Source organism: Nostoc sp. FACHB-110 (genome assembly GCF_014697425.1).
In the GTDB taxonomy this organism is placed as follows: Bacteria; Cyanobacteriota; Cyanobacteriia; order Cyanobacteriales; family Nostocaceae; genus Nostoc_B.
This window is the reverse complement of sequence record NZ_JACJRU010000052.1, coordinates 1-50,807: the sequence shown is the minus strand read 5'-3', so window position 1 is coordinate 50,807 and position 50,807 is coordinate 1. Positions and strand designations below refer to the sequence as shown.

45 protein-coding genes and 6 pseudogenes are annotated in these 50,807 nt (G+C 39.7%); 37 read left to right on the top strand and 14 right to left on the bottom strand.

Features of this window, described 5'->3' with window-relative positions:
- Positions 1-192 precede the first annotated feature (192 nt).
- Positions 193-561, top strand: coding sequence for a hypothetical protein (locus tag H6G69_RS29835; RefSeq protein WP_190692728.1), 369 nt, complete (start codon positions 193-195; stop codon positions 559-561).
- 141 nt (positions 562-702) lie between these two features.
- Here the strand turns inward: H6G69_RS29835 and H6G69_RS29830 are convergent, their stop codons facing one another.
- Positions 703-957, bottom strand: coding sequence for a hypothetical protein (locus tag H6G69_RS29830; protein WP_190692727.1), 255 nt, complete (start codon positions 955-957; stop codon positions 703-705).
- Between the two features lie 87 nt (positions 958-1,044).
- Positions 1,045-1,374: a helix-turn-helix domain-containing protein gene (locus H6G69_RS29825; protein ID WP_199336339.1), complete on the bottom strand. Its 330-nt coding sequence runs from the start codon at positions 1,372-1,374 to the stop codon at positions 1,045-1,047.
- Between the two features lie 286 nt (positions 1,375-1,660).
- Between H6G69_RS29825 and H6G69_RS29820 the strand changes: the two genes are divergently transcribed.
- The 5 genes from H6G69_RS29820 (at position 1,661) to H6G69_RS34210 (ending at position 6,579) form a co-directional block, all read left to right on the top strand.
- The gene (locus H6G69_RS29820; RefSeq protein WP_190692726.1) at positions 1,661-2,941 is read left to right on the top strand and encodes a DUF389 domain-containing protein; all 1,281 of its coding nucleotides are present in this window, start codon (positions 1,661-1,663) and stop codon (positions 2,939-2,941) included.
- 11 nt (positions 2,942-2,952) lie between these two features.
- A complete protein-coding gene (locus tag H6G69_RS29815; RefSeq protein WP_190692725.1) occupies positions 2,953-3,768 on the top strand; it encodes an ion transporter in 816 nt (271 codons plus the stop codon).
- A 32-nt stretch (positions 3,769-3,800) separates the two neighbouring features.
- On the top strand, positions 3,801-4,808 hold the full coding sequence (locus H6G69_RS29810; RefSeq protein ID WP_190692724.1) for a mechanosensitive ion channel family protein: 1,008 nt from the start codon (positions 3,801-3,803) through the stop codon (positions 4,806-4,808).
- Entirely contained in the window at positions 4,805-6,154 is a 1,350-nt protein-coding gene (locus H6G69_RS29805) for a DUF2254 domain-containing protein (RefSeq protein WP_190692723.1), read from the top strand. Before H6G69_RS29810 ends, H6G69_RS29805 begins: the two co-directional genes overlap by 4 nt.
- A 239-nt stretch (positions 6,155-6,393) precedes the next feature.
- Entirely contained in the window at positions 6,394-6,579 is a 186-nt protein-coding gene (locus tag H6G69_RS34210; RefSeq protein WP_313952421.1) for a transposase, read from the top strand.
- A gap of 93 nt (positions 6,580-6,672) precedes the next feature.
- Here H6G69_RS34210 and H6G69_RS29795 read toward each other — a convergent pair whose 3' ends face one another.
- Positions 6,673-6,972 carry a hypothetical protein gene (locus H6G69_RS29795; RefSeq protein ID WP_190692722.1) on the bottom strand — a complete coding sequence of 100 codons (300 nt, stop codon included), beginning with the start codon at positions 6,970-6,972 and terminating at the stop codon, positions 6,673-6,675.
- Positions 6,973-7,377: 405 nt separating this feature from the next.
- On the opposite strand from H6G69_RS29795, the gene H6G69_RS29790 reads away from it, so the two are divergent.
- Together H6G69_RS29790 and H6G69_RS29785 are read left to right on the top strand one after the other, a co-directional pair.
- Positions 7,378-8,163 (top strand): bacteriorhodopsin, encoded by a 786-nt coding sequence (locus H6G69_RS29790; protein ID WP_190692721.1) that lies wholly within the window; start codon positions 7,378-7,380, stop codon positions 8,161-8,163.
- A 43-nt stretch (positions 8,164-8,206) separates the two neighbouring features.
- Positions 8,207-10,918, top strand: coding sequence for a cation-transporting P-type ATPase (locus H6G69_RS29785; protein WP_190692720.1), 2,712 nt, complete (start codon positions 8,207-8,209; stop codon positions 10,916-10,918).
- A gap of 493 nt (positions 10,919-11,411) precedes the next feature.
- On the opposite strand, the gene H6G69_RS29780 is transcribed toward H6G69_RS29785, so the two are convergent.
- Together H6G69_RS29780 and H6G69_RS29775 are read right to left on the bottom strand one after the other, a co-directional pair.
- Positions 11,412-13,085, bottom strand: a complete 1,674-nt coding sequence (locus tag H6G69_RS29780; protein ID WP_242072234.1) for a mechanosensitive ion channel family protein — start codon at positions 13,083-13,085, stop codon at positions 11,412-11,414.
- Positions 13,086-13,329: 244 nt separating this feature from the next.
- A complete protein-coding gene (locus tag H6G69_RS29775; protein ID WP_190692719.1) occupies positions 13,330-14,877 on the bottom strand; it encodes an iron uptake porin in 1,548 nt (515 codons plus the stop codon).
- 229 nt (positions 14,878-15,106) lie between these two features.
- On the opposite strand from H6G69_RS29775, the gene H6G69_RS29770 reads away from it, so the two are divergent.
- The 6 genes and pseudogenes from H6G69_RS29770 to H6G69_RS29745 form a co-directional block, all read left to right on the top strand.
- Positions 15,107-16,375: a sorbosone dehydrogenase family protein gene (locus H6G69_RS29770; RefSeq protein WP_190692718.1), complete on the top strand. Its 1,269-nt coding sequence runs from the start codon at positions 15,107-15,109 to the stop codon at positions 16,373-16,375.
- A pseudogene (locus tag H6G69_RS29765) lies at positions 16,336-16,863 on the top strand (DUF389 domain-containing protein); the annotation flags it as partial. The gene H6G69_RS29770 and the pseudogene H6G69_RS29765, both read left to right, overlap by 40 nt.
- Before the next feature lie 230 nt (positions 16,864-17,093).
- Entirely contained in the window at positions 17,094-17,948 is an 855-nt protein-coding gene (locus H6G69_RS29760; protein WP_242072233.1) for a hypothetical protein, read from the top strand.
- A 305-nt stretch (positions 17,949-18,253) separates the two neighbouring features.
- A pseudogene (locus tag H6G69_RS29755) lies at positions 18,254-19,621 on the top strand (glycoside hydrolase 100 family protein).
- A 25-nt stretch (positions 19,622-19,646) separates the two neighbouring features.
- Positions 19,647-20,888 carry a sorbosone dehydrogenase family protein gene (locus tag H6G69_RS29750; protein WP_190692717.1) on the top strand — a complete coding sequence of 414 codons (1,242 nt, stop codon included), beginning with the start codon at positions 19,647-19,649 and terminating at the stop codon, positions 20,886-20,888.
- An 18-nt stretch (positions 20,889-20,906) separates the two neighbouring features.
- Positions 20,907-21,164: pseudogene (locus H6G69_RS29745) on the top strand (SDR family NAD(P)-dependent oxidoreductase); the annotation flags it as partial.
- Positions 21,165-21,322: 158 nt separating this feature from the next.
- On the opposite strand, the gene H6G69_RS29740 reads toward H6G69_RS29745, so the two are convergent.
- The 4 genes from H6G69_RS29740 to H6G69_RS29725 all read right to left on the bottom strand — a co-directional run bounded on the left by H6G69_RS29740 (position 21,323) and on the right by H6G69_RS29725 (position 23,995).
- Positions 21,323-22,132: a superoxide dismutase gene (locus H6G69_RS29740; RefSeq protein WP_242072232.1), complete on the bottom strand. Its 810-nt coding sequence runs from the start codon at positions 22,130-22,132 to the stop codon at positions 21,323-21,325.
- 177 nt (positions 22,133-22,309) lie between these two features.
- On the bottom strand, positions 22,310-22,648 hold the full coding sequence (locus H6G69_RS29735) for a phage holin family protein (protein WP_190692716.1): 339 nt from the start codon (positions 22,646-22,648) through the stop codon (positions 22,310-22,312).
- Between the two features lie 17 nt (positions 22,649-22,665).
- Positions 22,666-23,103 carry a hypothetical protein gene (locus H6G69_RS29730; RefSeq protein ID WP_190692715.1) on the bottom strand — a complete coding sequence of 146 codons (438 nt, stop codon included), beginning with the start codon at positions 23,101-23,103 and terminating at the stop codon, positions 22,666-22,668.
- Positions 23,104-23,407: 304 nt separating this feature from the next.
- Positions 23,408-23,995: a hypothetical protein gene (locus tag H6G69_RS29725; protein ID WP_190692714.1), complete on the bottom strand. Its 588-nt coding sequence runs from the start codon at positions 23,993-23,995 to the stop codon at positions 23,408-23,410.
- Between the two features lie 260 nt (positions 23,996-24,255).
- On the opposite strand from H6G69_RS29725, the gene H6G69_RS29720 reads away from it, so the two are divergent.
- Positions 24,256-24,960 (top strand): response regulator transcription factor, encoded by a 705-nt coding sequence (locus H6G69_RS29720; protein ID WP_190692713.1) that lies wholly within the window; start codon positions 24,256-24,258, stop codon positions 24,958-24,960.
- Between the two features lie 23 nt (positions 24,961-24,983).
- Entirely contained in the window at positions 24,984-26,243 is a 1,260-nt protein-coding gene (locus tag H6G69_RS29715) for a cell wall metabolism sensor histidine kinase WalK (RefSeq protein WP_190692712.1), read from the top strand.
- Between the two features lie 129 nt (positions 26,244-26,372).
- Here the strand turns inward: H6G69_RS29715 and H6G69_RS29710 are convergent, their stop codons facing one another.
- Positions 26,373-27,935, bottom strand: a complete 1,563-nt coding sequence (locus H6G69_RS29710) for a sodium:proton antiporter (RefSeq protein ID WP_190692711.1) — start codon at positions 27,933-27,935, stop codon at positions 26,373-26,375.
- Between the two features lie 104 nt (positions 27,936-28,039).
- Here H6G69_RS29710 and H6G69_RS29705 point away from each other — a divergent pair, with 104 nt between their 5' ends.
- The 4 genes from H6G69_RS29705 to H6G69_RS29690 all read left to right on the top strand — a co-directional run bounded on the left by H6G69_RS29705 (position 28,040) and on the right by H6G69_RS29690 (position 32,368).
- Positions 28,040-28,675, top strand: coding sequence for a universal stress protein (locus H6G69_RS29705; protein WP_242072231.1), 636 nt, complete (start codon positions 28,040-28,042; stop codon positions 28,673-28,675).
- Between the two features lie 509 nt (positions 28,676-29,184).
- Positions 29,185-30,312, top strand: coding sequence for a sodium-dependent bicarbonate transport family permease (locus H6G69_RS29700; protein ID WP_190692710.1), 1,128 nt, complete (start codon positions 29,185-29,187; stop codon positions 30,310-30,312).
- 84 nt (positions 30,313-30,396) lie between these two features.
- Complete coding sequence (locus H6G69_RS29695; protein ID WP_190692709.1) at positions 30,397-30,729, top strand: P-II family nitrogen regulator; 333 nt, start codon at positions 30,397-30,399, stop codon at positions 30,727-30,729.
- Positions 30,730-31,006: 277 nt separating this feature from the next.
- Entirely contained in the window at positions 31,007-32,368 is a 1,362-nt protein-coding gene (locus H6G69_RS29690; protein WP_397327030.1) for a cation:proton antiporter, read from the top strand.
- 179 nt (positions 32,369-32,547) lie between these two features.
- On the opposite strand, the pseudogene H6G69_RS29685 reads toward H6G69_RS29690, so the two are convergent.
- Positions 32,548-32,662, bottom strand: a pseudogene (locus H6G69_RS29685) (transposase); the annotation flags it as partial.
- A 269-nt stretch (positions 32,663-32,931) separates the two neighbouring features.
- Here H6G69_RS29685 and H6G69_RS34205 point away from each other — a divergent pair.
- Positions 32,932-33,015, top strand: a pseudogene (locus tag H6G69_RS34205) (molybdenum cofactor biosynthesis protein MoaE); the annotation flags it as partial.
- 134 nt (positions 33,016-33,149) lie between these two features.
- On the opposite strand, the gene nifX reads toward H6G69_RS34205, so the two are convergent.
- On the bottom strand, positions 33,150-33,551 hold the full coding sequence (gene nifX, locus H6G69_RS29680; protein WP_190692707.1) for a nitrogen fixation protein NifX: 402 nt from the start codon (positions 33,549-33,551) through the stop codon (positions 33,150-33,152).
- Between the two features lie 74 nt (positions 33,552-33,625).
- Positions 33,626-34,993 carry a nitrogenase iron-molybdenum cofactor biosynthesis protein NifE gene (gene nifE / locus H6G69_RS29675; RefSeq protein WP_190692706.1) on the bottom strand — a complete coding sequence of 456 codons (1,368 nt, stop codon included), beginning with the start codon at positions 34,991-34,993 and terminating at the stop codon, positions 33,626-33,628.
- 1,287 nt (positions 34,994-36,280) lie between these two features.
- Between nifE and H6G69_RS29670 the strand changes: the two genes are divergently transcribed.
- The 11 genes from H6G69_RS29670 to H6G69_RS29620 all read left to right on the top strand — a co-directional run bounded on the left by H6G69_RS29670 (position 36,281) and on the right by H6G69_RS29620 (position 46,774).
- Entirely contained in the window at positions 36,281-36,895 is a 615-nt protein-coding gene (locus tag H6G69_RS29670; RefSeq protein ID WP_313952405.1) for a TOBE domain-containing protein, read from the top strand.
- 339 nt (positions 36,896-37,234) lie between these two features.
- On the top strand, positions 37,235-38,068 hold the full coding sequence (nifH, locus tag H6G69_RS29665) for a nitrogenase iron protein (protein ID WP_397327033.1): 834 nt from the start codon (positions 37,235-37,237) through the stop codon (positions 38,066-38,068).
- A 54-nt stretch (positions 38,069-38,122) separates the two neighbouring features.
- Entirely contained in the window at positions 38,123-38,473 is a 351-nt protein-coding gene (locus H6G69_RS29660; protein ID WP_199336336.1) for a hypothetical protein, read from the top strand.
- 283 nt (positions 38,474-38,756) lie between these two features.
- Positions 38,757-39,995 (top strand): substrate-binding domain-containing protein, encoded by a 1,239-nt coding sequence (locus H6G69_RS29655; protein WP_190692703.1) that lies wholly within the window; start codon positions 38,757-38,759, stop codon positions 39,993-39,995.
- Between the two features lie 194 nt (positions 39,996-40,189).
- Positions 40,190-40,426 carry a type II toxin-antitoxin system Phd/YefM family antitoxin gene (locus H6G69_RS29650; protein ID WP_190692702.1) on the top strand — a complete coding sequence of 79 codons (237 nt, stop codon included), beginning with the start codon at positions 40,190-40,192 and terminating at the stop codon, positions 40,424-40,426.
- Entirely contained in the window at positions 40,423-40,806 is a 384-nt protein-coding gene (locus H6G69_RS29645; protein ID WP_190692701.1) for a type II toxin-antitoxin system VapC family toxin, read from the top strand. The genes H6G69_RS29650 and H6G69_RS29645 overlap by 4 nt, the downstream gene beginning before the upstream one ends.
- A gap of 388 nt (positions 40,807-41,194) precedes the next feature.
- Positions 41,195-42,382: a substrate-binding domain-containing protein gene (locus tag H6G69_RS29640; protein ID WP_190692700.1), complete on the top strand. Its 1,188-nt coding sequence runs from the start codon at positions 41,195-41,197 to the stop codon at positions 42,380-42,382.
- A 180-nt stretch (positions 42,383-42,562) separates the two neighbouring features.
- Positions 42,563-43,681 (top strand): homocitrate synthase, encoded by a 1,119-nt coding sequence (gene nifV, locus H6G69_RS29635; protein WP_190692699.1) that lies wholly within the window; start codon positions 42,563-42,565, stop codon positions 43,679-43,681.
- Between the two features lie 218 nt (positions 43,682-43,899).
- The gene (locus tag H6G69_RS29630) at positions 43,900-44,781 is read left to right on the top strand and encodes a substrate-binding domain-containing protein (RefSeq protein ID WP_190692698.1); all 882 of its coding nucleotides are present in this window, start codon (positions 43,900-43,902) and stop codon (positions 44,779-44,781) included.
- A 143-nt stretch (positions 44,782-44,924) separates the two neighbouring features.
- Positions 44,925-45,623 carry an ABC transporter permease gene (locus H6G69_RS29625; protein WP_190692697.1) on the top strand — a complete coding sequence of 233 codons (699 nt, stop codon included), beginning with the start codon at positions 44,925-44,927 and terminating at the stop codon, positions 45,621-45,623.
- Positions 45,620-46,774, top strand: a complete 1,155-nt coding sequence (locus H6G69_RS29620) for an ABC transporter ATP-binding protein (protein ID WP_190692696.1) — start codon at positions 45,620-45,622, stop codon at positions 46,772-46,774. Before H6G69_RS29625 ends, H6G69_RS29620 begins: the two co-directional genes overlap by 4 nt.
- A gap of 55 nt (positions 46,775-46,829) precedes the next feature.
- Here H6G69_RS29620 and H6G69_RS29615 read toward each other — a convergent pair whose 3' ends face one another.
- A complete protein-coding gene (locus H6G69_RS29615) occupies positions 46,830-47,411 on the bottom strand; it encodes a TetR/AcrR family transcriptional regulator (RefSeq protein ID WP_190692695.1) in 582 nt (193 codons plus the stop codon).
- 16 nt (positions 47,412-47,427) lie between these two features.
- Here H6G69_RS29615 and H6G69_RS29610 point away from each other — a divergent pair, with 16 nt between their 5' ends.
- From H6G69_RS29610 to H6G69_RS29590, 5 genes and pseudogenes are all read left to right on the top strand, one after another.
- Positions 47,428-48,102, top strand: coding sequence for a 2OG-Fe(II) oxygenase (locus tag H6G69_RS29610; RefSeq protein WP_190692694.1), 675 nt, complete (start codon positions 47,428-47,430; stop codon positions 48,100-48,102).
- Positions 48,103-48,411: 309 nt separating this feature from the next.
- Complete coding sequence (locus H6G69_RS29605; protein WP_190692693.1) at positions 48,412-49,233, top strand: NADPH-dependent oxidoreductase; 822 nt, start codon at positions 48,412-48,414, stop codon at positions 49,231-49,233.
- A 469-nt stretch (positions 49,234-49,702) separates the two neighbouring features.
- Positions 49,703-49,975, top strand: coding sequence for a DUF2281 domain-containing protein (locus H6G69_RS29600; protein WP_190692692.1), 273 nt, complete (start codon positions 49,703-49,705; stop codon positions 49,973-49,975).
- Positions 49,976-50,043: 68 nt separating this feature from the next.
- Positions 50,044-50,421: a type II toxin-antitoxin system VapC family toxin gene (locus tag H6G69_RS29595; protein ID WP_277883497.1), complete on the top strand. Its 378-nt coding sequence runs from the start codon at positions 50,044-50,046 to the stop codon at positions 50,419-50,421.
- A 46-nt stretch (positions 50,422-50,467) separates the two neighbouring features.
- Positions 50,468-50,807: pseudogene (locus H6G69_RS29590) on the top strand (DUF58 domain-containing protein); the annotation flags it as partial.

The following is a 50,807-nucleotide window of genomic DNA, read 5'->3' as shown; positions in this document are numbered from 1 at the left end:
ATGTCGGGCATGGGCTAAATCGTAGTTTTTGAGTTGTCGTTTGGGAAGACAATAACTCTACTACGACAGCCCTACCTCTTCATACTCTTTTTTTGGCAACGGTATTGATTGTACACAGGATTTTTCTTCGTGATGGTCAAGTTGAATCCATTGTGTTTAAAAACACTCCTGCTGTAAAACTGGAGAATTAACATGAATGTGATTGAACTTCTGCGGCTGAAACAGTTGAGGTTTCAAGTTGCTTCACAACTGGTTTTGAAGGAGTGGAAGCCTGAAGATTTAAGTAAGCCTAAGTGTCCTAAATGCCACTCTCTAGGATTTCTAACTCCCCACCAGAGTCAAGATAACCGTGTTTGTTATTGTATCCGGTGTAACTATTACTTTAAGGAAATTATTGCCACTCACAGCTGTAAGTGTGCTGTTCCTGGCGATGACAAAGTATGTTGTGGTTGTCCATATTTTCAGCAATTTATGGAACTTGTTGACCAGCGACTTGTGGAACTGAAACAACTAAGTGTTGCAGAGCTACAGGATTTGTTATCTCTTAAACCTTTACCATAAAATCACTTATGAACTTTATTGGAGCGCAGTAATACTTTGGAGTTTATCTTTACTGTGATCGCACACAAGGCACACAAAATATGTAGCTAAAAAAATGACCCCTCTAGGGGTCATTTTTTTAGCTACACGAAGTAACTGTGCTTATTGCACCGCAATAGGTCTATTTAAAATACTCATAACTTCACCAGGGTTAGGACTGGGTAGTAAAGGACTCCAATCGCCAACATTTGAGTAGCCAATAACTTGCAAGTAGTGAATTGTGCTGGTTACAGCTTTAGAAGAACCAATCAACAGATGTTTGAGTGGTTCTTTACCTTGTAAAGTCTGAACCTCGCTTGGACTATTAGTTACTGCATTCGATTCTTCCAGGCTAGATAAAAAGCTTTGGGTAATCATAATTCACTTATTTGAGGTGGGAATAGCTATGACACACAATAAAACTCACGTTGTCACCTTGACAACTAAATAATACACTGATGACAACTAATTATTACAGTTTGTTTTATGTTTGCGCCGTCGTTTTCTTGCCCAAATCTCTCTAAGGTGAGCAGGTTCATTCTCAAATTGAATCCACAAAGCATGAATTTCTGCTAGTCGGCGTTTGTCAGATTCTGAGGGTTCCCTACGATGCTCACCTTGGGAAAACCAATGAGCTACTGTGCTTTTAGAACGCCCACACAATTCGGCAAGTTCTTCGTAGTTGACAGACCAGTGTTTTAGGAACTCTTTAGGCTCCATTTTGATAGCAACCTTAGCTTTGTAAATCTCAAACAGTTCCCAGTGTCTTCTAGTGGGCGTTTTGGCTGCAATCATAAGGACAATTTTAATAATGCACGGGTGACAACTTGTAGAGCTATCATACCGAAAATTAGCGATCGCCAGAAACTGAAGGAGTTTGTGTTCCTTGATTACGATAAACACCACGCACCCTTTCTTCGTTTGCTGATAATCTCCCTTATTCTCTTAATGAGGCAGTTATTTTCCAATAATTTAGCGATTACTAACCAAAATTAATTAAGTTTAGTTATTTTCAAAATATTTCTTTGGGTAGTAGAGCGATCGCCCCAAAAAGCAAGATGGTTAGCTATAGGAGGTGAAAATGCGTCAACTTATTATTCAAGTGCCACGAGGAAATGGAAAAGCTGTTATCGATATTGCCAAATCTCATAACGGCACAAATATGGCTCGATTTGAAGCTAATGCAGAAGAACCGATTGATGTAGTAATTGTTCACCTTTCTAATCAAGAAGTTGGCAAAGTTCTGGACAAGTTGCAAGACTTGCCCAAAGTACAAATTACGCTCATACCAACTGGTGTGATGACTCTGCAACCCCCTGCATCCCAAGCACCGCAACAAGTTGTAGATGTGGAAGAACGCAGTCCGATTGAGATTTTTCTTTCTGGTTTGCAAAGTGTTGGCTCTTGGCGAGGTTTTCTTGGTTATGCAGCACTGGCAGGCTTTGTAGTCTGGATTGGCTTGTATACGAATACAGCTTACTTGCTGGTGGCGGCGATGCTAATTGCACCCTTTGCAGGGCCGGCAATGAATACAGCGATCGCTACTGCATGGGGCGATCGCCAACTCTTAGGACGGAGTATTTTACGTTATTTTGCCGCTTTAGCAGTCACAATTGCCACTACTTGGCTACTTAGCCTGATATTACGGCAAGAAATTCCCACCAGTTTAATGGTAGAAAGCAGCCAGGTTTCAGCAGTCGCAGTGATTTTACCATTGGCAGCCGGAGCAGCAGGGGCGCTCAATTTAGTTCAGTCAGAGCGCAGTAGTTTAGTATCTGGGGCAGCAACCGGAATGCTAGTTGCCGCTTCTTTGGCTCCACCTGCGGGAATTGTGGGTATGGCAAGTGCAATTGGCAGATGGGACATGGTAATTTCGGAGCTATTCTTACTGTTTTTGCAACTATGTGGCATTAATTTTTCAGCAGCTTTGTTGTTCCGAATATTTGGGCTGTCTGCTCAAGAAACTCGCTATGGGCGTGGTAAAAAACGGGTATTCGGTATTGCTTTAGTGATAACTGTCATCGCATTGGCTCTTTTGCTGACTTGGCAGTTCTCTAATTCTCCCAATTTACAACGCTCTAGCCTTGCCCAACGTGCCAATGCCCAAGTTCAAAAAACTGTAGAGCAAGTTGGTTTAGCAAAATTAGTCGAGTCGAATGTGCGCTTTACACGATCTAACATTCAAGGGCAGGATACCTTGCTATCTGTTATTTATGTGCAGCGTCAACCGGGAGTTACAGCGTCTAGTGAAGAAATACGCTTACGCCTCACCCAATCAATTCAAACTCAATTATTAAAACAGGACTTTAATGTGACACCTCTAGTTGATGTCAACGTGCTAGAAACACCTACGAGTAAATAATAAGACCATTTATGAGAAGTTCAAAGCTTTCAGAAAAGCAAGCCCTAGAAAAAGAACGTAATGAAGTCTTGCAACAGTTGGAAGATTGGCTAGAAATTCCAATGCTGGTGCTGGGCTTTGTATGGCTAGCACTGTTCATCATCGAGATCATCTGGGGATTAAACTCTTTACTGGAAGCCTTTAGCATCACTATTTGGATTCTTTTTATATTAGATTTTCTCCTGAAACTAGCGATCGCTCCCCATAAATTTTCTTATATCAAAAGCAACTGGCTAACAGCTGTTTCTTTAGTGTTGCCAGCGCTGCGTACGTTTCGGATTATCCGAGTCGTCCGCGTACTACGAACAGCGCGGGCTGTGCGAGGTTTACAGTTGTTGCGAGTTATGACCCGTGCTAACCGAGGCATGAGGGTTCTAGCAGCAAGTGTGAGCCGTCGAGGGTTTGGTTATGTTGTGGCATTAACAATGATTGTCACTTTGATAGGAGCAGCAGGAATGTATACCTTTGAAAACGAAGTTCCTGTGGAATCAGGGCTGCACAGCTACAGCACTGCTTTATGGTGGACAGCAATGCTCATGACAACGATGGGTTCTGACTATTCGCCCAAAACGCCCGAAGGTCGGGTGCTTTGTTTTTTCTTAGCGTTGTATGCGTTTGCCGTATTTGGTTATGTCACTGCAACTCTGGCGACGTTTTTTATTGGCCGTGATGCCGATGATGACGAAGCAGAGTTAGCTGGAGCGAAATCGATTCAACTGCTTCAGAGTGAAATCGCAGCATTGCGCGGGGAAATTCAAGAATTATTGCATCAGAATTTAGAGCGTTAACGTTAGCAAAAATTACTTAATGAGGAAACTTCATGAATGCAGAAATCTCCGCAGCTTGGGACAAGGTTCAAAGCATGGTTAACGGGTTCATAGCTTTGCTACCGAACATTGTATTAGGGTTAATCGTCTTCATCTTCTTTTTATTTGTTGCCAGCAGAATTAAGGTACTGGTCAAGCGGTTAACTCGCAATCGTCGTTCTGCCCGAAATCTAGGATTAGTACTGGGAAGGTTAGCGCAAGGGCTAACAATTTTGATTGGGTTGTTTATCGCCCTTTCCATTGTGATTCCTACATTTAGAGCGGGTGATTTGGTACAACTTTTGGGAATTAGTGGTGTTGCAATTGGTTTTGCTTTCCGCGATATTTTACAGAATTTCTTAGCTGGAATTTTAATTCTGCTGACTGAACCTTTTCAAATTGATGACCAAATTGTTTTTAAAGGCTTTGAAGGAACAGTCGAAAATATTGAAACACGCGCAACAACAATCAGAACTTATGACGGTCGGCGGATTGTCATTCCGAACTCGGAATTATTTACTAATTCGGTAACTGTAAACACAGCCTTTGATAACCGCCGATTAGAGTATGATGTCGGCATTGGCTACAACGACGACATTGATCGGGCCAAGCAGTTAATGCTAGACGCAATGCTAAGTGTAGATGAGGTTTTAAAAGACCCGGCTCCTGATGTACTAGCAATGGAACTAGCCGAAAGCACTGTCAACATCCGGGTGCGCTGGTGGGTTCATCCACCACGACGGGCAGATAATCTTATTTCGCGGGATAAAGTGATTATTGCAATCAAGAAAACGCTTGTTGCAAACGGCATTGATTTGCCTTTCCCAACTCAACAAATTCTGTTCCACGACCAGACAGAAGAGACAGATGGAAACCGTTCTCGTCAGCGTGAAGGTTGGCCATCTGGTAAAGGTGAAGTACCAAAGCCTCGCCGCATCAGCGATTCACTCAGGTTACTTGCTCAAGCACGCTCCTCACCAGATAACAACGGTAAAGTAGATTCTCAAACCAACGAACAATGAGAAATGTCAAGATAAGCAAACTGTGGGATCAACTCCACTCAAGTTACTGGTTCATACCGGCGGTTATGGCGGTGGTAGCTACTGCTTTGGCTTTCACAATGCTTAATTTTGACCGCTCAGACAAGGTAAATCTTGATTATTGGTGGATTTACACAGGTGGATCTGATGGAGCGCGATCGCTGTTAGGATCGGTTGCAGGTTCGATGATTAGCGTTGCTGCTACAGCCTTTTCAATTACAATTGTGGCACTTCAGTTAGCTGCTTCCAATTTCGGGCCGCGACTTCTGCGTAATTTTATGCAGGATACAGGTAATCAAGTTGTACTAGGCACATTTATTGGTACGTTCATCTACTGCTTGCTTGTACTGCGAACAATTCATGGAGAAGGAGATGGATACGAACAGTATGTACCACAACTTTCGGTTACAGTCGGCACTTTACTCGCCATTATTAGCATTGGTGTATTAATTTATTTTATCCATCATGCTTCAACCATAATTCAGGCATCTCATGTAATCGAAAATGTTAGTGAGGATTTACATTCAGCAATTAAGCGGCTATTTCCAGAAAGAATTGGGCATGGTGAACCAGAAGATAGTCTTGGAGTTGAAAAAATGCCCATGTCTTTTGAGCAAGAGGCTTTACCAATTAGAGCTAATGGTACTGGTTATTTACAAGCAATTGATAATGTGGAATTGATGGAAATTGCTTGTAAACATAATTTGCTAATACGCCTTCAGGTTAGACCAGGAAAATTTCTAATTCAAGGTAGCGATTTAGTCTTAGTTTTGCCAGGAAAAAAAGTAAATAAAAAACTTACCAAACAAATTAATGATGCTTTTATTTTAGGCAAAGAACGTACAGAACAACAGGATATAGAGTTTCCAATCGATCAATTAGTAGAAATTGCTCTGCGTGCCATTTCCCCTGGAATAAATGATCCATTTACTGCAATTCGCTGTATTGACCGACTTAGCGCAGGACTGTGCCACTTAGTTCAACGAGATTTTCCTTCGCCCTATCGCTACGATAAAAATCAAAAATTGCGATTCATTGCTAAAGGAGTAGATTTTCAAGAATTGGTTGATCGTGCTTTTAACCAAATTCGGCAGTATGGAAAGTCGGATGCAGGAGTAACTATTCGTTTGTTAGAAGCTATAGCTGTAATTGCTACTTACACTAATAATTCTAAATATCAAGCAAGCCTGCGTCATCATGCTGACATGATTTTACAAGATAGCCGTGAAGGACTATTACAAGAACAAGACTACAAAGATGTAGAAGAGAGTTATTATCAAGTCATTAAGAATTTAAATAATGATGACAATAATAAGGATTGGGATTAACCAGAAAAATGACGTTTTAAATTAATATTTTTGAGGTAATAATTATGAAAATTCTGAATTGAAAAGGTTATCTAACTATTGCATGGATAGCCTGAATCTTTCACAAGACATAAAGAAAGGGGTAAAAAACTGCAAAAATGTATATATAGTAAGTATTTCAGCCGTTAAAAAGTATGACTCCAGCTTCAAAAGATCGTATACCAAAATAGTTCAAATTTGAGCAGGCAAAATCGCCTTCAATCATAGTTAATTTCCAGGGGGTAAAAGTAACATCTGATGCCGGGATAACCTTAATTGCTGAAATAGACAGAAAACTGCAAATTACATCAAGATTTGCACAATGTTTCCAAGATTACCGTCAGCCTAATAGAAATGACCATTCAATAGAGAGCTTAATTAAACAACGGATACGAAGATTTAAATGACCATGAAGAATTAAGATATGACCCAATGTTTGCTATAGCATTAGGGAAAATCCTATTACTTTTCTATAAAAAATAGAAATTAGGATATAAATATCAGTTTCGTCTTCTTTTACTGTGAGGGTATGAATAACGTTTTAAATACATTCCTATAAAACCAATTATGGATGCTATGCCAAATAGCAAGAACGGATTGAAAGCGATCGCAAAATTAGCGTTCTGTTCATATCGCCAACGCAATAACCAAAATGTATCATTACCGAGAACAAAAGAAGGTACTTGTAAAATAGTAAACAACACCAGTAGTAAGACGATAATTGCACTTAAGCCTACAAACGTTGGCAAAGTAATTTTTAACCAAGCCAAGAAAAGCCGATAAATTTTTTGACCGGACATAACATAAACTTATCAAGTAGTAACTATCCAATATTTTTAGCTTGTAATTGAAATGTGAATAGAAAGTGACAGCAGGATAAATGCTGTTAAATATGTCGTCATTTTTTAATCACATTTGTTTGCCATACTCATAGTTAACTTAATCATCTTGTAGCAGGCAACAAAAAACAGGCTTAAAAGTCTTTTTTACACAGCTTTTTGCTGGGAACTTATACCTCATCCACCGGCAATCTGCTGTATCTGCTAGTTATTAAAACAGTGAACTAACGGCAATAAGCCAGTGTGACGAAAAGCTTAATTTGTTGCAATTGTCCAGGTAGCAATAAATAACAACTTTTACTAAGTTAATTAGATTTCATCAATTTTCAATTTTATTACATTGAACTACCTTTGTGAGATAAATTTATGGATTTGCAAAGTATTATTCACTGGATTTATGTTGCTGGGATGGCGATTGGTGCATTACATTTTTGGTCGCTCAGTCGTAATGGGCGTGGTGTTCCACAACATGAATATCTAGTGGCAATATTCATTCCTATCTGGTCAGGACTCGCTTATATGGCAATGGCTTTAGACCAAGGAAAAGTTGAAGCATCTGGTCAAATTGCCCACTATGCTCGTTACATTGATTGGATTGTTACTACACCTTTATTACTCCTATCTCTGTCTTGGACAGCAATGCAGTTTACTAAAAAAGATTGGACACTCATCGGTTTTTTGATGAGTACTCAAGTAGTTGTGATTACGAGTGGATTGATTGCAGATTTATCTGAACAAGATTGGATAAGATATTTGTGGGATATTTGCGGGGTTGTTGCCTTTTTGATTGTGCTTTGGGGTATTTGGAATCCTTTACGCGCTAAGTCCAAAACTCAAACAGCAGAATTATCAAACTTATACAATAAGTTAGTAACTTATTTTACAGTGCTTTGGATTTGTTACCCAATTGTTTGGATTATTGGCCCTAGTGGTTTTGGTTGGATTAACCAAACAATAGAGACTTTTTTGTTTTGCTTAATTCCCTTTTTCTCTAAAGTAGGATTTAGCTTTTTAGATTTACATGGCTTACGCAATCTCCAAGATTCTCGTCCAACTACAGGCGATCGCTTCGTGGAAAATACTTTTAAATTTGTAGATAATATTACCGCTTTTGGTAGGACACAACGCCAATCATCCCGTAGAAGAGTGTGAAATTTAATTTGCTCTATCTATAGTTAATCTGGAAGCGAAGAAAATGGCAGTAACATCTGAAGAAATCATCCAGCAACAGCAATGGCATAATCTAGCTGCATCGAGGGTAGCGCAGAATTTAAACACAAATATAGAGACAGGTTTAACCTCAGATGAGGTAGCAAAACGAAGAGAACGTTACGGTGCTAACGAACTTAAGGGTAAATCTGGCACAAATCCCATATTAAGATTTTTATTGCAGTTTAACCAACCTTTACTGTATATTCTGCTGATTGCGGGTGCCATTAAAGCTTTAATTGGACAATGGGTAAATGCTTGGGTGATTTGGGGTGTAACCTTGATTAATGCCATTATCGGCTTTATTCAAGAATCAAAAGCCGAAAGTGCGATCGCAGCTTTAGCCTCTTCAGTCAAAACCAATGCAACTATCCTCCGCAACGGTCAAAAGGTACAAGTTCCTTCTACAGAGTTAGTACCGGGGGATGTAGTCTTACTGGTTTCTGGCGATAAAGTTCCAGCCGATTTACGTCTGATACAATCTCGTAATCTCCAAGTTAATGAATCAGCACTTACGGGTGAGTCAGTTGCGATTGAAAAAAATACCCAAACCATTGATGCAGATGCAGCTTTAGCAGAACGCGCTAACATGGCTTATGCTGGCAGCTTTGTCACATTTGGCACTGGTAAAGGGATTGTCGTAGCCATTGGCGAAGCGACAGAAACCGGGCGGATTTCCCAACTGATTGAACAAGGAACGAGCCTGAAAACTCCCTTAACTCGCAAATTTGATAAATTCAGCCGCACCTTGCTATACATTATTTTGGGTATAGCTGCACTGACGTTTGCTGTTGGGCTGGCTTATGGCAATTCTTGGGCGGGAATGTTTGAAGCGGCGGTGGCTTTTGCTGTGAGTGCGATTCCTGAAGGATTGCCAGCAGTAGTAACTGTAACATTAGCCATTGGGGTTTCTCGTATGGCACGCCGTCATGCGATCGTTCGCAAATTACCAGCCGTGGAAACTTTGGGCGGTGCTACAGTTATTTGCGCTGATAAAACTGGAACGCTAACCGAAAACCAGATGACTGTACAAGCCATTTATACAGGTGGAGAACAATATACAGTCACAGGTACAGGTTACGCTCCCGAAGGAGAAATCTTATTAGAAGAACAGCCAATAGACTGGCAGAATTTCCCTGTTTTAGCAGAATGTCTGCAAGCCGGATTGTTATGTAATGATTCGCGTCTAGAACACAAAGATGGACAATGGCAGGTTGTGGGAGATCCGACAGAAGGAGCATTGATAACTGCTGCCGATAAAGTTGGACTGCATCGCCATGTCTTAGAAGCGCAGATGACTAGGTTAGATGTTATCCCGTTTGAGTCTGAGTTCCAATACATGGCAACTTTGCATAGAGGTGGAACGATTTACGTTAAGGGTTCTGTCGAAGCAATTCTTCAACGTTGTCATCAGATGTTAGATGCTAAGAGAAATTTAGCTGCTATTGATGCCAAAACCATACATCAAGAAGTTGATGTGATGGCACAATTTGGTTTACGGGTGCTAGCTTTTGCGAAAAAAATTGTACCCAATACTCAAAAATCTCTTGACCATGCAGATATCGAAACAGGCTTAATTTTTCTGGGATTACAAGGAATGATTGATCCTCCCAGAGCCGAAGCAATTAAGGCAGTAGAAGCCTGTCAAAATGCAGGAATTCAAGTCAAAATGATTACAGGCGACCATGCTGTGACAGCAAGAGCGATCGCCGAGCGTATGGGCTTTAATAAAAATGGTGAAGTGCTGGCATTTACAGGCACTCAACTAGCTCAAATGGAGCAATCAGAACTAGCTACAGCCATAGAAAATGGGGCGGTGTTTGCTCGTGTTGCACCAGAACAGAAACTCCGCATCGTAGAAGCCTTGCAATCTAAAGGTGAAATAGTAGCCATGACAGGTGATGGTGTGAACGATGCACCAGCATTAAGACAAGCTGATATTGGTATTGCGATGGGAGGTGCAGGTACAGAGGTTGCTAAAGAAGCCGCCGATATGATTTTGACCGATGATAACTTTGCCTCTATAGAAGCCGCCGTTGAAGAAGGACGGACTGTTTATCGCAATTTATTAAAAGCGATCGCCTTTATCCTACCTGTTAATGGTGGCGAGTCGATGACAATTTTAATTAGTGTAGTGTTTGCCAGAGAATTACCAATTTTATCCTTACAAGTTTTATGGCTGAATATGGTTAACTCCATTGCTATGACTGTACCTTTAGCCTTTGAGCCAAAATCTCCACGGGTAATGCAACAGCTACCGCGTAGCCCCCGCGAACCTCTACTTTCTAAGAGTCTAGTCAAGCGAATTGTGGCAATTTCTATTTTTAACTGGATATTAATTTTTGGTGTATTTGAATGGATTAGACAGACCACAGGCAATATAGATTTAGCCAGAACAATGGCAATTCAAGCTTTAGTATCTGGTAGACTGTTTTATCTTTTAAGTATTAGTCAATTAGGCACAGCTTTAATTAATCAACTGCGAGGAACTCGTCAAAAATTCAGCGATGCTTCAGCTATTGCAATAGGCATTGCTACAACGATAGTTTTACAGATAATTTTCAGTCAGTGGAACGTGATGAATAGTTTATTTTCAACTGCACCACTGGCTTTAAATCAATGGTTAATTTGCTTGCTTGTTGGTTTACCAATGATTTTAGTAGCCTCATTAGTCAACCGCTTTGACCCTCTTGATTAAGATAGCAGGTGTTCCAAGGGGACTAAAGTGAGAACTTCAGCTTTTGGGAAACGAAAAATATACGCACCATCTAAAGGAATAATAACTCTTATACCAATTCTTTATGAAGCTGCATAGAATTCGATCCCCCCTAGCCCCCCTTAAAAAAGGGGGGAAAAGAATCAAAGTCCCCCTTTTTAAGGGGGATTTAGGGGGATCTAGATATGTGCAACTTCACATTAAATTGGTATTAGGTATGATGATAGTAAAACTATCTGCTATTGTATTTATATAAAAAGTTAGATATTTCTAGTTTAGATAAATAAACCAATTAATTTAACCTTGAATTAACCAATAATTTTATAACTTTGTATAGCTTGAAGTTGAAAGTATTTATCAACTCGCTATTTCATAATTATAGAACGTTTAAATAAAACCTTAGCTAAAGGCAAATTTTTGAGTTTTATTGTTTTAACTCTGACGTTATTGCTGTTTAGCAACGCCAGATTAAATATTAATCTGCACCCATTTTTTTACTCTGGTTTTTTAAATATGAATTATTAACACCCTTGGTAGTATCTTTGGGTAACTGGCTTTTTGACAAAGTAGTTAAACTGTCTAAAAGCTGTGATAAAGAATTCTCTAAATCTGGAGAAAGTTCTAATGGTAAGCTACCAGTACGCAAATGTAGAGAACGTTGGGGTAAAGGAACATTAATGTTTTTTTGTCTAAAAATCTCATCAATCTGAAAATATAAATCGCTCTTAATTTGAAATTGTTGGCGGGGTTTAGAAATCCAAACTAATAGCTGAAAATTTAAGAAATCTTCTCCATATCCTTGAAACCAAACAGTAGGATGTGGTTTTTTTAATATATCATGATTTGCATTTGCGACTTCTAGTAATGCAGAGCGTATAGTATTAATACTCGCGCCATAAGCAACCCGCAAGGGTAATACTATACGAGATGTTGAACCACGATGATTCCAATTTACTACTTCTGTATCCAATAAACGAGAGTTTGGCACAATTACTACTGTGTCATCCAACGTGTGGAGATGAGTGCTACGTGCATTCAAACGCTCGACTGTTCCTTTAAATTCGCCAATCTCTACAAAGTCGCCAATTTCAATAGAACGTTCAAATGTAATGACAAAACCGCTAACTAATTCTTTAGCCACTCCCTGTAAGCCAAAGCCGATCGCTACACCAAAGACGCTGGCTACTATTGCTAAGGAACTGATGTCTAAACCCCAAATTTGTAGTAATATAACTATTCCGATAAAAATCAGACTGTAATTAATAGCAATAGCGATTGATTCTTGTACACCACGACTAACATTTGTCATCCGTAATACACGCGATCGCAGCAAATTTGTTAAAGTCCCAGCAATAGCTAATACCCCAAAAAATAAGCTGATTAAAATAATTATACTGATAACAGAATAAGAGCTTCCACCAATTGTAATTACAGGTGAAATTAAGCTCATCCAGAGAATATTAACAATCTCTCTACTCCATTCTCTTGTTAAGGGGAATAAGTCAGTAATATAGATAGCTGTTCCTATCCATAAAAGCGATTGCACTACAAACAACGTCAATTTTAAAAATAGCTCAATTCCTTGGGGTTGCGCTCCTGTTTCGGGATGATGCGCTTGGGTTGGAACTAGCCGCCGTAGCCAATAACGCCACACCCAACCCAAAAGCAAATGCAGAGCGATCGCGCTTAATATAGATAAACCTACCAGTAATATTGACCGCCAAAAATAGCTTAAACTGCGTTCTGCTTGTCCTTGTTCTACAGCTTCTCTAATGCGTTGCGCCCAAATTTGTGCTTGTTCTTGTTTTGTTCTCCCAGTAAAAGTATCTTCTTGCGTCACCGTTAATAAGTGACGATTGTTTACCAGAATTACAGGTAATTGATTAGTTTCTACAATCTCTACTTTGAAATTTTCTGGCGAACGAACTGCTTGTTTTAAAATTAAATTAGCATCAGCAGCACGACTTTCTGCACTAAATTGTCCTGCTTGTGATAACTCAAATAAATGGCGACCATCTACGGTAATATCAGCAGTTGGTCTAGATTGAGATTGCACCAACATTTCAGTATTTACAAGCCATCCTACACTCATAATTAAAACAGCTACTAAGATGACAATTGCTTTCTGAAAGCGATGAAAGCTATTCATAACACTATATTGAATAATAACTTATGAATATTACATAAATTTAAAGTTTTCACATCTACCGATAGTTTTGCCAATATTTATATCCAAAGTAGGAAAAATTTGGTTTTTAATGATTATTACAGCCTTTTTCAGTTTGGTGCAGTACACCTTTCAAGGGGGGAGAGCGACTAGAAAATTTACCTCATCTATGTCAAAAATGCTGTAATAAAAAGTTTGATTGAATAGCAACAAAAGTCTGATATTCCTAAAAGTTAAATACTGTTCTAAATGTCCCGACAAAAATATCTTTATTCAGATGATTATGATTAGGATTAGTTAAATAAATAACTCCCAGAATTAGAGTAATATTTTCTGTTAAATGATATTGATAAAATGCTTCTAAATGTAAACCTGTACCTGTATCTTGACGAGAAGCAATTGTGTTATTAATAGTTTTAGGTGGCATTCCTAAACCTAATCCGCCTACAGCATTTTTAGTAAATAAATCAGGAAAAGCTAAATTAACAGCATAGTTAATAATATCTGCATTACCACTCACACAATCAACTCGGTTAGCTGTCATATATCCTAACCAACTACTCACCGCTACTTTGGGTGTAACTCTCCATAAAGCTTGTACACCATAAGAATTTGATGTTAATGGTACGCCTATCCCAAAGGGAAGATTAGCAAAATTACTACCTGTGCGATGTAATAGATTTCCATCAGGAGAATAATGATGCAGATAGGTAAAACTTAAGTCTAAATTTTGTGTAGGTTTAAAAGTAAACTGTGCTAAAGCACTGTAGGTTCCGCCAAACAATCCTGCATCAGTATTGTTGCTATTTTCAGCTAAATATCCGACATCTAAACGCGTATCTGGGTTAAATCTATAACTAGCAACGACACCAGCCGGACTAATAAATCCAATGCGATAGATAGGATTACGTTCTAAAAAGCGAGAAGGAGAACCTTTCGCACCACCAAAACTAGCAAAATAAGGATTTAAAACATTGGTGTAGTAATGGTGAGATGTCGCATTAGCAAATAAGTAGAAGTTGAGTTTTTCTCCTACAGGAAAACGATATTCCAACAAATTTACAGTCAAATTATCGTTAGTGTTGCCAACTTCAAAAGAAAGGCGTGTCATATCTGTTGCCGAAGCACCGTTAAAATTAGGTACTCTATTAGAAGATTGCAGCCGGATTAGCAATCTATCTCTGCCGGAAAAGCTAGTAGTTAAATTTAAACGAGTGCGATAATTAAAGGCAATATTTGAATCGATTTCCGTATCGGGATTACCATCAGCCCTGTCTCCGGTGAGTCCACTAACAACAGCAACAAAGGAACCACCTAATTTCATTGTGGGGGAAAATTGTTGAGACTGTAAATTTTTTGTATTTTCCTCCAACGCAGTTAGACGACTTTGGACTATAGTTAATTCTGTTGTAAACTCTGTTTGCAGACGTTGAATAGTGGCGATTTCTGCTTGTGTTAGTTGAAATTGATTTTCTAGTTGTTGGTTAAGGGCGTTGATGCAAGTATTTAATGCGGCGGCAAATTCATTACGAGTTAGAGAGACATTGCCTTGATAAGTATTATCAGAGTATCCTGTAATGCAACCATAACGCTCAATTAGCGATCGCAACGCTATTATTTCCCAATCTGTTGGTTCTACGTCGGATAACCGAGACACTGAAGTAATTTCCGCCGTTATTGCTTCTTCTGTCGCTGCAAATACTGGCACAGGCAAAAATACCGCTAAGGCAGTCAATAAAATTAAAGGTTTAATGGCTAAAAAACTGCGTAGCACTCAAATAAGATAATAATATTTAGATATTGCGCCTAGATTCTCTCAGTTTCATCTATTAGTTGACTCTGCCAATAGATATATTTCTGAAGTCAGATACAAATTAATGATTGTATTTCATTAGTTAGATGTGACTGCCTAAGTAAAGGTGTAATTTTACTCGTGTAAGCTCCTCAATCTTCAGTTAAAAAGAGCAATCCTGAGTGCCATCCAATACTGTCAGGCTTTACTAATGAAATTCATCACAAAACCAAAATATCTCTTAATGGGATGTGCTTTAGCATTGGGACTTGCTGTTCCTGCAAGTTCTCAACAACCCCAACAGCAAAGAATCGAACGCGTAGAAGGTTACTTAGCGACTCCCGAAAGGTTGAAGTTCAATGAATCTCTAATGAAAGAGTTGCGCCTACCTCCTGGCTTTGAAATCAACATATTTGCTCAAGATTTAGGTAATCCTCGTAACTTAGCAGTTGCACCCAACGGTACAATCTATGTGACTCGGCGTGAACAAGGTGATGTGATAGCTTTAACAGACACCAACAAAGATGGACGCGCTAACCAAAGACGTACCGTTGCATCAGGACTAAAATTCGTTAACGGCATTACTATCAATAGAAATCGTCTGTATTTTGTTACTGATACACATTTATATGCTACTGACTTACTATCCAATGGTAAAGAGGGTAAAATCCAGACCTTAATCAGTGATATACCTGATGCCGGACAACACCCTAATCGGACTATTGGCTTTGGCCCTGATGGATTGCTTTATCTTTCTGTAGGTAGCACGTGTAACGCTTGTGACGAGCCAAATGATGAACACGCTACCCTATTGCAAGTCCAACCCAATGGTAAAAAACGGACTATCTACGCCAAGGGATTGCGAAATACTATCGGTTTTGCTTGGCATCCTCAAACGAAAGAACTTTGGGGAATGGATCACGGTTCAGACTGGCGAGGTAACGATCAACCACCAGAAGAATTGAACTTGATTAAAAAAGATGCAGATTATGGCTGGCCATTTTGTTGGGGCGATCGCCGTCCTGATGTCTACCTCCAAGGCAACCCAGACGGCATGAGTAAGGAAGAATACTGTAAAAAAACCGAACCTCCCTTACTTACTTATACAGCCCATAGCGCGCCCTTGGATTTTGTTTTTTATACTGCTTCCCAGTTTCCCGCCCAGTATCGTAACGATGTTTTTGTTACGATGCGGGGTTCTTGGAACCGTAACCCACCCGTGGGGTATAAAGTTGTGCGTTTGCGTTTCGAGAATGGCAAACCTGTAGGATTTGAAGACTTTGTTACGGGCTTCTTAAGACAAGACGGAAAAGCACAGTTTGGCAGACCAGTAGGGTTAGCTACAGCACCAGACGGTTCACTATTATTCACCGACGATACCAACGGGGTGATTTATCGTGTGTCCTATGTGGGTGACAAAAAATCATCTAGTCAACGTAGTCAGCGATCGCAGTTGCACTCATGCCACCAGTTTGTGTAATTGGTTTAGGTTTATCGCAATTAAATTGGTCATTGAGTTTTGGTGCATCTTTACTTTATCTGACCAATTTATTAGGAATCACTCTTTCTTGTATGCTGACGTTTTTAGTAACAGGTTGCGCTTCATTTAAACGTGCTAAAAAAGCCCTTATATGGACGTTAGCTTTAACAATAATACTTTTTATTCCCTTAACTATCAGCTTTTATCAATTAATTAGACAAGCTAGACTGTCAGTAAGTTTGAGACAAGCATTAGTGAATAGAACTGTTACCTTTCAACGGATGGTATTGCTCAATAGTGATGTAAATTGGTTGACTAATCCGCCAGAAGTCCGTTTGAGTGTACGTACAAAAGAACCTATAACACCAACACAAGTGACACTTTTAGAAAGATTTTTAAGAAAAGAAATGGGTCAACATTTTACCTTAATTTTTGAAGTTGGTGAAATAGAGGAAGTTCGAGGCATCAGTACAGACGATTCTAAATGAGCAAAAATTAGTAATGTCGTAGTAATTTGTCACTTTCTATTAACATTTATCACAAATACTAAATATATAGCAGAGTATAAGGAAATTGTTGGCGAAGCTCTAATAATCGCCAGAATATTTTCCATTTTAAAAGTGAATTAATTGTCAATTAAGCGAGTCTCCAGAAGGTGGGAGTGCTGTGTGGCTAACGTAATCTCTATTGCAACAACAAAGCTAGGAGGTATGGGCTGATGAGAAGCTTATTGATGAAAAATCCTGTAATTGGTGTAGGTAATTATTTAGGGTTATTTTGGAAAGCAGTTATCTGGACTGGAATTGCAATAGTATCGTTGTGGTTATTGATTTATGTTCGCTTGGTTAAACCTTATTTTATGCAGAAAAAACCTTATTTGGTAGAAGCTGTAATTCCCCAAAGAGGTAATGTCTGGAATTTAGTTTTGCGTCCTAGAGGACACGGAGGAATCCATTTTCAACCAGGTCAATTTGCTTGGATAACCCTGGAAATTTCACCTTTTAGAATGCGGGAACATCCATTTTATTTTGCTTCTAGTGCCGAAAAATGCGATCGCATTGAATTTGGTATCAAGGCTTTAGGCGACTTCACAAAAACAATTAAGGATGTCAAACCTGGTACTAAAGCCTTTTTAGATGGCCCTTATGGAGTTTTCACCACAGACCGCTATGAGAATACTGCTGGATTTGTCTTTATTGCTGGCGGGATAGGCATCACACCAATTATTAGTATGCTGTTTACCTTAGCAGAACGTAAAGATGAGCGTCCCCTACTCTTAATTTATGCCAGTAAAACTTGGGAAGATATAACTTATCGAGAAGAAATTGCAGCCTTAAAAGACAAATTAGACTTAACAGTAATTCACGTTCTAAAAGAACCTCCAGAAGATCGGTCAGGAGAAACTGGATATGTCGATCAGGAACTGCTAAAACGCTACATTCCTAAACGTCCTGCAACCCGCAATTACTTTATCTGTGCTGTGCCGAAAATGATGGATCAAGTAGAGAGAGCTTTACATGATTTAGAAGTGCCAGTTACTAATATTCACATGGAACATTACAACCTTGTTTAACTAAGTTATCACCAACTAAACAATTTTTATGCGTTACAGTATCATGCTGCAAGTAGTAGCAACAATAACCTTCATTTTCCTGGGTACTGCTGCTTTATTCGCTTGGTTACAATATCGCCCAATTCCAGCAGAAACAAATACACAAAGCAGCGTTAAAAACCTAGTAATCTGCTGAGGAATTGAGTATATCACTAATCAATTTAAAAAATCTCTGCGTCACTCTGCGTTTAAAAACATTAAATCTATACCTCACTTAACAAGAAATCACTATAATTCCAACCCAAAATATTTAGGAGTTTACACCAATGAATACAAAAACCGATTTAATTACAGAAGCTTGGACATTAATTGAAAAGTCAATTGTTTATTATCAAGGTCGTCCAGTTGGCACAGTAGCAGCCTTAGAAGCAGGGTCAGACGCACTAAATTATGACCAATGTTTCATCCGTGATTTTGTTTCATCAGCAATGGCTTTTTTGATGAAAGGTGAACCAGAAATTGTTCGCAATTTCTTGATTGAAACTCTACATTTACAGAGTCATGAACCACAAATGGACTCTTTTAAGCCAGGGCCAGGACTAATGCCAGCTAGTTTTAAAGTAGTAGTAAAAGATGGCGAAGAGTGTTTAACTGCTGATTTTGGTGAACAAGCGATCGCCAGAGTTCCGCCTGTTGATTCTTGCTTGTGGTGGACTATCTTATTACGAGCTTATGTCAAAGCTACAGGCGATATCGCCCTTGCTCATCAAAGCGAGTTTCAACAGGGAATAAAATTAATTTTAGAGATGTGTCTCGCCCATCGGTTTGCTATGTATCCAACAATGCTAGTTCCCGATGGTGCTTTTATGATTGATCGTCGTATGGGCGTTTACGAACATCCTCTTGAAATTCAAGTGTTGTTTTACGCGGCTTTACGTGCAGCCAGAGAACTTTTGCTACCACATGATGATAACATTTCCTGCTCTAATAGTGTCACTCAACGTTTAGCACCGCTTACCTATCATCTACGCGAATATTACTGGATTGATTTAAATCGTTTAAATGAAATTTATCGCTTTAAAGGTGATGAATTTGGTAAAGAAGTAGCTAACATATTCAATATTTATCCTGGTTCAATACCTGATTAGCTAACCGAATGGCTACCAGATGATGGCGGTTATTTAGCAGGTAATCTTGGCCCTGGACGTATGGATTTTCGTTTCTTTGCTTTGGGAAATCTCATGGCAATTGTTACTTCTTTAGCTAGTGATGAAGAATCTCAAAAAATTATGAATCTCATTGAAAAACGTTGGCAGGATTTAATTGGATATATGCCAATGAAACTTTGTTATCCAGCACTAGAAGGGATAGAGTGGGAAATTATTACTGGTAGTGACCCAAAAAATACACCTTGGTCTTATCATAATGGGGGTAGTTGGCCTGTTTTATTATGGCTACTAACAGCAGCAGCCATAAAAACTAATCGTTTAGAAATTGCTCACAAAGCAATTGAAATCGCAGAAAATCGTTTATATCAAGATGGCTGGCCAGAATATTATGATGGGAAGAATGCTAGATTAATTGGTAAGCAATCAAGAAAATATCAAGCCTGGACTATTGGAGCATTCTTAGTAGCAAAAGAGTTAATTGCTAATCCTAGCCATTTAACATTACTCAGTTTTGAGATTGAATAAATTGAAAAGATTGGATAAAGAACTAATGGTTATCAAATATTTGAAGTTGAGAAACCCTCTTGCTAAAAAATTACTTTTTGGCATGGTATTATTAGGACTTTCTGCTTGCAACGTACCCACAACTGAGTCTGCCAACAGCAACACTCAAGAAACACAAACAGCCCAACCAGTTAGCCAACAAACTCCTACTAACAATCAAGCGTGTAATTTAGTAAAAAATGGCTTTGGTTCGCAAGGAAAGGTAAATCTGCGCGCTGAAGAAGTAGTAACAGGTTTAGAAGTACCTTGGGGAATTGCTTTTTTGCCAAATCGAGATATGTTAGTTACTGAACGGCCTGGACGAGTTCGCCTTGTACGGGGTGGTAAACTCGTTTCCAAGCCAGTAGCTACAATCGATGTGACTGATAGCGGTGAAGATGGTTTGCTTGGCATTGCAACTCATCCCAACTTTGCCGACAACCGATTTTTTTACGTTTACTATACTGCTGATAGAAATGGGTCACAGGTAAATCGTGTTGAACGATGGCGGCTATCTGGCGACGGACTCAGTGCTTCACGAGATAGGGTAATTGTTGACAATATTCCTGTAGCGCAATACCACAACGGAGGGCGCATCCGCTTTGGCCCCGATGGAATGCTTTATGTTGGGACTGGTGATGCCGGGGAACCGCCAAGTTCCCAAGATATTAATAGCCTCGCAGGTAAAATTTTGCGTGTGACTCCTGACGGACAAGTACCGCCAGACAACCCATTTGAAAAAAGCCCTGTATATATCACTGGGATTCGCAATACTCAAGGGTTTGACTGGCGTGATAAATCAACGTTATGGGTGACAGACCACGGCCCTAGCGGTGATTTGGGTAGAAGAGGACATGATGAAGTCAGTGTAGCAAGAGCAGGTGACAACCTCGGTTGGCCTACTATCTACCGTTGTGAATCAGGAGAAGGGCTTGTGACTCCTTCGATTGTTTGGCGGGAGGCTTTACCTCCTGGTGGCACAGCAATTTATACTGGCAATTCTATACCTGAGTGGAAGGGTAGTTTAATTATCGCCACTCTCCGTTCGGAAAACTTGCAGCGTGTGATTTTCGACCCTAAATCCCCGCAAAAAGTGTCGCGCCATGAAGTGTATTTGCAAGGTAAATATGGACGGCTGCGAGAGGCGGTTATGGGGCCAGATGGCGAATTATATGTGACAACGAGTAACTGTGATGGTCGAGGAGATTGCCCATCACAGCAAGACAAAATTCTTCGGATTACACAATAAAAAGGAAAAAATGCTCTAATTACAGGTGCTAGTTCGGGGATTGGACAAGCGATCGCCATTCGCCTAGCGCAGGAAGGTTGCAATATCGCCATTAATTACCGCAAAAGCCCGGAAGCTGCGGAAGACACAGAAGAAATCGCTATGCAAAAAGCCTGTGGCGATGTCAATAACTGCGGTGTTCAATCTCTACTCATACAAGGCGATGTCTCCAAAGAAGAAGACGTTGTAGAAATGGTCAATACCGTAGTTGATAAATGGGGCAGCATTGATATTTTGACGGTGGACTAACACTCTACGCTGACTTTAGAGAAGCTTGGTCTGCTTGAGATAGATGATTGTAGTGCTGTCATACTTGCAATATATCCTCTGAATTTTATCCTCACCCTTTTTGTTGTTATAGAAAGGAGTGAGGAAATTATTGTAAACCAATGCCTCTAAGTTTTTTGACGTGAAGCTTGGGCGCGTCTGTTAATTTCCGTCCAGTTGACGACATTCCACCAATTATTTAAATAATCAGCACGACGATTTTGATATCTCAGATAATAAGCGTGTTCCCAGACATCATTACCCATAATCGGATACGAGCCTTCGGAAATGGGATTATCTTGATTGGGTGTACTGGTAATTTGCAATTGACCTTGGGCGTTTCGGACTAACCAAACCCAACCACTACCAAAGCGATCGCCTCCTGCTGCATTAAACTGTTTTCTAAAAGCTTCAAAACTACCAAAAGTTTGGTTAATTTCTTGGGCGATTTCTCCTGTTGGTTCTCCGCCACCTTTAGGACTCATGATTTGCCAAAAGATTGTATGGTTAAGATGACCACCACCATTGTTACGTACTGTTGTTCTGATATCTTCAGGGATGCTATTCAAATCCAGGAGTAAAGCTTCCACACTACTCTTTTGTAGTTGCCGATATTTTTTTAAAGCATTGTTGAGGTTATTGACATAAGCTGCATGATGCTTGTCGTGATGCAGTTTCATTGTTTCTGCGTCAATTGCCTTTTCTAAGGCATTATAAGCATAAGGTAATGGTGCTAACTCGGCAGGATTTGTGCTTAACTGGCGATCGAGATAAGCTACAGGGCGTGTATTTGTAGCAGGTGCAGATGTTTGTACAGGAGTTGCAGTAGGAATTGGGGGTGATTCTGCTACTTGTTGAGGTTGGCAAGCAAATAGAGTAGATATGAGCAACATTCCCATGCAAAACCAAATAACTGGTTGCTTAAGAAATAATTTCATGACTAAGTTCTTCTTACTAGTTATATATCCGACAAAATTCACTCAGATTGTTGCATTATTTAGGTAATTGGCGCAACTATAGGAATCGTACTTGAATATTGCTAAGTATACTGAGAAACGAACCTTTGTATGGCAAGCTTCTAGCCAATTTGGTTTTTCAGAAATCAAATATGAGTCCTATATCCTTAATAGAACTGAGTTAATAATTGCTAAAGTAATAGAACCAAGCAAAGCACTCCACAAACCGTAACGTAATCTAAAACCTGGGACAATTAAAGCCGACAATCCAAAGATAATGGCATTTAAAACAAAGAAAAATAATCCCAAAGTCAAGATAATAAAAGGAAAGGTAAAAAAGGTTAGAACAGGTAGCAAAATTGCATTCAAAATTCCAAAAACTATTGCAGAAATAGCTGCTTTACTAAAACTGTCTATTTCTATACCTAAAAATGGTAGCCTAGCAATAATCAAAAAACTAACAGTAGTTACTAACCAAGTCATGATTAAACCTATCATAATCATTCCTACATTTTTTAGTTAAATTTACTGCGACTCTGAAAACTGAGAAAACGATTTTTTTTGCTATGTTTTAACGGCTCGTAATCACGACAATTAACTGCTGCTTTTGTAAACACAACATCAGGATTTACAGCACACTTTAAATAGATGCTGTTTAAAAAGTAATGGCAGCTTTTACAGGGAGAGTAATCTAAAGTTTTGAGGTTTTTAGCCTGATGATAAAGCTTGAGCTTATGAAAAATAACTATTCCACTCATCACTAATAAAACAATAGGAGCAACAATTAAAGTTGGGTCTAAAGTTGTGAGATTACTTGCCTTATTTGTACTGAAATTTGTGCTATCATTATTTTCTATATTTAAAGTTTGACTAGATGAGCTTGAGTCCATCCAGTTTAAATAGTATTTTAAGTTTTCTGCCAGGTATTGACCTGTAATTTCATTTTTTAGCATAAAATCTCAGTTTTATCTATCTAAATGGAAGTAGAAAATAGAATTTATTTTATTACCAAATATTGTGTTTAATTCAAGGCAAATATAAAAATAATGCCTTTTATATGCAATATACAAAAAGAATGTGAACAGAAAGTGACAATAGTAATCAAAAAGAATTTCTAGTTAAAAGAGTAGATTTATTTATAAAGAGGAGAGCATTAGCTTGCCTATCTAAAGATGAACAATAGTATTTTTTGCTACGTATTCTTAACTACATAGTTGAGATTGTCATAATTTTATTAGCTTTTTCGGTTTGTATGTTTTATTTAGTTTGATGTTTAACTTGATAACTAACAAGCTTTCTCACATCTTCCGCCGATAAGTTAAGTAATTGAGTAATCATTGCTTCTAGCACATTAATTTCAACAGTTGGTAGCTCAAAATCTAACTTTTTTAAAGCATGATTAAAAGTTATAACTTCAACAAAGCTATATCCTTGCTGTTTTTCAACAGTGGCTTTAATAGCCATTAAATCTAGGGGAATCTTTAGCTTTATCTGTTGATTGCGCTGAAGTTGTTTAAGTTGAGGGTATAGCTTTAATTCTTTGACGATCGCCACTTCTGCATAACTAGAATTAGGAATTTCTAACTCTAATCTTTTCAGCATAGAATTTCCTGTTTTAATCTTAACTTGAGTAAACTTCTCTTCTGGATATATTTCCATATCAATTATCTTAAAATCTAGGTTTAGCATCACTTGGGGAAGTGTCTCAACTTGCACCTTGTCTAGTGTCCTGTAAGAAAAGCTGAATAATTGCTTTGTTAGCAAATCTCCCCCAGTCCAAAAAGCAATCCCAACAAATAATAAAGAGAAGAAAAACAATAAAAATTGGTAACTCAAATTAGGCATAATTATAAATTCTTATTTTTTTATAACTCTACTTGATAAAGGAAATACTTGTAAAAGCAGACAAGAGAAGGTGGTGAATAAATAGAAATAACAAATTAGTACTTTTTGCAACCATCTATAGATAGATATAAGTTTAGACATATCTGAATCAACTAAGTCATAAAATCTAAACCTAGATAGAAGATATAAATCTATTTTTAATTTTTAATATTTAAGGGCTTTGAGTAGCTTGATTATAAGGTTTAACGCTCAAAATTTTTATGCGAATTTTACTAGTCGAAGATGATTTTGAACAATTAGAACCACTACAAGGTATTCTGTCTGAAGCTGGATATATTGTTGATGCTGCGGAAGATGGGGAAATTGCACAGTGGTTGATTTCCCAAAAAGATTACGATCTATTAATTGTTGACTGGATGTTACCCACAATAAGTGGGTTGAGTTTGTGTCGTCAGTATCGTCTTGCTGGTAAAAGCGCACCCATATTGATGTTAACTGCTAAAGATACTACACCCGACAAAGTTATGGGTTTAGATGCAGGAGCAGATGATTATTTAGTTAAACCTGCTGATTTAGTCGAACTTTTGGCAAGGGTACGCGCTTTAGGAAGAAGAGTTCCTAATTGGCAAGGAGATAGTTTACAAATAGCAGACTTACAATTGTATTTAGCCGAATTAAATATCGAAAGAAATCAGATAAAAGTAGAATTATCTCCCCGTGAAGCGCAATTACTAGAATATTTGATGCGTCACCCTAATCAGGTTTTGACTCGCACTCAGATTGAAGACGCTTTGTGGGAATGTGGTATGGAACCAGAAAGCAATGCTTTAACTGTCCTAGTTCGGAAGTTGCGCCAACGTTTGCAGTTATTAGGTGCAGACGACTGGATTAAAACGGTTTATGGTATGGGTTATCGCCTAACTCCACAAGAATCAAATGTTAGTACAAATATAAATAATAACTAATGACAAATGACCAATGACTAATTATGTTTAATCGCAGCCGTCGCAATCTTGCAAGTTGGTTCACCCTAGCAATGGGGAGTATTTTAATTGGGTTTGCGGCAATAGTTTATTATTTAGAAGTTTTAGATGAGTTAGAAGCACTGGATAGATTACTTTATAAAAAAATCAGTGTGATGGCTGCGAATGTCAAGTTAGAAATGCACAATGGTGAACAGCAATTAGATTTAGAACACGTACCATTATTGGGGAGTAGGGTACAACCATTGCCGGATAGCGAACTAGTTTATGCCGGTTGGTATGATGAGCAGAAACAACTGGTACAATTTTTTGGTGGGTTGATGAGCGATCGCCTGGCAATATCTAGCGGATTTGATACCATCAAAACTGATAGCATCTGGCTGCGTCAGATAACATTGCCTGTTTATCAACATGGTGTGCTAATTGGTTATTTGCAAGCAGCAATGCCAATGACTTCTGCGGAAAGTGCTTTAGCGGAATTCCGTATGGTTTTGGCAATTTCCGTACCTATTACCTTAGGTGTAGTTGCGCTGACTGGTTGGTGGTTGGGAGGACTAGCAATGCAGCCAATTCGCCAAAGTTACGATTATCTGCAAAGATTTACTGCTGATGCTTCTCACGAATTGCGATCGCCTTTAACAGCAATTATTAGTAATGCTCAATACGGCTTTTTGTCTAAATCTACTGATTCAGATGTGCAGCGTCAACGTTTTCACAAGATTTTTGACATTGCCAAGTCAATGAGTACCCTGGTAAATGATTTATTATTTTTAGCACGTTATCAAGGCAAATTGCCTACTGAATTCTTACAAGAAGTTAACTTAAATAAATTACTTTTTCAGATAAAAGAAGATTATGCCACACACCCAGATGCACAACATCTAAGCTTAATTTTTACACTACCAAACAATAGTATAAATGTGCTTGGTGATGCTAATTTACTTCGCCAAGCAATTACCAATTTACTAAATAATGCGTGTAAATATACTCCTGCTGATGGTCTAGTTAATTTAGAGTTATTTACACAATCACATTGGGCTGTTATTCAAGTTATAGATAACGGTGTTGGTATCCCTGAAGATGATTTACCACATATTTTTGAACGCTTTTATCGAGTAGATAAAAAGCGTTCTCGGAAAACTGGAGGGTTTGGTTTGGGACTATCGATAGTTCAACAAATAGTTCAATCTCACGGGGGCAAGATTAGTATTAAGAGTATCTTTAATCAAGGTACAACTTTACAAATTGTTCTACCTTTAAAATAAGCCCCCAATAATTTTTACAGCGTTTCTCAGTTTTGTTTATTACTCCTTTCAAGAGGAGAGAGGGTAGAGACTAGGGGCTAGAGGCTAGAAAAATGTACCTCATCTAGATGAAAAATGCTGTAAGCTGAACTAGTCTATTCTAGACTGTAAAACATCCTCTAGTATAGGAACCAGTTCCTTATTTAATCGACCAGACTTGACAAATTCTGCATAGGTATCCGCTTCTATTGCTAATAATTCATCCCGAAATTGTTCTGTAGTAAAGTTTTGCAGATTAGGATATTCACTGTGTAATGTATCAATTTGAGTTTTCACTTGTTCAATTTCGCCTGAGATTAATTTTGTTTGATAACGAATAAATTCTGAGTCGATACCAGGACGTTTTTCTATTTGAAGATGTTGCAACACTCTTTCTAAAGCAACATTACGAGCTACCAATTGTAAATAATGTTCGCGTAAAGGTGCATCGCCAAGTAAATTGAGCTTTTCTAACAGAGGTTTAATAGTTAATCCCTGAACAAGTAGAGTAAATAAAACTACTCCAAAAACAGTAGCAATAATTATTTCTCTATCTGGCAGTATTGTTGGTACACTTAATGCTAGAGCAATTGAGACTGAGCCACGTAAGCCACCCCACCACAAAATAGTTTGCTCAGGTAAGGAAATTTCTGATTGAGTGATGATACCGCTCAATTTGCTCAAAACTAATAGTGCAACTGCGCGCATTAAAATCATTGCTGCTACTGTGAGGGCAATAATTTGCAGATTTTCTCCCAAGCTGGCAAAGCGTATTTGGTCGCCAATCAGCAGAAAAACGATGGAATTGACGAAAAAGGCTAGAAATTCCCAAAACTCAGAGACAATAATCCGCGTGCGAGGATTCATCCCGATACGCGAACCAAAGTTACCTAATATTAAACCTGTGGTAACAACGCCAATTACACCGGAACCTCCCAAATCTTCGGTAATCAAATAAGTACCGTAGGCAGATACCAAGGTTAAAGACTGTTCTACTAAGGGTAAGTCAAACCGTTGGGTAAGGTAGGAAATTGCAAAGCCAATTAAACAACCTACTGCTACACCAATGCCTACCACTTGGAAAAATTGTAATAAAATCGGTTGAAAGCCTAATTCGGCATTTCCTAAAGGCAAAGCCACCAAAACACCAAAGGCCACTACTGCCATACCATCATTAAATAGGCTTTCTCCCTCCATAAGAGTAACAAGACGGCTACCTACGCCTAATTCCCGAAACAAAGCAGTAACAGAAACGGGGTCAGTAGCACTGAGACTCGCACCGATGAGTAAGGCTGTAGTTAACGAAATTCCAGCCAATTGATTTAAGCCAAGTGCGACTCCAACAATTGAGATAACCACCCCAAACACTGCATATAAACAAATTGGGACAAAATCTTTCTGTAAATCTGACCATTTTAAATTCCATGCAGCTTCAAATAATAGGGGCGGTAAAAAGATGGATAAGATTAAGGCAGGAGAGAGGACAACTAAACGCACATCGACAACGGCCAATCCTAAGCCAACAATTACCAAAAGTAATGTATAAGGGATTTGGCGAAACCAACTAAATATTTGGGGTAAGGTTGCTACACCCAAAGAAACTGAAAGTACCAAAAGAAACTGCTTGAGATTCGTGGCGATCGCTTCTTCACTAATTGCTGATTCAAGTACCATAAGTCACTATCTCGTAGAATTATCTACTTATTCTCTGAGGAATATATTTATCTGACATCGCCTAAATATCAGATTTTGATTATCGAAACATGATTATTTAACGATTGATTCAACGTCAAGGAGAAACGCTGATTTATGTCAAACTTGAGGCAAGATTTTTTACCTTTTCTCAAAGTCGTAGCTTACTCACGGAAAAACTTGTGGGTAGTACAATGGTTGACTTATCACGCCAAACAAAGATTCCTTTACTTGTACTGCGCCCACAATTAATCTCTACTTATACGGGCGAGGAATTAACGCTGCGTTGTCAACATCTTCTCCGCTCTTTGTTAATTCCTTACAATGGAACTCCAGCAGCAGATTATGTAGTCCAGCAAGTCAAGCAATTCGCTCAACAACAATCTGATAGATATCTACAACAATGCAAGCTTTGTTGGGTATTAGAAGGTACTGGTCGTCAAGAAGTATCACAGAGAATACAACCACAGCAAGCTCAACAAAGCTTATCTCGCATCAAAGCTGATTTAGAGGCTGTTAATTTACATACAGAGACAGAAGTTAGAGAAGGACACTCTATTAGCGAGGTTTTAAAGGCGGCTGCGACAGATGATATTAGCGCGATCGCCGTGTCTTCTGCAACCATAGGTAAAATTCAAGAATGGTTGGTTTCCAGTTTTGCAGCCGAATTATTGCGTTATAGCTGGTATCCAGTCCTCTTTTTTCCCGCCCAGCGTGGCTAATTCTGATATCCATTGGTACAGCAATAAATAAAAGAGCCTTTTTTTTACTCACAACTGATCATTTTGCATAGCAAGCATTTATTATACTTTGCAATGGCTTCGTAGTGTCAGTGATCTAAAAACCATAGAAGAATTTCTATGTATACAAAAATTTTTTTCTTGATTACTAGGTAATTATTACTATCCAGAGTGGCGTAAAGTTAAGAATATCAAAATGATTTAACTATTACGATTTAGTTTTTCACAGCTAGAAGTCGCTAGGCAATCATTATCGGCAGTTTTTGGTCGAGACTTTTTTGAGTACGCGATCGCAGATGTTAGATTTTATGATCCAGCCGACTTTTATCTATAACTCATCCTTATCTATGAAAAGGCTCGGTTCTAGTTCGTTTGATATACCGTTCATTGACCTCAATGATGGCAATCACCAATCTCATCCGGTTTAATAACCTCCGGTTCATTTAGTTCATTTATTGCAATACTCGTCATCCGAGGAGAAGGAGGCATTCGTGGATTTTGTGTCGCTGTTTGTGAAGGACTTCATTGCCCAATTGCAGTCCCCAACACTCGCCTTTTTGATTGGTGGCATGATCATTGCTGCCCTGGGTAGCGAATTGGTCATTCCTGAGTCGATTTGTACGATCATCGTCTTCATGCTGCTCACCAAAATCGGTCTAACCGGTGGAATTGCGATCCGTAATTCTAATCTGACGGAGATGGTGTTACCCATGATCTTTGCTGTAATCACAGGGATTACGATTGTATTCATCTCGCGCTATACCTTAGCCAAGCTGCCAAAGGTCAAAGTCGTTGATGCGATCGCAACTGGGGGGTTGTTTGGAGCCGTGAGTGGTTCTACAATGGCTGCCGGTCTGACGGTACTGGAAGAACAAAAAATTTCATACGAGGCATGGGCTGGCGCACTCTATCCCTTCATGGATATCCCAGCGCTCGTAACTGCGATTGTTGTGGCGAATATTTATCTCAACAAGAAGAAGCGTAAAGAAGCAGCCTACTCTATTGGGCAGCATTCGTTCAGTGAGCAGCCCGTTGCGGCTGGCGATTATCCCGATAAAAAAGATTATCCCAGCAATCGGCAGGAGTATCTCAGCCAGCAGAAAGGGGATGCAGATAATAAGGTCAAGATATGGCCGATCATTGAGGAAAGCCTCCGGGGACCTGCCCTATCGGCAATGTTGTTAGGCCTTGCTTTGGGACTGTTCACCCGCCCGGAAAGCGTCTATAAAAGCTTCTTCGATCCCGCCTTTCGCGGCTTGCTTTCAATCTTGATGCTGGTCATGGGTATGGAAGCTTGGTCAAGGGTTGGCGAACTGCGTAAAGTAGCCCAGTGGTATGTTGTGTATAGTGTGGTCGCACCGTTTGTGCATGGGCTAATCGCCTTCGGTCTCGGCATGATTGCCCACCAAGTCGCGGGATTCAGCATGGGCGGTGTGGTAATGCTGGCCGTCATCGCCGCCTCCAGTTCCGACATCTCAGGGCCACCCACGTTGCGAGCCGGTATCCCGTCGGCCAATCCCTCCGCATATATAGGCGCATCCACAGCAATCGGTACACCAGTTGCGATCGGCTTGTGTATACCTTTCTTTGTCGGGCTTGCCCAGGCGATAGGCGGCTAATTCTAGACAGGTCACGGTCTGTCGCGCTCCCTTGACCCGCCAGACCCAGTAGATCAATGTACATAATTTCAGGAGGTAAGCAACATGGCCAAGCGTGCCAACAAGCTCGTCATCGTCACGGAAAAGGTTCTGCTGAAAAAGATCGCTAGTATCATTGATGAAGCCGGGGCAACTGGTTATACGGTGGTAGATACTGGCGGTAAAGGCAGTCGCAATGTGCGCTCTACGGGTAAACCCAGCACTGCTGATACCGATTCCAATGTAAAGTTCGAGGTACTCACCGAAAATCGGGAGATGGCAGAGAAGATTGCAGATCAGGTCGCCATCAAGTTTTTCACCGATTACGCGGGCATTATCTATATCTGTGAAGCAGAGGTACTGTACGGGAGAACTTTCTGTGGGCCAGAGGGCTGTTAAATCGAGACGACGCGCCACGAAAGGAACAAGCGAGCCATTAGTGCGAGTTTCTTTGGATCAGACGGCTGTTGCATCGAGACAAAGCAGACCCCAAAGGCCGAGGTCATAACCTCGGCTTTTGAGTGACCATGTTTCGTGTCCGCAGGACGTTGACCCTGGCGCAGAAGTCATTCCCCCCACAGTTTTATAACTTCCTCAAACCCTTAACCTTCATTCCTGTAAACTCATGATTTTGTCCAACATTCTGCCTCCTTTCAGTGGGGGGATGTCCGCTCTCATGGCTCCGATACCATTCCTGGCGACTGTTGTTGCTGAGGATTCACCTATTATTCTGTCTGGCGTATTGCTGACGCTGGTGGTGATTTATTTGGCCAGCAAGTTCGGTGCAGAGGTCGCTAGACGCTTGGATTTTCCGCCCGTACTGGGGGAACTGGTCGCTGGTGTGGTTGTCGGTGTTTCGGCGTTACACCTAGTGATTTTTCCGGAAGGGGGGCTGTCTGCCTCTGACTCGGTGATTATGACGGCGTTGCAAAGATTGAATCAATTGACACCGGATGCGCTAACCCGAATCTTTGAGTCCCAAAGTGAAGTGATTTCGGTTCTAGCTGAAATCGGTGTGATTATTCTGCTGTTTGAAATTGGACTGGAATCCGATCTGCGGCAACTAAAGGAAGTGGGAATTCAAGCCACGGTTGTCGCCTGTGTCGGAGTCGCGGCACCTTTTGCGGCAGGTACGGCAGGGTTAATGATACTCTTTCATGTCGCAGCCATTCCTGCGATTTTTGCAGGAGCCGCGTTAACGGCAACGAGTATCGGCATTACCTCTAAAGTGTTGTCAGAGTTAGGTCAACTCAAATCCAAAGAAGGGCAAATCATTGTTGGCGCGGCGGTGATTGATGATGTCCTCGGCATTATTGTCTTGGCTGTAGTCGCTAGTTTAGCCAAAACCGGTGAGATTGATGTTGCCAATGTCATTTACTTGATTGTCAGTGCTACGGCATTCTTGATTGGATCAATTTTGTTGGGGGGTGTCTTTAACAAAAGTTTTGTGGCGATCGTGGATCGGCTCAAAACCCGTGGAAATATTGTGATTCCAGCATTCATCTTCGCTTTCTTTATGGCATTTTTAGGCAATGCCATTCATCTTGAAGCGATTTTGGGTGCCTTTGCTGCGGGTTTGGTACTTGATGAAACCGATACCCGGAACGAGTTAGATGAATTAATCAAACCGATCGCCGATTTACTGGTACCAATCTTCTTTGTGACGGTCGGAGCGCGTGCCGACCTCGGTGTTTTGAACCCGGCGGTACCGGAGAATCGGGCAGGACTATTGATTGCTGTCTTTTTGATGGGAGTGGCGATTATTGGCAAGCTGATCACAGGTTGGGCTGTGTTTGGACAACCCGGCATCAATCGAGTGGCGATCGGGGTTGGGATGATTCCACGAGGTGAGGTGGGTCTAGTGTTTGCTGGCATCGGATCAGCTAGCGGCATTTTGGATAAGCCCCTGGAGGTGTCAATTATTATCATGGTAATTTTGACAACTTTTCTGGCTCCACCTTTTTTACGGGTTGCCTTTGGTTCATCCACGAATCCCATCCCAGAATCTACCACACCTGTAGAAACAGCAAGTAAGTAATCCCTCTTTTGTCACTATGGGGAAAGTATAATCAGAAATAGAACAGAAAACAGTAAGATTACATAATTGCTGAATCACACGCTCAAAGTTCTCACCGCTAAAGCCTTTATCTACCCAAATCACAACTAAATTTTCATTTGTTTGTGCGGCTTCCATAACAACTGCTGCGCCTCATAAATGCTCTGGAAAGTTGGCTTCTGTAACGATAGCTGCCAAAACTAGTCCTAAAGTATCAACCAGAATAAAGCGTTTACGCCCCTTTATTTGTTTTCCACCGTCATAACCATACACCTCCCACGCCAGTTGCTTCAAGTCGGCAAAGCCGCCCAACGCACTGGCTCCCTTTTTTCAGCCGTTTTTACCGTCTTAAACTTTAAGAAGCAGTATGTTTTTATCTAAAAATTGCTCTAAGTGGTAGTGTCTCTGTATTGTCTGGATTTGTACAGGCTCCCTCGTAAAAAGGGCAACAAACGGTATATCTTCTTCTTGACAATTAATCTAGCTGACGGAATCAATCTAGTGAACAAAATCTTTTTCGCTATTTAACACGTAACCCTACTCTTATTTGGAAAAAAGAACACTGGCAAGATGGTTCAAGCAGTTGGGTAAGTATTGGAGCTTGCGAACAGTCAGGAAAAAATTGCTAAAATTACTAAAATTGTTAAAAGTAACAGATAAAGCGAAGTAGTTAGCAAAATAGAGAACTCAAAAAGTCATATTTTAAATCTCCTGCTATACATACTGTATATATAGCAGGAGAAAATATCAACAATAAATTGAACTACTCTTCATTACAAGAATATGCCAATTCATGGTTTTCCTGTAGCAAAGCTTTACGCAACATAGGTGGTGCATCACTATTTAAACTTTTAACTAACATATGCAAGATATCAGGCACTGTATCATATTCTTGCGCTCTCACAATAGTCATACCCTGTTTAATTAACTTATTGCCTGCTGGCTTACCAATAGCCTTAACATACAAAATTTTGCAGTCAATAATTGCTTCCATTTTGGGCGTGATTTTATCTTCATGGGCAGCTTCTTCTAAGTCACCTTCAAAGACCAAAGTTTCAACAAATTCAAATCCATCTTTGGTTACTTCATACACATCAATTTCTTTTGCCACACCAAAATGAGTGTTAATGTGAGTACCATCACTGGTCGTAAAAGCTACTTTCATTGATTTGCTCCGTCAAAAATTAATTGTTGTTTGTAAGTTCATCAATTTTCATCTTCCCACCCACCCACCTTTTGCTAATCCCAAGGAGCAGGCTGTCTAATTTGCTCCCACACAGGACTATACAAAGCTTCATAAAATTCCTGTGCCATTGTTAGCATTCCTATATAGCCAGAATAGGCATGATGGCGTTCATGGTTAACATCTAAAAAAGGTATTCGTGCTTTCAGTGCTGTATATTGATTACTAGCTCCAGCCACTAAAATATCGGCTTTTGTATCTTCTATTACTTGTAGTAAAGCCTTGGGGCCACCTTTGGCTAAAACCATGCCATTTTGACCAAGTAATTGCTTAATTTTGACTTTTTCATCTTGAGTATTCTTTCTATCACTAGTAGCAACAACTTCCATTCCCAAGTCTTTTGCTGCTAAGATGATTGACCAACTCTTTACGCCACCACTATAAAGAACAATACGCTTACCTTGCAGTTGAGAACGATAAAAAGTTAAGGCAATATTTAACGCTTTTGTTTCCTCTGCAATTAACAATTCAGTTCGTTCTTGTAGATATTTATCACCTAATGCTGCAGCAATATTTCGCAAGCAGTGATTAATATTTTCTACACCATAAAAAGATTCTTCAATATAAGGGATGCCATAACGCTCTTGCATTTTTTGTGCCATTTGTAGTGACACATTAGAGCAAATTACTACATTTAATTTGGCACGATGAGCATAGCAAATTTCTTGATAATGAGCATCACCTGTAATTTTGGACAGTACACGAATACCTAATTTCTTGAGAAGTGGTAATATATTCCATATTTCACCAGCAACATTATAGTCACCAATAATATTGATATCGAATGGTGTAGTGAATTCTGGCTCCGCAGTTCCTACTACATATTCTAATAAAGCTTCCCCACCAATGCGATTACCTAAATTTTTACTACCAAGAAATCCAGGTGCATCTATATAAATAACCGGAATACCAATTTGATGTGTAGCTCTTTTACAAACAGCATCTACATCATCACCAATCAAAGCAGTCACACAAGTAGCATAGACAAAGATAGCCGCAGGTTTATAGCGTTGAGCAGTTTCAAGAATAGCTTTGTCAAGCTTCTTTTCACCACCAAACACAATACTATTCTCACCTAAATCAGTAGAAAAGCCTATTTGATATAGTTGAGAATCAGAAGATAAACTACCACGACTACCCCAAGGGTTACGGGTACAACTAACAGGCCCATGTACTAAATGAGCTACATCAGTAATTGGCCCAAGCGCAACCATCGCTCCTTCAAAAGGACAATTACCTTGGGCTGCGCCTGGTTTTGGTGGTTTTTTGCAAGGTTTGTTTTTTTTGCTCTGCAATTTTTTTACGTTGTACTCGCAGGCTATTTCATTCAGTAATTTGTTGATTTCTGCTTGAGTTTGATTCATGGCTTTTCCGTATTAGATAAAATATATAGGAATCAGCTTTGATTTGGTAATTTACTTACAGCGTTTTTCATTCTAATGAGGTACATTCATCTAGTCCCTAGTCTCTAGTCTCTTTCCCCTTGAAAGATGTACTGTGCCAAACTGATAAACTCTGTATGTAGTCAGGGAGTAGGAAAGAAATCTTTTTTAGTGTATTGATTTTTTCCTAAATCAAATATTCGTCCTATAGCAGTTCTATTTGATTGATAACTTATTTATTTGCTTGGGCAAGAGGGCATAGGCAATAGATGTGTTTAAATCTCTTACACTGGTTTTTAGAGATGAAGCAGAGATGAATAAAATACTTGTCATTAAGTCCAAATTTAATTCAGGTCAAGAAGTTTAAGGCTATCACTAGTTTAAGAACTTCTTTCATGAATTATTTTGTGTTAAATACAGCAGAATTTCAGTTAGTAATTTACACAATTTAGAGCTAGATATTCAGGCTGTATTATGCCTATAGATACATTTGAAGCAGCACTTGATAAACTCTCATTGTGAAATTGACTCTTGCATCTTTTGTGATGGAAAAGGAAAGATAAGGGAATGATAGTAAAAAGAGCAATCACAGTAACTCTACATTAGGAATGGAGTCAACTATTTACCTCATTCCCATATCAGCAAAAAATTTGTAGCAGGGCAATTTATTATTGCCTTGTTGTCATAACTGATATTTTGAGTAGATTCATTTGTATTTAAACAACATGAAATAAGTGAAACCTCTACTCAAAACAGCATCAAGCTTAAAACTACAGTCTTTATAACTTCTGTCTAGCTCCACTAGTAAAGTAGAAAGTTTATTCAAACTGTCATCTTCAGAAATTAAAATACTTAACTAAATCAATAGCACCTTGGAAACAAATAGCTAAGTCTTTTAATTCTGAAAGAAGGTTTATTGCTACTTTTTATTCTCTAATGCAAGCATAACATACATTTTGCTAATTTACTTGCTATGAAAAATTTTTAGGAAAAATTGGAGATTTTGTAAAAATGCTTACCAAATTGGCCGTCTTGGCAAGTTAAGTTAACATTATGCTAAAATAATTGCTAGAGAAATATGCTTCGTCTGCACCAATTAATGCCCTGCACACAAGTCAACTACGCTATAGGAATGCTTACTTGTGGAGTTTTGCTCACAGTCAAAATACCTAAGAGCTTTGCTAAATCGACTGATGAGGATAGCAGCAGCAAGGTAGATAAGTTTTAAACAGTTACAGCAATTCCCAAGCAGGTGAAATACACCCAGAGTTGGGGAGGGGTGATTTTGTACCTCATCTGAATTGGAAACGCTATATATCAAAAATCGTTTTTGCTAATCACTCAAAATCAATAAACCCTTCGGTTAAAAATGATATGCCAAGAAAGGAACAAGGCTGGATAACATTTCAGGCTTCACAGGAAGAACGGGATATTTTGGAACAAATGTGTAGAAGATCCCAACGTACTAAGACGGAGATTCTGCGGGAATTAGTGCGAGGACTTGATCAAGATACGCCGCGATCGCTAAAATCAAAATCAAACAAGAAGCAGCCAAAAAAATATACTCGCAGTAATTTTATAAATACTATAGAAGTTAACTCTTGCAATATTATTCAAGGGGTAGTCACGCAAGTGCTTCGTCTAGGAGAAAATACGCAATTAACTTTGAAGATTAATCCTGAAATAGAATTAACTTCAGTTATTACTAATGCTGTAGCAGATGAATTAGAACTAATCGAAGGTATCGAAGCTTATGCTGTGATTAACTCCAATAATATTGTTATTGCTAAAAAAAAACTCAATCATTGGAGAAGCAATGCCAGCAAGGGAAATTTTAACAAAGGTAAAAGTAAAACAATAAATAATCAATTGATAAATGTCTAGAGGCAGTCAGCCTCTGACTTAATTATATTATATTCCAAGGTAAATTTAATTTCTAAAAGTAAGATTTTTAATTATTATATTATTTGAGTTTATTATTTGTTTTGGGATAAATTTTAAATATTAAATTTCACTTTTAAGCAAGTCTGATTTTTTGTAAATTTGCGTGACTGACGCTTCACTTAAGTTAAATAAATTACGCGAATTTTCTGCTTTATGTGAAGCAAACTTGGATTTTCATTCAACAACACTAAAATTTTGCTGAGAACGAACTTCTAACTAGCGAAGACATAGGTTTTATCCTCACTTAAACCCCATACATATCAGCCCAAAAGATTGGAGATTTTTATGCGGAAGATCGCTATTTATGGAAAAGGGGGCATTGGTAAATCTACGACTACTCAAAATATGACAGCTGGGTTAGTTGAAATGGGTCGTAAAGTGATGGTGGTTGGATGTGATTCTAAGGCTGATTCTACCCGGCTGTTGTTAGGAGGACTGCACCCCAAGATTGTACTCGATACCTTACGTCAAGAATCAGACGATTTGCATTTAGAAGATTTATGCAAAGAAGGCTGGGGTAAGACCTTTTGTGTGGAATCTGGCGGCCCTGAACCTGGGGTGGGATGTACAGGTAGGGGTGTCATTACATCCATTGGCTTGTTAGAACAACTGGGTGCTTATGATGACAAACTCCAACTTGACTACACTTTTTATGATGGTTTGGGTAGTGTGGTGTGCGGTGGCTTTGTCATGCCGATGCGGGAAAGAAAGGCGCAGGAAGTTTATATCGTTACTTCTGGCGAAATTATGGCTATGTACACCACTAACAATATCTGTCGGGGGATTCACAAATATGCGGTTATTGGCGGTGTGCGACTGGGAGGTTTAATTTGCAACTCTCGCAATATTGAGCAAGAAGATGATTTAGTTCAGGCTTTTGCAGAACAATTAGGAACGCAAATGATTGCCTTTATTCCGAGAGACAACATTGTACAGCAAGCGGAATTTTATAGTCAGACGGTGATTGAGTATGCACCTCATTGCGAACAAGCACAGCATTATCGTCACCTAGCCAAAGCAATTGACCAAAACACCAATTTTGTCATTCCCAAACCTTTATCTGATGAACAGTTAGAAAAGCTGTTGGTAAATTCGGGGGTTTTGAGCGTCTAAATGTTCCCCCACATCCTTACACCCACATATCCTAAATCAAGGAGCATTTTGATAATGCTGACTGAAGAAACCTTAGTTGAAAAATTTACTACCGTAGTTAAAGAACGCTGTCCTGAACTGAATGCTTTGCTGCCATATTGTCATGTTGAACTTGTCTACTCTTATTGGGGAAGACCGCAAAAACTTCTACAATATTTTGTGATTTTTGCTCCTCATCAAGTTTTTGCTTCGGTTAATGGTTTTACCGGAAGTTTTAGAAGTGTCGCCCAAGATATGGGAATAGCCAACGCTCTTTGTATGAATGCTACACGCATTATCCGCGATCGCTGCTCCACATTAAAACAAAAAGACCCAGTATTATGGTTAGAACTCCAATTGTTGGTATCACAGTATTTAGAACAGTAGAACCTGATTAGTATATAAATTCTGTGCAAGTGGCGAATGAATAAACGGGTCTAAATCCTCCACGCTCTTGTTCTGACTCCTAAACCCGGATTTCTGGATTCTTCTTCAACAATTTTGTTAAGAATATTTGCGACCTGTATGATATACTTGCTAATATTCAGATAAATATTCTCAGCACTAACATAACCTTCCACAACGCTCGTCAAATCCTCAATCCTTTGTGATTGTCGTGGTAGGTTAACTTTTTTCCCTGCGGCTTTTTCTAATGGAGAGATACTGCCTGATGAAAACGGATGTGAATCTTTGTAATAACCTCAAGTCAATTAGAACTCGCTTAGACTTGAGCCAGCAAGATTTGGCTAACATCGTTGGTGTCACGCGCCAGACCATTGGCAGTTTAGAATCAGGGCAATATGCGCCTTCTATATCGATGTGTCTGCGTTTAGCCAAAGCACTTGCTTGCAAAGTAGAGGACTTGTTCTGGCTAGATGAAGATTTCCCGGAAATTGAGGCTTCAATTGCCGGTTCAGTTGTTCCAGAACAGTCATCACAAGTTACTTTGGCGAAGGTGGGAGAACAATGGATAGCTTATCCTCTTGTGGGAAATGATGCTTTTCGGATTGAAATGATTCCATCTGATGGTGAGATAGTTGCAGCTAAAAAGTTCACCAACATCACTGAACTTTCATTATCTTCCGAGATAGCAGTGGCACAGGGTTTGGTAAAAAGTAATAACATTTACTCCCAAGATGAAGCCCAACGCCATTTCAAAAACAATAAAGTCTCGGTGCGACTGCTAGATGATATTGATAGATTGCAAAATACAGTCGTGATTGCTGCTTGTACACCTGTGCTTTCCGTATTGGCAAAAGCCACTGAACGCTGGCATCCTAAACTTCGAGTTCATTATCGTTTTGCCCACAGTAGAAAAGCTTTACGTAGTCTGTGCCAAGGTGAAGTTCACATTGCGGGGATGCATTTATACGATCCTAAATCTAGAGAACATAATATTCCTTTTGTGAAAGAAGCTTTAGCTGGCAGAAATGCAGTTTTAATCACTCTGGGAGTTTGGCAAGAAGGATTATTAGTCCCACCAGGAAACCCAATGGGAGTGAAAACCGTTGCCGATTTAGTGGAATTTGGCGCAACTATTATTACTCATGAAGCGGGTTCTGCGGGGCGGACGCTTTTAGAACGCAAGCTTCAAGAACAAAGAGTACCATTTCAGAGTGTGAAACAGTTTGACCGTATCGCCCACAACCATCAAGAGGTTGCCTTTTCTGTAGCTTCGGGTATGGTTGATGCAGGTATCAGTAACGCATCAATAGCGGCGGCTTTTGGGTTGGGATTTATCCCTTTACATCAAGCACGGTATGACTTGGTGATTTTAAAAGAATATTTGGAACAAGCACCAGTACAGCAATTTATCAATATTCTGGGACATCGGGCGGTGCGATCGCAATTAGAGGTTCTCGGCGGCTATGACACCAGCAATATTGGGGAAGTCATAGCAAATGTTTAAAGTTAAACAGTATGATTCTTAATTTCTTCGGGAAATTTTGATCGCTTGATCAACTAATAAAATTAAAGTCATAAAAATCTGTATTTGATGATACAGTAATTCGGAAAAATAGGTACTAGCTGGAAGCATACGACTCATCATTTACAATTGAATCAGGTAGATTATTATCCCTTGAGCTTATACTGAGGCTTTTTATGTTAAGCGTGACAGTTGATGAAATTCAGCGCAATCCTTCCAAGTATCTGCGTCAAGTGGAGGCAGGTGAAACAATTGTAATTGTTCGAGCAGATAAAGCGATCGCTGAACTTAGACCTATCGCCAGTAATCAGCAATTGCGACCATTTGGTTTGTGTTCAGGTGAGTTTACCGTTCCAGATGATTTCGATGCTCCTTTGCCAGAAGATATTCTCAGTGCATTTGAGGCCAAATGAGGATTCTGCTGGATACGCACATCTTTTTATGGTTCATTAGTGGTGATACTCAGTTGTCAACAGATGTTCGGGATGCGATTCGTGATCCTGACAATGATGTCTATCTGAGTTCAGTTTCAATTTGGGAAGCAATTGTTAAGTACCAGTTGGGTAAGCTACCTCTGCCGGAACAGCCGGAAACGTATTTACCCAAACAGCGCGATCTTCATCAGATTGCCAGTCTTGCTCTGGATGAAAGTAGTGTGATTCAACTGGCTAAATTGCCATTATTACATCGTGATCCATTTGACAGAATGCTTATCTGTCAAGCCTTACAAAATGGTCTGATAATTGCGACAGTAGATTCAACAGTTCGTGCCTATTCAGTCAGTGTTATATAGCAGTGTAGCTCAACAATTCTGCGTGCTTTTTTACTTGTTTCGATGGTCTTGGCTTGTTAAAAGTATAAAAGTCACAAATTTCTGTAACTACATATACATTACTGATAGAAAATAGAGGTATAAAAAGTTTTTTATTAGGCAATTATTTTGGCGAAATGTATGTTAAACTTGCGTCAAGGGGGAACAAAACTTGTAAATCAACTCGCAATCAATTCATCTGACAAATTATTTGCTGTGAACATAGCAACCCAGCAAGTAATGGAAGATGTATGCAGTCATCTAAACTTAATTACTAGTCTTCTCAAACATATAGTAGAAGGCTGTGTTATTACCTCAGCAGATTAAATTTGCTCGTGGTAGCTTCTTGTCACGGAGTAGATATAGTCTCATGAAGCTAGATATCAATATCTGCAACAACATCAAATCGATCAGAACCCGTTTAGGCATGAGCCAGCAAGATTTGGCTAATATAGCTGGCGTAACCCGTCAGACGATTAGTGGTGTGGAATCTGGACAATATGCGCCTTCTGTCGCCATTACTTTACGTTTAGCTAAAGCACTGGGTTGTCAAGTCGAAAACTTATTTTGGTTAGAAGATGATTTACCTGAAATTGAAGCAGTTCTGGCTAAACCAGTCCCCACTGGGCAACAACTGAGAGTGAGTCTAGCAAAGGTTGGTGGTCAATGGATAGCTTATCCTCTCGTGGGCAAGGAAGCTTTTCGGATGGAAATGATTCCTGCTGACGGTGAGACAGTTGCGGTGGACGGGTTTCCCGGCATAAGCAAACTGTCGAACCCGGAGGGTAAAGCAGAGAGTCAGACACATACGAATAAAGTCCAAGTAAGCCTGCTTGATGATTTAGACAAACTGCAAAATACAGTTGTCATCGCCGGTTGTACGCCAGTTATTTCCTTTTTAGCGAGGGCAACCGAACGCTGGCATCCCCAGCTACGGGTTCATTATCACTTTGCTAATAGTATGGCTGCCTTGCGTAGTTTAAACCGGGGTGAAGTTCACATTGCAGGGATGCACTTGTACGACCCGCAAACAGGAGAACATAACATTCCTTTTGCGCGAGAAGTTTTAGGTGGTAGAAGTGCAGTTTTAATTACTTTGGGCATTTGGGAAGAAGGGCTAGTTGTTGCACCAGGAAACCCAATGGAAATCAAATCCTTATCTAACTTGGTGGAACTAGAAGCCACAATCATTAACCGTGAACCGGGTTCTGGTAGTCGGATGCTTTTAGAACGCAAACTCAAAGAAGAACAGGTATCAGCCAATGCAATTAAAGGATATGAGCATATTGTTCATAGCCATCAAGATGTAGCCTTATCTATCGCCGCAGGTATCGCTGATGCGGGGGTGAGTACGGCTTCTGTAGCGGCGGCTTTTGGTTTGGGGTTTATCCCCTTGCATCAAGCACGATATGACTTGGTGATTCTCAAAGAATACTTAGAAGAAGCACCAGTCCAGCAATTTTTGAGTATCCTAGGACATCGATTAGTGCAATCACAATTAGAAGTTCTAGGTGGTTATGACATTAGCGACATTGGCGAAGTTGTCGCAACTATTTAATCGGGATTGTGTGAGAAGTAGCGGGAAGTCCCAATCAAGGAATTTTCCCTTTCCCCTACACCCCTGTACTTCTTGCAAATCAAGAGCGTACAGGGTTGGAGGCGATTTAATTTTTCTGAAAATAGTTTTGTTGTTTCATCGCGTTCTACTCAGAGTTAAACCATTGGTCATTTATTTACTATGAACAATCAGGTTATTTACATTAACGATACAACCTTGCGAGATGGAGAACAGGCGGCGGGTATAGCCTTCAATGTTGAGGAAAAAATTGCGATCGCCTCTCTACTCGATTCTATAGGTGTCCACGAATTAGAAGTTGGCATTCCCGCAATGGGACATGAAGAAGCCGAATCGATTACAAGAATTGCCAAATTGGGATTAAATGCCAAACTACTCGGCTGGAATCGGGCGAATTTGTCGGATATCCAAGCATCTATCGATTGTGGTTTGGATAGAGTTCATGTTTCTGTTCCTGTCTCCGATATTCAGATAGCCGCTAAATTCAAAGGAAAACGACAGTTAGTCTTAGATAAACTCCGAGATGCAATTAATTTTGCCTGCGATCGCGGTTTATCTGTCTCCGTCGGTGGCGAAGATTCTTCGAGAGCCGATGAATCCTTTCTCTTAGAAGTTGCCCAATCTGCCCAAGAATGGGGCGCGTTTCGGTTTCGCTTCTGTGATACTGTAGGAGTCCTTGACCCCACAACCACCTACAAAAAAGTTAGCTATCTAGTATCGCACCTATCAATTGTCATAGAAATGCACACACATGACGACTTTGGTATGGCCTTGGCGAACACCTTAGCCGGTGTGAAAGCTGGCGCAATATCTGTGAATACCACCGTCAATGGTATAGGTGAACGAGCCGGAAATGCACCTTTAGAAGAAGTAGTCATGGGACTCAAATATCTCTACGATATACCCACAGGAATTGATACCAAAAGACTCGTAGAAGTATCAAAATTAGTCTCCAAAGCCACTAACTTTCCCGTTCTTCCTTGGAAAGCGATCGTTGGTGAAAACACCTTTGCACACGAATCAGGGATTCATGCTCATGGCGTACTGCAAAACCCCATCACCTATGAACCATTTGCACCAGAAGATGTAGGTTGGGAACGACGCTTAGTAGTAGGTAAACATTCCGGTCGCCATCTCCTACTCAGCGTACTACAACAACACGGTATTACCCTCGGCCAAGCCGAAATTCAATCAGTATTAGATGCAGTACGCCATCAATCAGTCAAAACTAAACGCAGCCTCACCGTTGAAGAACTACTAAGCTTAGTGCCTCAAAGCTAAACACCTGAGTGAGTAGAGAGAAAACTATCTCTCAACGCTGCAATTAATTCTGTAATTAATACTTTCTGAGTCAGTAAAAAGACCCGGAATTTCATAAACTTATCAACTATAAAAATTGCGTTTCTTTTTCTTCTTACCTTTGCGTCTTTGCGCCTTTGCGCGAAACAAATTTATATTCTCAATCAACAACGCCATCTGTGTAAATCCTGAGAGGTTATATGGTTCAAAGAAGATTCATCATTGCAGCTTTAGCTTCTTGTTTAGCAGTTGTAACTGCTGACACTAGTAACTTTTTAATACCACAAGCCAACGCTCAATCTGCTACAAATCGCAATGTCATTGTCGCCATGACAACTAGCATCGAAGATAGTGGATTGCTTGATGATTTAGTACCAGCATTTGAGAAAAAAACAGGCTATCGACTCAAAAAAGTTGCCGTAGGAACTGGACAAGCTTTAGCTTTAGCAGAAAAAGGCGAAGTTGACGCACTATTTGTCAATTCACCCAAAGCCGAACGCAAAGTTTTACAAGGTGGTGCAGTGACTAACCGCCGTTTAGTGATGCACAATGATTTTGTAATTGTAGGGCCAGGTAATCCTGATAAAGCTAAGATTCGAGGCAATAAAAATGCTGTGCAAGCGTTTAATGCAATTGCCAAAAATCAAGCATTATTTATATCAAGGGGTGATGATTCAGGTACAAATAAATTAGAGAAAGATTTATGGCAGCAAGCGAATATTAATCCTGCTGGTAGTTGGTATCAACAAACAGGTTCAGGAATGGCGAAAACCTTGCAAGTCGCTAATCAAAAACTGGGATATACCCTAGCAGACAGGGCAACTTATATATTTCAGAAAAAAAATCTTACTTCTTTACAAGTGTTGGTGGAAGGAGATAGGAAATTATTAAATCTCTACCATGTGATGCAAGTAAATCCGCAGAAATTCCCCAAGGTTAATAGTGCGGGTTCTAAAGCTTTTATTGATTTTGTTTTATCTCCTGAAGGACAGAGAATAATTGCTGCTCACGGTAGGAAAGAATTTGGACAGCCATTGTTTTTTGTTGATGGGGGTAAGAGTGAAAAGGATTATGGGTTTTAGGTTACTTATTCTGAAAACCCCTCTCCAAACCTCTCCCCTAAAAGGAGAGAGGCTTTATTTTCTACTCCCCTTCCCTTGTAGGGAAGGGGTTGGGGGTTAGGTTAGAGAGAACATCACTTTTATTTTCGATTCATAATAGACTCGTGGATACAATCATTGATGGAGCAAATAAGGCTCTAGAGTTATTAATTAATGGCGATCGCAATGTTATTGAAGTAATGACGATGACATTGCTAGTCTCTGGAGTGGCGACAACTATTAGTGTGTTGTTGGGTGTACCTTTGGGTTTGTGGTTGGCTTTAGAAGATTTCATCGGGAAGCCTGTATTAAACAGTGTCGTTAACTTTGGGATGGGATTACCGCCTGTGGTGGTTGGTTTGGTGGTGAGTCTATTTTTGTGGCGTTCCGGCCCTTTGGGTGATTTGGATTTAATGTACACACCTACAGCCATGATTATCGCTCAAACTATTATTGCTTTCCCGATAGTTGCGGGTTTTAGTTTTGCAGCCATTCTTAGTATTAATCCGAAACTACGTTGGCAATTATTATCAATGGGGGCGACACCTTGGCAAGCTCATTGGTTATTAATTAAGGAAGCAAAACTTGGCTTAATAGCTGCTATTATTGCGGGTTTTGGTCGCGTCATTTCGGAAGTTGGAGCTTCCATGATGGTGGGGGGAAATATCAAAGGACAGACGCGAGTTTTAACTACAGCTATTGTGACGGAAGTAGAAAAAGGTAACTTTGATGTGGCGATGGCGATCGCGTACATTCTCCTGTTCATTACCTACAGCATTGTGGTGTCGCTGACTATCTTGCAGCACGATAAAAAGATGTTATGAGTAAATTACATAAGTTAAAGTCGTTTGTCAATTTAGAATCCCCTCCCACAAAACCACAGGAAAGTCAGGAGGAAGTCAATCAATATATCCTGAATATGCGTCAGGTGAAGGTTGATAGTAAAAGCCGCAAAAATATCTTATCAATTGATCATTTCGCTGTGCGTCCAGGGGAACTAGTCGCCGTAGTTGGCCCTAATGGTGCGGGTAAAAGCACCCTGTTAAGAACCATAAATATGTTGCAATCCTACAGTGGGGAACTGCAATTGTTTGGACAGAATGCACGTCAAGTTAATCAAACAGCCTTGCGTCGTCGTTCTGCATTGGTGTTTCAAGAAACATTACTGTTGGATGACACGGTATTTAATAATGTTGCCAGAGTCTTACAGTTTCGCGGTGTACCCAAGCATCAAATTAAGCATAGGGTATATACTGCCCTGGAAACATTCGGCTGTGAACATTTAGCACATCGACAAGCCCGCGCCCTTTCTGGTGGCGAAGGTAAGCGGGTATGTATTGCCTGTGGGTTGGTAGCTGATCCAGAATTGCTGTTATTAGATGAGCCTTCCGCTTACTTAGATGTAGCAATTCGTCCGCAAATCATCGAGAAAATTCGCCAATGGGCGGAAGCTAGAGGGGCTGCGGTAATACTAGTCAGCCATAACTTTACAGATATGTTGAATTTTGCCGATCGCGCGATCGCTTTATTTGACGGTGGAATTATCCAAGACGATAAGTTAGAAATGCTCATTCGTCGCCCAGCTAACCAACAACTCGCCAGACTTGTTGGTATGGATAACGTCATCCCTTGTCAAATAGAACCAGAACACCGTGGTTATTTGATTAAGTTAGCTAACACTATGGAGTTTTCCTATTATGGCGAAATTAACGCACCTATCACCGCCTGTTGTTTATCCGGTGATGCTTTCCACATTGACGATACACATTCTACAATTCCGCAACAGCCAGGGTCAGTCTCTATTCAAGGGCGGGTAGAAAGGATTGTGCGTGGTGTAGGAACTTATACCATCAAGGTGAAGGTGGGAGAACAAACTTTAACGGCTAGAGTCCCTCGTAATGATGTGTCAGAGAATGTTTACCATCACAGCTTGATTAAGTTGGCGTTTCATCCGAGAGATGCACATTTTGTATGAGTGGGAGTTTTTTAACGCAGAGGGGCGCAAAGGTAAACGCAGAGGGGCGCAGAGTTTATGTTGATGCTGTTTGAATGAGAATTAATGCCGCTTTCTTCGCTTGGGATGCGGTTGACCAACTGCCTTCCATCATGGCAACGACGATCGCACCTTGTATGAGCAACAGCAGTTGTCTAGCTAATTGTTCTGGTAATGTAACTTCTGCTGCTTGAGCGAGAGTTTTGATGTAGTGGTAAATCGCCTGTTGATGTTCTAGTGCTACTCGATACCCAGGATGGTCAGGATTAGCTAATTCTACGGAGGCGTTAATAAATGCACAACCTCGAAAATCTGGACTTTCAAACCATTCTCTTAAAGCGTCAAAGATTGCCAAAAGTTGTTTAGCAGGCTCAGAGGTTTGTTGTTCAACTGTGGTTTTCAGCCATCGACACCATTTTTCATCCTCTTGTCGCAACCAAGCTTCAATCAAAGCATCTTTTGATTTGAAATGATTGTACAGCGACATTTTGGCTACACCAGATTCCGCAATGATTCTGTCGATACCAACATTGCGAATACCTTCTCGGTAAAACAAATCTGATGCTGTTTGCAAAATGCGATCGTAGACAGATTTACGTTTTGTTTTTAGTTTAGTCATCTACCTTAACCAAATCATGCTGAACCTCCAATCTATTCGTACCGCAGTCATCCAAAAAGTTCCGTATCATTGGGCTTTAATTAAAGACTTATTATCAAAAGAAGTAAGTCTAGAATTAACCGCTAGTTTCCCCAAACAAGATTTTTTTCTATCAACTGGGGAGGGTTACGGCTATTATTGGGGAAAGATAATTGCTTCTAGTCAAGATATTCCTTTACTGCTCAAATTTAAAGACGATCGCTGGCGACAACGGCTTGCACAAGGAAAATTAACTTCTGATTTGAAACACCTCAGTCATGCGTGGCGAAATTTAATAGAAGGACTATGGACAAATACTTATCGTCAAGCTTTGGGAGATATGACTGGCTTAGATTTGACAGATTGTGTAATGGATATTGGATTTCGTCAATATAAATCAGGACATCAACATTTTCCCCATACAGATGAACCGAATAAAGTTTTAACTCATCTACTATTTTTTAATCAAGAATGGTCAGAAAATTGGGGCGGTTGTTTGCGGATTCTCAAAGACTCTGAACCGGATTCAGCTTTTCGAGATATTTTACCTCTGAGCTATTCTTCAGTTGTGATTGTACGTTCTGATAATTCTTGGCACATGGTAACTCCGGTTACTTCTCCTATGTCTGAAAGTCGGTTAGCTTTACGAGTAGCTTTTTTTCGGAATGTTTAGTGAATACCTCCTAATTATTCTCTAGGAAAAATTGATGATGAATAGCAAAGTTTATCATTTCTCAAGACTTAGACAAATTATTCCTCTGCTGTTTGTTTTGCTTGTATTTATCTCTTTTGTTATGTCGCTAAGAGAAATATTAGCAATGGATATTTACTCTGATTATTATTCGTCAGGTGAATTGGAATCTTTGACTAAGATTGTGTTTTTGTTTCCAGAGTAGTTGATAAACGCAGAGGTGCGCGGAGGTAAGCGCAAAGTTACGCGGAGAGTTTTTTTGTACCTTTGAAATGTTGGGAGTTTTTAATTATGACTAATCCTGTAGAAGTTTTGCGATCGCGCTACGGTGAAATTCCTTTTGATGTTAATATTCCCTGGAATGATTCTATCGGAACAATATTATCTCACCGTTCAGTCCGGTCTTATTTACCTGAACCTTTACCACCAGGAATCATCGAGTTATTAGTAGCTGCGGCTCAATCTGCGCCTACTTCCGCAAACTTGCAAAGCTGGAGTGTGGTAGCGGTTGAAGATGAAGAACGCAAACAAGAATTGTATCGGCTCTCCAATAATCAAGCCCAAGTCAAGCAAGCTCCGGTATTCTTAGTATGGTTAGCCGATTTAGGTCGTTTGGCTCAAATTGCTGACAGTCGTGGACTAGCTCATGTTGCGTTGGAATACACCGAGCTTTTGGTAAAAGCCATAGTCGATGCTTCCGTAGCAGCGCAAAATGTGACTGTAGTCGCTGAATCCTTGGGTTTAGGAACAGTATACATAGGTGCAATTCGCAACCATACCCAAGAAGTCGCCACATTATTGAACTTACCGCCTTTCGTCTTCCCCGTATTTGGACAGTGTTTAGGCTTTCCTAATCCTGAAGTCCAACCAGCAGTAAAACCACGTTTACCCCAGCAAGCTATATTGCATCGGGAGACTTATAAATTAGCAGAACAAGAAGATGCGATCGCTCACTACAACGATATTATGAAACAGTTCTACACCGAACAAAACATGAACGTCGCCGGTGATTGGTCAGAACACTCCGCCGAGAGAATCGCCACCCTAGACTATCTCAAAGGCTGCAAAAATTTACGAGAGACTCTCAATAACTTCGGCTTCAAGTTATTGTAAATTCATTCAATAGGAAAAACTCAGTTTTGAAAATTCTTGAGCGTGGGTTTCCTGCGCTCAACTTTTTACTATGTTTCTCTGTGTTTAAATTTTAGGTTTGGCGATTGGTAACAGTATCCCTCTTCTGTCACTTTCCGAAAACTTTTGTCATTTCTGAATTCTAGAGCTTTTGTATAGCCTGTGATCGCGCGATTATTTTCTAATAACAAATACAAGACCAATTTTTTTCTAATAGTATAGCTTGTATTGATTGCCTCATGAGGCTTCTAGCGATCGCCTCCCGGAAAGTGACAGAAGAGGGATATATTGAAATTACTACAAAAAGGGAAGTCAGGGCTGCCGACGGCAGCCCTGACTTCCCACCCCCTACAATGATTATCATTCTTATTTATTGGGTATTTTATTTTTTGGAAGTCCCAAATCAATAGAAAAATAATAGGTTACAATTAGATAAATAATCGAGGTGGTAATGACAATTAAAGAACAGATTAACCAAGAAATAGAACAATTACCTGAATCTTTATTGCAGGAGATTTTAGATTTTATTCAGTTTTTGCAAGCCAAACACCAACCACAAAATATATCAGTAAATAACCAAGTTTATCAACCATTGTCAGCAGAACATAATGTTACTAACTCTACTGCCGAAGATTTATTAGAATTTGTCGGGAGTTGGGAAGGTTCAGATATTAGAGAATGTCTGCAATTAGTTCATGAAAGCCGAATACAAATTGAATTTTAATCATGTATCTTCTTGATACCAATCATTGTTCTTTCTTAATGTAGGGTGTACCTAGTGTTGCCAATCACCTGCGATCGCTTGGTCAAATACAACTTTATACTAGTGTTATTGTTGCAGGAGAATTACGCTTTATGGCGCAAAATTCCCAACAGAAAGCTGCTAACTTAATCAAAGTTAATGAGGTATTGCAGCGAATTAACTTATATGGAATCGATAAAGAAACTACAAAAATTTACGGTGACTTTAAATCTGAATTAATCAAGCATTTTGGACTCAAAGAAAAAACTAAACGTAGCGCAACTCAATTAAATACTATCGGGATTAATGAAAATGACCTCTGGATAGCTGCTACAGCCTTACGCCATTCATTGATTATCGTTTCATGCGATAGTGATTTTGAGCGAATGCAGCAAGTAAGAGAAATTGCTTGGGAAAGTTGGGTTTAGATTTCTAAAAAATACTTACAAAAATTAGCAAAAAACTAAATAAAACATGGTTGCTTCTCAAAGACTTTATTTTTTATTAGGATTAGGAATTGCGATCGCTCCCATTTTATCCTTATTTCTCACCATTCCCGTGAGTATCGCCATCACATTATTATTTGATGCGATCGTTCTCGGATTTATGATTGTGGATGGCGCACAAGTCAGGCCTTTGCGGGTACAAATCAAGCGAGAATTACCACAACGTTTATCTATTGGGCGAGATAATCCAGTAATCTTGAAGGTAACAGCTGCAAACACTGACGCAATTATTCAAATTCGTGATTACTATCCCACAGAATTTGGCGTATCTACCCCAACATTCACCGCCACTATTAGTGCTAACACTA

Coding starts and splice junctions, on each gene's coding strand:
- H6G69_RS29715 (WP_190692712.1), top strand. CDS start 24,984: ATGTTTAATCGCAGCCGTCGCAATCTTGCAAGTTGGTTCACCCTAGCA.
- H6G69_RS29770 (WP_190692718.1), top strand. CDS start 15,107: ATGAAATTCATCACAAAACCAAAATATCTCTTAATGGGATGTGCTTTA.
- H6G69_RS29725 (WP_190692714.1), bottom strand. CDS start 23,995: ATGCCTAATTTGAGTTACCAATTTTTATTGTTTTTCTTCTCTTTATTA.
- H6G69_RS29740 (WP_242072232.1), bottom strand. CDS start 22,132: ATGAAATTATTTCTTAAGCAACCAGTTATTTGGTTTTGCATGGGAATG.
- H6G69_RS29610 (WP_190692694.1), top strand. CDS start 47,428: ATGCTGAACCTCCAATCTATTCGTACCGCAGTCATCCAAAAAGTTCCG.
- H6G69_RS29815 (WP_190692725.1), top strand. CDS start 2,953: ATGAGAAGTTCAAAGCTTTCAGAAAAGCAAGCCCTAGAAAAAGAACGT.
- H6G69_RS29645 (WP_190692701.1), top strand. CDS start 40,423: ATGAGGATTCTGCTGGATACGCACATCTTTTTATGGTTCATTAGTGGT.
- H6G69_RS29790 (WP_190692721.1), top strand. CDS start 7,378: ATGGATTTGCAAAGTATTATTCACTGGATTTATGTTGCTGGGATGGCG.
- nifX (WP_190692707.1), bottom strand. CDS start 33,551: ATGAAAGTAGCTTTTACGACCAGTGATGGTACTCACATTAACACTCAT.
- H6G69_RS29695 (WP_190692709.1), top strand. CDS start 30,397: ATGGCCAAGCGTGCCAACAAGCTCGTCATCGTCACGGAAAAGGTTCTG.
- H6G69_RS29620 (WP_190692696.1), top strand. CDS start 45,620: ATGAGTAAATTACATAAGTTAAAGTCGTTTGTCAATTTAGAATCCCCT.
- H6G69_RS29640 (WP_190692700.1), top strand. CDS start 41,195: ATGAAGCTAGATATCAATATCTGCAACAACATCAAATCGATCAGAACC.
- H6G69_RS29835 (WP_190692728.1), top strand. CDS start 193: ATGAATGTGATTGAACTTCTGCGGCTGAAACAGTTGAGGTTTCAAGTT.
- H6G69_RS29795 (WP_190692722.1), bottom strand. CDS start 6,972: ATGTCCGGTCAAAAAATTTATCGGCTTTTCTTGGCTTGGTTAAAAATT.
- H6G69_RS29760 (WP_242072233.1), top strand. CDS start 17,094: ATGAGAAGCTTATTGATGAAAAATCCTGTAATTGGTGTAGGTAATTAT.
- H6G69_RS29660 (WP_199336336.1), top strand. CDS start 38,123: ATGCTGACTGAAGAAACCTTAGTTGAAAAATTTACTACCGTAGTTAAA.
- H6G69_RS29750 (WP_190692717.1), top strand. CDS start 19,647: ATGGTTATCAAATATTTGAAGTTGAGAAACCCTCTTGCTAAAAAATTA.
- H6G69_RS29600 (WP_190692692.1), top strand. CDS start 49,703: ATGACAATTAAAGAACAGATTAACCAAGAAATAGAACAATTACCTGAA.
- H6G69_RS29630 (WP_190692698.1), top strand. CDS start 43,900: ATGGTTCAAAGAAGATTCATCATTGCAGCTTTAGCTTCTTGTTTAGCA.
- nifV (WP_190692699.1), top strand. CDS start 42,563: ATGAACAATCAGGTTATTTACATTAACGATACAACCTTGCGAGATGGA.
- H6G69_RS29820 (WP_190692726.1), top strand. CDS start 1,661: ATGCGTCAACTTATTATTCAAGTGCCACGAGGAAATGGAAAAGCTGTT.
- H6G69_RS29785 (WP_190692720.1), top strand. CDS start 8,207: ATGGCAGTAACATCTGAAGAAATCATCCAGCAACAGCAATGGCATAAT.
- H6G69_RS29710 (WP_190692711.1), bottom strand. CDS start 27,935: ATGGTACTTGAATCAGCAATTAGTGAAGAAGCGATCGCCACGAATCTC.
- H6G69_RS29810 (WP_190692724.1), top strand. CDS start 3,801: ATGAATGCAGAAATCTCCGCAGCTTGGGACAAGGTTCAAAGCATGGTT.
- H6G69_RS29650 (WP_190692702.1), top strand. CDS start 40,190: ATGTTAAGCGTGACAGTTGATGAAATTCAGCGCAATCCTTCCAAGTAT.
- H6G69_RS29825 (WP_199336339.1), bottom strand. CDS start 1,374: ATGATTGCAGCCAAAACGCCCACTAGAAGACACTGGGAACTGTTTGAG.
- H6G69_RS29615 (WP_190692695.1), bottom strand. CDS start 47,411: ATGACTAAACTAAAAACAAAACGTAAATCTGTCTACGATCGCATTTTG.
- nifE (WP_190692706.1), bottom strand. CDS start 34,993: ATGAATCAAACTCAAGCAGAAATCAACAAATTACTGAATGAAATAGCC.
- H6G69_RS29605 (WP_190692693.1), top strand. CDS start 48,412: ATGACTAATCCTGTAGAAGTTTTGCGATCGCGCTACGGTGAAATTCCT.
- H6G69_RS29805 (WP_190692723.1), top strand. CDS start 4,805: ATGAGAAATGTCAAGATAAGCAAACTGTGGGATCAACTCCACTCAAGT.
- H6G69_RS29730 (WP_190692715.1), bottom strand. CDS start 23,103: ATGCTAAAAAATGAAATTACAGGTCAATACCTGGCAGAAAACTTAAAA.
- H6G69_RS29780 (WP_242072234.1), bottom strand. CDS start 13,085: ATGAATAGCTTTCATCGCTTTCAGAAAGCAATTGTCATCTTAGTAGCT.
- H6G69_RS29690 (WP_397327030.1), top strand. CDS start 31,007: ATGGCTCCGATACCATTCCTGGCGACTGTTGTTGCTGAGGATTCACCT.
- H6G69_RS29655 (WP_190692703.1), top strand. CDS start 38,757: ATGAAAACGGATGTGAATCTTTGTAATAACCTCAAGTCAATTAGAACT.
- H6G69_RS29830 (WP_190692727.1), bottom strand. CDS start 957: ATGATTACCCAAAGCTTTTTATCTAGCCTGGAAGAATCGAATGCAGTA.
- H6G69_RS29735 (WP_190692716.1), bottom strand. CDS start 22,648: ATGATAGGTTTAATCATGACTTGGTTAGTAACTACTGTTAGTTTTTTG.
- H6G69_RS29720 (WP_190692713.1), top strand. CDS start 24,256: ATGCGAATTTTACTAGTCGAAGATGATTTTGAACAATTAGAACCACTA.